The organism is Sphingobacterium sp. IITKGP-BTPF85 (assembly GCF_001006065.1).
Lineage (GTDB): Bacteria > Bacteroidota > Bacteroidia > Sphingobacteriales > Sphingobacteriaceae > Sphingobacterium > Sphingobacterium anhuiense.
Genome location: NZ_ASZT02000034.1, coordinates 1 through 42,990 on the forward strand (window position 1 = coordinate 1; position 42,990 = coordinate 42,990).

Sequence of the window (42,990 nt, forward strand, 5' to 3'; positions counted from 1 at the left end):
AAAGTTGATCATAGTCGGCGCGTTATTGCATCAGCAAATAAAATCTTAAATGATCTGCAAAATGCCGAGACCGGTCAACGGGGGTTTCATCTTACCGGAAAAGAAACTTTTTTAGAACCCTATATTAATAGTCAAAAATCTTTACCTCAAGCGCTAATCTTGACAAAAGAACTTGTGACTGATAATCATGAACAAAGTCAAGTAGCGGATAGTCTATCCACTTTAGTGACATCAAGACTTGGGATTTTGACTAATCTTATTTCAATAAAACGAAAGGGAGGAGAGGTCTCTTTAGCACAATTGGAAGAGGGTAAGCAATACATGGATAGTTGCCGTGCTATTATTGCCCGGTTTATTGATTCTGAAGAGGTTCTCCTGAATAAAAGGTCTGATGAGCTCAATAAATCGTCGTTTTATACCTCTATATTTGTCGTTATTGCGGCTATTGTTTCGTTGTTGATCACCATAGTTTTTTATTTACGTATTCGAGAAGATTTTATTAAGCGCGAAGAGTTACAAAAGTCTTTGACAAATAAAGATGAAGAAATCAGCAGGAGATTAAAAGTTACGCAACGTATAGCAAATCAAATAGCTAGCGGTGATTATACGGTCAATGTGAATGATACGGAACAAGATGATTTAGGAAGTTTGGGAGGCTCTTTGAATCAAATGGCTGATGCTTTAAAACGATCATTTGATGACTTAAATAATAATGAATGGAGACAAACAGGTCTGGCTCAGCTAAATGAAACTCTTGTTGGAAATAAAACAGAACAAATCTTAATATCCGATGCTTTAAACCAGCTAATTAGCTATGGAAATTGTACCAATGGTGCTTTTTACCTTTGGGATCAAGATCGTATTGTGCTTAAAAATGCATATGGTTTAGAAGACCGTATGGTAAAGTCCCTATCGCCAGGAGAAGGTATGATTGGTCAGGTTTTTAAGGAAGGAAAAGTTAAACGATTTGAAAATCTATCGAACAGTGATTATGTCGTGAGTTTTGCCAGCGGTCAATTTCGTATCGATAATGTGCTTTTATTGCCTGTTTTTGCGGATTATCATTGTATAGGTGTTATTGAATTGGGATCGATCAATGCTGTAGAAAATGTAAAACTACCTTATTTTATTGAAGCAACCCGAAATATAGGGATTGCGATAGCTGCAGCGAAAAGCCGTGATCAGGTACAGCAACTTCTGGAAGAAACGCAAACGCAAACGGAAGAACTGCAGGCACAACATGCTGAATTGGAAAATTTAAACACGGAGCTCGAGGCGCAGACTCAAAAATTACAATCATCTGAAGAAGAATTGAGAGTCCAGCAGGAAGAACTTGTACAGTCCAATCACGAATTGGAGGAACGTTCCAAATCTCTTGAAGAAAAAAACCATCTTATCGCCGAGCGTAATCTAGAGATACAGCGGAAAGCTGAAGAGCTAGCGCTGAGCACAAAATATAAATCGGAATTTTTGGCGAATATGTCACATGAACTTAGAACTCCGCTTAATTCTATCCTTCTCTTATCACGATTGATGTCTGAGGATACGGACGGTAATTTGAATGAAGATCAAATTGAATCAGCAAAAGTTATTCAGAGTTCAGGAACAAGTTTATTAAGTTTAATAGATGAAATCTTAGATCTTTCTAAGATCGAATCAGGTAAAATGGAACTTGACTATCAAGATGTGAAATTACAAGATATAACGCATGATCTGCAGAATCTGTTTTTACCATTAATCAAGGAAAAATCCCTTTCTTTTGATATATCTATTGATTCAAATATTTCTGATACGATAGAGACCGATCGTTTAAGACTGGATCAGGTTTTAAGAAATCTGTTATCAAATGCTGTTAAATTTACGTCGGAGGGTAAGATAAGTTTATCAATTTCTGAAGATATAGACCATCCTGAGAATTTGATTTTTGAGGTTAAGGATACTGGAATTGGTATCGCTGATGACAAGCAGAAAATTATCTTTGAAGCCTTTCAACAAGCTGATGGTTCAACACGGAGAAAATTTGGCGGTACTGGATTGGGACTTTCTATCAGCAGGGAAATAGCGCGCCTCCTTGGTGGTAAGATTTTATTGACTAGTAAAGAAGGAGAGGGTAGTGTCTTCAAACTATTTATTCCGAAAAGCAAAACTTCTGACGTAATAAAACCATCGTCTGAGCGATTGATCGATATCATTGCTTCTGATATAGATGAAATGAAGAGTATCGTTGGTGAAGCAGTTTCTCCTAATATAGTTTATACTATTCCTGAAGAAGTCGAAGATGATCGCGATCATATTGTAAAAGGAGATAAAGTTATTCTTATTGTGGAGGATGATACTGCATTTGCGAAGGCTTTGCTCAAATATACACGTAAACAGAATTATAAAGGGGTAGTTGTGGTAAGAGGAGATATTGCTGCAGAATTTGCTGCTCGCTATTTGCCCTTAGCTATTTTGTTGGATATTCAGTTGCCTATAAAAGATGGCTGGCAGGTTATGGATGAAATAAAAAGCAATCCACTTACTAGACACATACCTGTTCATATCATGTCTTCACTTCAGGTCAAAAAAGAAAGTCTACTCAAAGGTGCTATAGATTTTATTAATAAACCTGTTGCCGTTGAGCAGATCGGGATCATGTTTAAAAAAATAGAGGATGCGCTAACGCGTTACCCAAGAAAGGTTCTGATTGTTGAAGAGAATCCTAAACATGCTTCAGCACTTTCTTATTTTTTGAGCAATTTTAATATTACTGCCGAAATTAAGACAAATGTTGATGAAAGTGTTCAAGCATTAAGTTCGGATGGCGCCAATTGTGTGATTTTGGATATGGGGGTGCCTGATAAGATTGGTTATGAAACTTTAGAAGCAATCAAAAATAATAAGGGTTTGGAAAATCTTCCTATTATTATTTTTACAGGAAAAATCTGTCACATGCAGAGGAGGTCAAAATTAAACAATACGCAGATTCTATTGTTATTAAAACGGCCCATTCTTACCAGCGAATTTTAGATGAGGTAGGACTTTTTCTTCACTTAGTTGAAGAAATTCTGCTGACGCACAGAAAAGAAAAGTGAATAAGCTAGGTTCTCTGAGTGAAGTGTTAACAGGAAAGAAGGTTTTGATCGCAGATGATGATGTAAGGAACATATTTTCATTGTCAAAAGCATTAGAAAAGTACCAGATGAATGTTATATCAGCTACAAATGGGAAGGAAGCTTTGGTACAGCTAGAAAATAATCCGGATGTATCGATCGTTCTGATGGACATGATGATGCCAGAAATGGATGGTTATGAAACGATCAGGCTAATGCGAAAAAATCCGAAATATTCAAAATTACCAATCATGGCTGTTACTGCAAAAGCAATGACTGGTGATCGGGAAAAGTGTATTGTAGCAGGTGCTTCTGATTATATATCTAAGCCGGTTGATACTGACCAACTGTTATCTTTACTCCGCGTATGGTTATATGATAATTAAGAGCATAAAAATAGGTGATGAAGAAAGCTAAGTTAGTATTGATTATTGATGATGATAATCGCAATATCTTCGCATTGCGATTGGCTTTAAAGTCGCGAGGATATCAGTCACTTTCCTGTAATAGTGCCCAAGAAGGCTTTGAATTATTGGCTAATAATAGCGATATTGAGATTGTTTTAATGGATATGATGATGCCCGATATGGATGGTTATGAAGCTATTCAGGTGATTGGGGCATCTGAAACTTATGGTCATGTTCCCGTGATTGCAGTAACAGCTCAAGCTATGCAGGGAGATCGTGAGAAGTGTTTGGATGCTGGTGCTCGTGCTTATGTGCCAAAACCAATAGATTTAGATCTATTAATAGGTATAATTGAACAGAATAGTTAGATGTGGGAACCGAGTATTATAAAAAATGAGGATATCGAGTTGCTTTTGACAGATGTGGCAGAACGGTATGGTTATGATTTTACACAATATAGTAAAGCGTCATTGAAAAGGCGATTGAATCGACTATGTCTGATCGATAAATTTACAAGCTTTGCAGAACTGCGATATCGGGTGATAAGCGATCCGGAATATCTGCAACGTTTTGTTGAGGAAATTACCGTCAACGTCACCGAAATGTTTCGTGATCCAAATTTTTATAAGGCTTTACGCGAGGATGTTTTTCCACGGTTAGGTACTTATCCCTTTATAAGGATCTGGATAGCGGGCTGTTCTACTGGAGAGGAGGCCTATTCGATTGCAATTTTGCTTAAGGAGGCCAATTTATATCATAAATCATTGATTTATGCCACTGATATAAATCCTGGAGTCTTAGAGCGGGCAAGTAGTGGAATGTTTCCCATCAGTCAAATGCAACAGTATTCAGAGAATTATATTCAGTCTGGAGGGATAGAGGATTTTTCTAAATATTATACCGCTAATTACGATTCTGTAAAGTTTAACGGTGATTTAAAAGATAAAATGATCTTTTCAACACACAATTTAGTATCGGATACCTCTTTCAATGCATTTCAGCTAATCCTTTGCCGGAATGTGCTGATTTATTTTGACAAGGATTTACAGAACAGTGTTTTTGATTTATTTGATGAAAGCTTAGATACGTTAGGATATCTGGCATTGGGGTCTAAGGAAACTATTCGTTTTTCTAATTTGGAGAAAAAATATAAACAAATTAACGATGAACGAATCTGGAGGAAAACACGTTCATCATAATTCTCGTTTTAAATGGGTGATTCAATATTCGTAATCGGAGGTTCAGCAGGAAGTATCAAAGTATTACTAGAGGTATTGCCTCAACTTGATATGGGTTTATCATTTCCTATTGTTATCATTTTGCACCGTAAATCTTACCCTGGATCTGTACTCAATAAATTATTAGCTAATAGCAGTAAATTGCCGGTTATGGAGGTGGAGGATAAGATGACTATTTTTCCCGGGAGTATTTATATCGTTCCACCTGACTATCATATGCTGTTTGAAAATCAAACTCAGGTATCCTTAGACTTTTCAGAAAAATTAAATTTTTCACGTCCTTCTATCGATATTACATTTCGATCAGCTGCAGAAACCTTTAAGGAAAATGCGGTTGCAGTGCTATTATCGGGAGCAAATGCTGATGGTGTAAATGGATTGAAAGAAATTAAAAAATATGGAGGAACTATCTTAGTGCAGGATCCAGAGACAGCAGAAATAGATTATATGCCTAAGCAAGCCCTATTGTCTATGGCGGTAGATCTGGTATTAAAACCATCCGAAATTGCGTCTTATATCAATCAATTGCGTATTTAACGCAACTAGCCTTGCGTTAGTTTTTTATTATATTAGCACCTTATTAACGTTTTCCTATACTTTGATTTACGATGAAAGATAAGACTATATTGCTCTTTGATGATGATGTGAACATCTTGGAAGTTTGCACCATTATTTTAGAAAATTATGGATATCAGGTGGCTACATCTGAGACATCACATGATATTATTGAAAAAGTAACGGCTGTTAAACCTGATGTTATTTTAATGGATAACTGGATTCCTGAGATTGGTGGTATCAAAGCTACTCAACTTGTTAAACAGCATCCAGATTTCAATCATATTCCTGTTATATACGTATCTGCGAATAATGATATTCAGCTATTAGCAGAAGAAGCGGGTGCTGACAGTTATCTCGAGAAACCGTTTAATTTGGATGATCTTGAAAATGCCGTTAAATCTATGTTGAACTTAGCGAAATCAGATTTAAATGTTTAAATGAATGGCTTATTCAATATGAACTAAAAAAGGATCCTACTTGTTCAGGATCCTTTTTTAGTTCAACTCTATATTTTTTAAAACATTTATTTATTGTTCATTAATTTTTATCTCCTGCGAGTTGTAAAGGGTTCTAATGTAGGTGTTTACCTATGATTGCGGAACAAGAAACTCAAGGACATTTTCTCTTACTTCCAATATTGCAACATTCTTGAGCGGCAGTACCAGTTCGTCATCTATATGCATGTAGGTACTCTCACAATCAATGGTAAGCTGTTTAGCTTCAAATTTTTTATAGTCAAATGTAACTTCTTCTCCGTTTAATCTTTTCTTAATAAAAGCAGCGAAATCTGATCTTTGTGCCTCATCTACATATACGACATTGAAAAGACCATCATCTGTCACCGCTTCTGGTGATAATATTAGATTAGGACCCACGGATTGAATGTTCATAATTTCAAGTAACAAGCATTTGCCTTCGTAGATTTTATCATCGGCTTTTATCCAAAATTTTTCAGCTTTAGCAGTCGTAATAATTTCATGAAGGACTTCTAAAGCTAATTTTAGTTCATCTTTTGCGGTGTCAACTTTACTTTTATCAACGGATTCCATTTTCTGGATTAGGTGTGGAAAAACACCATATCCAGCGCCCTCTAAGAAGAAATCTGTCGTATCAGCATTTTTAATCACCCCTACATCAAAACGCTGTCGCTTACTGTTTTTCCAGTTTTTGATATGATCTAGATTTTTTTGGTACTGTCAATCCCCAATGCTATGGACAGATTATTAGCAGTCCCCATCGGTAATATGGTGATAGGGATTTTCTTTTCAAGTGAATTTCTTTTCACCAATTCCTTAACGACTCCTCTTACGGTTCCATCGCCACCGGCTATTACAGCAAAATCTGCTTGATCAATTTGATGAATCCATTGATCTCCATTTTTTACCGAAAAGTATACACAAGCATAACCTTCCTGTTCAATTAATGTTATTAAATCAGATTTTAAATGATCCTCATCGCCTGCGCCCGGATTGTGTAATAAGATTGCTTGTTCCATAGATTTAATTTATATAACAACATTTAGCTTATCCATTTGTTGTTATTTATATAAAATATTTATTTGCAGAAACGATAGAAACTATGAGAATTTTAATAACAAATGACGACGGTATTTATAGTCCAGGTATTGCATCTCTAGCAAAAGTGGCTCGGAAATTTGGACAGGTAAAATTAGTGGCACCAGATGTTGAGCAGTCTTCGATGGGACATGCAGTCACACATTCTAGACCATTGAGTTATAAAAAATCTCCGATTGTATTTGAAGATGTGGAGGCTTATCGCGTAAACGGAACTCCAGCAGATTGCGTTGCCATGGGCATACATTTATGGAATGATGTTGATGTGGTTTTATCAGGGATTAATATGGGACCTAATCTAGGTAATTCGATGTGGCATTCGGGAACTTTGGCGGCCGCCAAACAGGCCGTCTTGTTTGGTATTAAGGGGATCGCACTGAGTACACCTGTGGGAAAAACAGAACCTGACTTTGAAGCGCTAGAACCCTTTGTAGAGAAAACATTGGCGCTTCTGTTGGCGGATAAGGAATTGGCTCTTTATAACGTTAATTTTCCTGAAAAGCCAACAGAAATCATCTGGACGAGACAGTCTGTGCGATTATATGATGGTACAATTATACCCGGAACGGACCCATTGGGACGAAAGCACTATTGGTTTACGGTATCTCCACTAGAGCCAGCTGATGAAGGTACAGACAGATGGCTGTGGAGCATGATATGGTGTCTATTACGCCATTGAGATTGGATTTGACGGATGAAGCAACGCTTTTGAAAAGGCTTGGAGAAAAATAGGTAATATTATTATCAATCGCGCTATTTATTTAAATGCTGATGTACATTAAATATATAAATGAAAATGAGAAATTTAAATATTGCTTTAATACTGATTATGAATGCCGTTTTCTTTTCGTCTTGTGGCGAGAATATGAAAAATAATTCCGATCTAAATAATACGCTAGATACAGTTCATCAGCAATTAAAAGGGCTTCCTCTTGATAATCTGCATCGCAGTAGAGTGGGGGACTCAACTGTTGATGTTAAGGATGGTAAATCAGGTCTTCCTCTCAATAATCTTGATCGGGAGAATCCTACAGATACCGTAGGTCATTAATAGACTTAAAGAAGCTTTGTTCGTTTTATCTAATGCAACGCTTAATCTGCTTCATCTCTGAGGGTGCGAATCTGATCGTGTGCCTTTTTTTGCTTTTCTGCATGATTTCGAATCATAGTGACGATAGCTATAGGAAGATCTGGGGCTTCTTTTAAAGCCTTTTCATACTCTTTTTTACTTGCGTCTTCACCACGTTCACATTCTTCGAGAATCTGTTTACGATCATGACCACTTAATGTTGCTTTCAGATCTAACCAGAAGCGATGCAATTTACCGGAGATGCGCGGGGGAATTGTTGGAGCTTCGCCATCGACAATGGTAAATGGAGCAAGCTCGGAGTTGAACAGGATGGTTTCTTGGATATAATCTTCGAATAGTGAGCGTAAGTCATTATCACGATTTGTTTTTAGGTTTTCTAATGCTAAGGTATAGCCTTCGATTCTGTCGTTGTTAATCTGAATCAAATCTATTAAAATTCCTGCGGTTACAGTATCTGTATACATAATTTACTTTTTAGAAATACAACTATTAGAGGAACAAACTGATCCCTTAAAAAGTTTTCCGTTGAGTTTAATGCTCTTATTTGCTGATATTTTTCTAAAACAAAAATAAAAGATACAGAGCATTTGTCAAGATGCGTTAAGCCGGGGGATTACTGATAAAGTAACTATAAATCTTTGACGAAAAGGGTCTAATGAAAATTAGACCCTTTATCTATACGTTCAGCTGTACCGTATTTTTTGTTTCCTCATTAACGATACAGCATATTATGTGAAATAAATCAGTTTTAATAGTTTAATGATAAACCGAATCCCCAGCCCATATCACTATCGTAATGCGTACGTATACCCATATTTTTATTGATTACATATGTCAGGTCACCCATATATTCTAGATCTGTGTTGACCATAAAACCACCTCTTAATCTGGGTGAAATAGGAATGTCTTCGCGCATTAATTGTAAGCGTACTATTCCGTCATGATATACTTCAGCTTGAAAATTTACGAGCATAGGGAGCGTATACATAAATCCGGCACTGACAGCCCTTCTGACATCTTTCTTATTAACCTGTCCAAAGATGTTTTTTTCATGCTCGTCTTCACCCATTCTTCTATATCTCCAATCAAAACCTACAAATGGCATAAACCATTGCATTTTTCCGATGTATCGGCCTAAATGGGTCTCTACTTCATATCCATGCATATCATTATAGCCCAATCGCCATTCTGTTCCTAATGACCATCTGGCATTTTGTATCATTGCACCACCGTCATTACCGTTAGTCGCGAAATCATTTTGCACCATGAAGTGGGCCATATTACTTTCTTTCTGTAACGCTTTATAGGCCTTTTCTTTGTCTGGGAGTAACGGATTTTTATAATCGCCAACTTCAAACACTCTATTCATGCCCGCCATCATGTGGTATAAAATATGGCAATGGAAAAACCAGTCCCCCTCTTCGTTAGCTAAAAACTCAATAGTATCGACTTCCATGGGCATGACATCAATAACATTTTTCAGCGGTGCATTTTCTTTTTTACCGTTGATTACTCTAAAATCAAACCCATGCAGATGTATTGGGTGTCTCATCATGGAGTTATTGTAGAGGGTGATGCGTAATATTTCACCTTTCTTTACCGGAATTTTATCACTTTCAGCCAACACTTTATTGTCCATACTCCAGACATATCTGTTCATATTTCCGGTTAAGGTAAATTTAATATCTCTTACCGGCGCCTCTTTTGGCAGGGTGGTATTATAAGGAGATTTGAGCATTGCATAATTTAGCGTTACAATATCTGCTAAAGCATTGGCATTATACCGATCTTTATCATCGGTCATTTTATGGGAGCCATGTTGACTATGATCCTCTTTCTTTGTTTTGTCACCAGATTCTTTTTTTGTCTTATCACCAGATATTTCAGGATACATAACTACGTTCATATCCATTTGGTTCAGGCTCATCTTCATGCCCATATCATCCAGATCCCCGTTCATTTTCATCATGTCATTCATCATCTTCATGCCTTCAAAATATTTAAGGCGAGGTAATGGAGATATAAGCTGTTTTTTCCCGTTTCCTACAAAGTAACTTGTTGATTTTGTTCTATCTTCTGTAGTGGCCATGAATTCATACGAAGTGCCTTCATTAGGGATTGTGAGTACAATATCATAAGTTTCAGATACTGCAATCATTAATCGATCTACTTCTACAGGTTCTACATCGTTACCATCATTGGCTACAACGGTTATTTTACCTCCTGCATAACGAAGCCAAAAATAGGATGATGCACCACCATTTGGTATGCGAAGACGAACTTTGTCTCCTGCTTTCAAAGTCTTATTATCTATTTTTTCTAGATTGGAGAACTCGTTCCCGTTCATTAAAACCTTATCGTAGTACACATCACTTACATCCATAGCCATCATACGTTTCCATTCATTTTTGACTTTAGTTTTAAAGTGGCCTTCTTTAATAGCCTCGGCATAAGATTGGGTAGCACCTTTTTTGATGGCGGCCCAATCATTCGCATTATGCAGCATTCTATGTATGTTATCCGGATTTAGGTCTGTCCATTCACTCAATATAATTGGTATAGTAGGTAAATCGTCAATTCCTTTTCTGAAAGTTTTATCATCACTTCTTTTTTTCAAGATGAGACTGCCGTACATACCGATCTGTTCCTGTAAACCCGAATGGGAGTGATACCAATGTGTACCATGTTGGATAATAGGAAAGCGATAGGTATATGTTGTATTGGGTTTTATCGGTTCTTGGGTAAGATGGGGTACTCCATCCTCTTTATTAGGCAAAAATATGCCGTGCCAGTGTAAAGATGTATTTTCTTTTAGTTGGTTATGCACCACAATTTCGGCAGTATCACCTTCTGTAAATGTAAGAGTGGGCATAGGAATTTGTCCGTTAACCGAAATTGCCCGTTTTTCTTTCCCTGTAAAATTGACAATGGTATCTCGAACATAAAGGTCATATTTGACAACTTTTTGTGCAAACGCAGTTGTTGCACAAATGAGCATAATCAATGTCTGTAACGCTTTTATAGATACATGCTTAGCTATATACATTGTTTATTTATTTTTTAGTGGAAGTTATTCCTGATGTTTTAACCAGTGAATAAGTATTTTTGTTTTTTCTGCATTTAATAGTTACATATAGCATATAAGAATATGATATACGTTGTCTATCTTATTTTAGAACTGTATTTATTAATTCAACGTTTCCACTGTGCTACCACAAGTCAACATTTTAGAACCAAAGTATGGGTTTTTGATGTCACTATCTTTACTCAACCAATGTGCACCTTTTCCTGCGTTAAACATCGGACAGTGCTGGTAGTAAATAGGACTCTCCAATTTAGATACTTTTGCTAGATCATAAATTGTTTTGGAAACATTTGCAAATAATTCACGTTGTTTTGGAACGGATTTAGATTTGGAAATACTTTCTACATGAGCAGTTAAGTCACTGATTCCTTTCATCCATACATCATGTTCTTTAGAAGATAGTGTATTCATATCTACTGCTTTAACAGTCGAAAGTAAGACAGTTGCTTGGGTGGAGGTAGCTGTCGCGTCAGTCTTTATTAAAGCATCTTTGACCGAAAAATAGCTATCAAGAACTGCCTGCAATGGATTTTTGCTTTTTGTGGTTGCCTCATGCGTTGCATGATTGGACATCTCATTATGATCTTTCAGCTGCATGGCATCAGTTTTGGTGCCAGTCTTTAATTCTCTTGTATATTGGCAACATTCAGGAAGCTTTATATATACATCCGCAGGAGCTAGAAAATCTTCGCTGTCATAACCTGCTAAGGCAATACGCTTTAAGATTTCTTCTCTACTCGTTTTTTGAGTATCATAACTGATTATAGCTTTTTTTGTATCAACATTCCATTCTACCTGAGCGACATTTTTGCTATTTCCTGCTTTTTCAATGGTTTTTTTACACATGTCACATTCTCCATAGATATTGACGGTTTCAGTTTTTGTATTATTAATTTGGGCATATGTATTTATAGATGATAATAATACAGTGATTACTACCAATATTTTTGATATAGATTTCATGATTTTAATAATTAAAATAATATAAATTAAGGATTTTCAAAAGCTGATTATAGCTTTTGATAAGACGTACTTTGGGCATTAAGGGCCCTTTTTAACCTATTTTGGGAGGTAACCAGATGTTTGAAAATTCCGAATAATAATTATTTTGCTGAAATCCGAATTTTTGTTTGGCAACAAAAGAAAATTCTTTCAGATTTATATCAAATGGAATGGTTAAGAAAACGGAACAAGAAGAAGAGAGGCATCTACATGTTACATGATCGCACTTGCTATGGTTGCAGTCTCCGTGATCAGCTTTTTTAGAAGTATTATCTGAACAGGTATTATTTGTTTTTGAATGGGTAGTGTGCTGTTCGTGCGCAGTTGAAGTATGTTGCTTTTTAGTACTATCCTTTTCACAGGAATAGCCCGTACTTGGCAACAATAAAAAGCCAAGACAGATTAACAAGATAATACCAATATGAGTCTTCAAATTCTTCAATATTACAAATTTATAAATTAATTGTATTATTTAGCGATATGATGGTAATTTTTATTTTCTGTAATAGCTATGGTATCATTTTAAATGTTTACATATAATTACTGCTAGCTTCTTCAGCCATGGAAATTTTACATTGAACAATATTAAAAACAGAAAATTATAAGTTGATATTTGTATTGTTTTTTAATCTCTTAAAAACTATTAAAAAAATTGATGCCTGAAATATCTGGTTTCTAGATTTATTCTGATCTCATTATCTAACCAACCTACTTTACTAAAACAACTTTATCAGTTATGTGTTTAATCTTAAACATCTGATCTGCAATGGTTCGTGTTTTGTTTTTTTTAATAAATTAAGTTGAACAACCTAAAGATCACGTTATGCAGTTTGCTACTCTGACCAGATCCATCCTGTTAGACCTGCAGTCAAAAGGATATAATATATTAACCTCTAAGAATAGGATTGATGATGAGAACCCTACCTGGTATCCGATCAGTGTGCCCAATGTATGGGATTATCTGCTACAGCTAGATAGTAAAACAAATGTATTGAGTTTTCAGGAACCGGCTGTCCTTGTTATTGAAGATGCTTTGTTAAATGCGGAAGATGAGCAGCTTGATGGGGAGGTATTTATTGAGGATGATCATTATTTAAGACTGAACCAACGGCTTCACATCTATAATCAATATTATCAATTTGTAGCCAATCCGGAAGTTTATGATTTTTCATTCGACCCGCAAAGATTGATTATCCGTAATTATGCGCTGCATACTGGGGATCATAGTATGTATCTGGACTATCTGCAATTACATTATCCTGAACATGTTGCTGTAGGAATGAATGATTTGGAGTCTTTGACTCGATCTTTAATCTGTCTTGATGCTACTCAAGCACATAAGTGGTTTATGATGCACAATGTCGCAGTCGTAGAATCTGATATTTGGGTCTGTGATGAAGATGCTATTTTAAAAGTATTGGCTGTTCGGGGAGATGATCATACCTGGCATATTTCTGGTGATACTGACGAATTAATCTACAATCTTATTGCGCCACAAGATGTCTTGCCTATGCATGATCTGTTTTGGATTGATACAAGGGTAAGATAGGGGATATTATGCTATCAAAAAAAAGGATCGATTGTATGTCGATCCTTTTTTTTGATATGCTATGATTATTTATTCTGTTCCTCCACCCAATGCACGATAAAGATCTGTTGAAGCATCAAATTGTTCTTTTTGAATCGAAATGGCCTCTAGATCATTTTGAAGGGAGTTATTCTGTGCAGTGATAACTTCAAGATATGTTGCCATTCCACTTCTATACAGCAACATTGCATCACTAACAGCCTTTTGCAATGCCGTTTTTTTCTGTTCTATCAGTGTAATACGTTGGCTTGCGTACTCTCTTTTTGCTAAAGCATCAGATACCTCACTCACAGCAGTCATGACTGCCAGACGAAATTGTTCGGCAGATTTTTCCTGTTCGATTTTTGCTATTTCATAAGCTGTTTTTAACTTCTTATTTTGAAAAATAGGTTGGGTAATGTTACCAGCAATATTCTTTACTAATGAACCAGGTAAATCAAACCAATTTTCAAATTGGAATGAATTTGTTCCAATAGAAGGAGTTAATCTCAAAGAAGGATACATCTGAGCCTTTGCAAGACCAGTACCTGCGTTAGCAACTACCACAGCATATTCTGCAGCTCTAACATCAGGACGTCTACTGAGCATATCGGCAGGAACACCTATTGGAAAGCTTTTCACAAAGGGTGTCGTATCCATTGTGTTTGCTCGTGATATGCTATCTGGAAAAGACCCACAAAGAATACTCAGTACATTCTCTTGTAGTGCGATGTTTTGCTTAGCAAGGGGTACCAATAATTCAGCAGTTTTCTTCTGGGCTTCAGCTTGATCCACCGCCAGTGAATTGGTTTGCGCAGACTCGAACTGAAGTTTTATGATGTGCAAAGTCGTATCGCTCAAAGCAATGTTTCGCGAAGCAACTTTAAGTTGCTCATCCAAAGTAATCAAATTGTAATAAGCCTGTGCGACTTGACTTACAATACGTGTTCGCAATGCTGATAAATTTTCACGTTGCATGAAGAAGCTTGCTCTTGCAGATTCTTTTTGCAACGCAACTTCCCCCATATATCCGCTTCCCAAGAAATATTAAGAGAAGCAGAATAATCGTCCATGTGTTGATTTCCTGTAAACTGCTCACTCAAAGAACCGTTCAAAGAGCTTTTTGATAGGTAGTTTCGTGCAGCAGATATCGAAAGATCAGCTGTTGGAAGAAGTCCCAGTTTTGCCTGTTTATAGGAAAGATCCAGCTGACGGAGACTCATCATAGCGATCGATATATCCTTGTTCTTATCAAGTGCCTTATCGATCAAAGCCGTCAAATAAGTATCTTTAAAGAAAGTTTTATAGGGCAAACTAATGGTATCACCTGTCACCTCAACCGTATTCCTATAACTTTGTGGAGTCTCCAACTCTGGACGACTATATTTTTTGTTTACAGAACATGAGGACAACAAAGTTGCCACTCCAATACCGTAAATTATATTATTTATAGATAATGCCATTATTCAACACTTTGAATTTTTTGATTTTTATTTTTACCCGATACCTTTTCCTGAAGATATTGAAAGAGTATATAAAGGATCGGTATGACAAACACACCTAATATTACGCCTGAAAGCATCCCTATTGCGGCGCCCGTACTGATCGATCTATTACCCATTGCAGATCCGCCCGTAGCAAACATTAATGGAATCATACCAGCAATAAAAGCTAGAGATGTCATGATAATAGGACGTAATCTTGATTTTGCACCCTCAATGGCAGACTCTACAATAGAATAACCTGCAGCTCGCCGTTGTACGGCAAATTCAATAATTAAGATTGCATTTTTAGCTAATAATCCCACAAGCATAATCAATCCTACCTGTACATAAATATTATTATCCAATCCGATGGCTTTAATCGATGCAAATGCACCAATAATACCTGTTGGAATAGATAGCAATACTGCAAGTGGTAAAAGGTAACTCTCATACTGTGCCGCTAATAAAAAGTAAACGAATAGGAGACACAACGATAAGATAACTAACGTTTGATTTCCTGCTGACTTTTCCTCTAAACTTAAGCCAGTCCATTCGTAACCGTAGTCTGACGGCAACTTGCTTAATACATTTTTTTCCAGATTATCCATGATTTCTCCGTTACTGGCGCCGGGTAGAGGCACTACACTAATGGTCAGCGCATTGAATAAGTTGTATCTACTTAAGGATTCTGGACCATACGCCTTATGTAGTGTAACCAGTGATTTCACAGGAACCATTTGATTTTGGTCATTACGGACAAATATTTCATTAAACGAATTTTCGTCTGTTCTGAATATTCCATCAGCTTTTACGTTGACACGGTAGAATTTACCAAATCGTGTAAAGTTCATGGATTGATCACCTGCGAAATAGGTCTGGATTACGTTCATCATGTTACTGATTTCGACACCCATTTGTTGCGCTTTATCCTCATCAACTTCAAGTTCAAGTTGGGGGAAATCGGTACGGAATGTTGTATAAGCAAATTGTACCCCTGGTTGTTGCATAATTTGTCCGATAACCTCATCGGACATCTTTTTCAGTTTTTCTGGCGATTTTCCACTTTTATCCTGTAATACGATTTCGGCACCGCTTGTAACCCCATATCCGTCTATTGGAGGGCTTCTAAAGGCCATTATAGTTGCTTCTTTAACAGTTGCAAACTTTGCTGTTAGATTTCCTAAAATCACATCAATATCTTTCTCCGCACCACGATCTTTCTTATCTTTCAACTTGATAAAACCCATAGCATATGCTGGACTGGCACTATTTGATAGAATGTTGAAGCCTGTAATAATGGTACTATTCTGTACTGATTCTTCTTTTTCCAACATATCATCTATACGTGCAGCAGCGGCAGTTGTCCGATCTAAGGCGGTACCCGGAGGCATACTTAAACTGAAGATAATAAATGAATCATCTTCCATCGGAACAAAGCTTTTTGGTGTACTGATCATCATCCAGCCTGCTAGTGCAGTAATCACAATAACTAAACCTGCACCGATCCACTTTTTAACAATTAAGAACCGTAATCCTTTGATATATTTACCTGTTAAATTCTCAAATCCAGCATTAAATGCAGTAAAGAATCGTTTTCCAAATCCTTTCTTTTCGACTTCTCCATGATGACCCTCGGCATGATTATTTTTCAATAATAAGGCACAAAGGGCAGGAGTAAGGGTTAACGCATTAACCGCCGATATAATAATTGCAATCGCCAATGTATAGGCAAACTGCTTATAAAAAATACCTGCAGAACCTGTCATAAATCCGATCGGTATAAATACCGCAGACATAACTAAAGTAATCGATACAACTGCACCCGTGATCTCACCCATAGCACTATGAGTTGCCTCTTTTCCGGTCATGTTTGTGCCTTCCATTTTACTATGGACGGCTTCGACGACCACGATGGCATCATCGACGACGATACCGATTGCAAGTACAAGTGCAAAGAGTGTCAGTACGTTTATTGTGAAACCAAAAGCAAGCAGAAAGAAAAATGTTCCTATGATCGCTACCGGTACAGCAATTGCAGGTATAATAGTCGATCTAAAGTCCTGTAAAAACAAGAATACGACGATAAATACCAGAATAAATGCTTCAATCAAAGTAGATTTCACCTGGCCTGTTGCTTCGTCCAAACGCTCTTTTGTACTCATCAAACTGGTATAGTCTACGCCAGGAGGAAAGTTTTTGGAAGCACTCTTTAATACATCGCGTACACCGATTTCGATGTCATTTGCATTAGATCCTGTAGTTTGCAGAATTGCAACAGTAACTGAGTTTTTACCGCTCATAGTTGTATTTCCACTATAACTAAGAGAACCAAATTCTATACGAGCTACATCTTTTAAGCGTACCAAAAGCTCACCATCACGTTTAACAACGATATTTTCATATTCATGAGGTTGGCTTTTTTTACCTTTATAACGCATTACGTACTCCAGTGCAGCATTCGATTCTTCACCCAATTTACCGGGTGCCACCTCTAAACTTTGAGTGCCGATGGCTCTACTTACATCTGCAGGTTCTAAACCATAAGAAGCCATTTTCTGCGGATTGAGCCAAACACGCATTGAATAGTCCTTTAAACCAAAAACCTGTGCCTGACCTACACCGGGTACACGTTTAATCTGTGGTATGACATTGATGTTGACATAGTTTTGAAGAAACAACTCATCATATTTTTCATTATCATCCGTATACACGTTGAAGATCATGATCATACTGTTCTGTTGTTTTGAGGTCGTAAGCCCCATCCGGATTACTTCCTCTGGAAGTATCGGCGTTGCTTGCTGTACTCTGTTTTGCACGTTTACAGCGGCCTGATCAGGATTGACACCTTGTTTGAAGATAATGGAAATGGAAAAAGAACCATCATTACTTGCAGTAGACTTGATATACTGCATGTTTTCCACACCATTGATCTGCTCTTCCAGTGGTGTTACCACTGAGCGGATCACGGCCTCACTGTTCCCACCAGGATAACTCCCCGAAACCATTACGGTGGGTGGAGATATATCTGGAAATCTTGTTACAGGAAGTCTTAATAATCCTATAACACCCAATATTAATAGCACAACCGAAATAACGGTGGCCATTACTGGTCTATCTATAATCTTTTTTAACATGTTGATACTCGTCTAAAAATTAATTTTTTAATGAGTCTTGACTGATTACTTTAGGTTGAACTACAATTCCTTCTGTTAATTGGTCAATACTATTTACGGCTATTTTATCGCCCGCTTTTACGCCGGATTTGATGATATAATCTGCACCTGTTCTACCATTTATTTCAATAGGTTTCATTGCCACTTTATTGCTGTCAGCGAGGACATAAACAAAAAATTTGTCTTGAATATCTTTCACTGCTGCCATAGGTAGCTTGATTGCACTGTTCAGACTTTTAGTTAAAACCACTCGCGCTGCACCTCCTGAGCGTAAAATTTTATCTGGATTTGAAAATACCGCTTTTAGTGATATCGTTCCTGTGTTACGATCAATGTTACCACTTGCAATTTCAACCTGACCTTTTTGATTATATTTGTTACCGTCGGCCATGATAATCTCTACCGTGTTCATTCCGGCATCTGTTTTTCTATCATTCATAAAAGCAATAAATTTTGCTTCATTGAGGTTGAAGTAAACAAATACCTGATCGATTTCAGATAAACTTGTCAATGGATTGACATCAGAAGGTGTGACCAAATTTCCGACCCTACTCGGAATACGGCCTATATATCCACTTACTGGTGCTTTGATAATTGCGAAGGCAGCGTTTAACTGTGAAGAGCTCACTGCTGATTTGGCTTGTGCCACTTGAGCACTTGCTGCATCATATTGCGCTTGTGCAGTTTTTAGCTGTAGGTCTGAAACAACCTTTCCCTGAACTAGAGGTCTTATTTTTTCTAATTCAATCTGTGCATTTGCCTGTGCAGCTAGTGCCGATTGTAACGAAGCTTTACTGTTATTCACCTGCTCATTGAAGACATCACTTTTAATTTTAAAAAGTGATTGCCCCTTTTGTACATATTGTCCTTCCTTCACATATGTCACTTCTAGGTAACCGGAAACTTGTGCTCTAATATCGACATTGACTGTTCCCTCTATGGTACCAGGATAAGTTTCTACAATCGTAGTCGGAGACTCTTTTAGCTCAATGAAATCAGCAGGAACAGCTTGTTGTTCATACGATCCATCTTGTTTTTGTCCGCCACATGAAATAAATAATAAACCGAAAGCAAATACGGCTGTATATAGATTGAAATTGTTTGTTGCTTTGAATTCTTGCTTTACCATTTTTTATGATTAAAATTTCAAATACAAATAACAGAAGATTAGATGGTTTAAGAAAGAAATAATTGACTGAACTGGTGAAAATAGCTTCTGAACCGAAATAGTGATCTACTGAATCATCACGATGTAAATTGGTAAGTATAGCCGATTGTTTTTGTTTTAATACGATAAAATTAGAATTAAGTCTAGTAACAATTAGGATGTTAAATTTAAAATTATCGAGAGCAACAGCTATATTATTTTTATTTCATGTAACAGCAGTTTTGTAATTTATTGCTTTCTGTTGATGGAATTTTTTGTGATCAGAATGGTTTTTAATGTCAAAACAATCAATGTGTTGTGTTTTTTTACAATTATGTCATGTGATTTTTTATAGATAAACTCAACATAATAATTATTATTTCAAAATGTCAATGTTCATGCGATGGGAATGAATGTTTATATTTTATATCTTTGTTATGCTTTAGGGGTATTCTAAAAAAGAATTGAGAGAGTCCCTTTGAACCTGACACGGCTAATACCGACGTAGGGAAAAGCAATACAGTACACCTGTGCTGTTTTGTATGTGGTTTTTTCCTAAAGCATTCAATCTTTTATTAAATGAAATGAATATGGAGAAAACACTTTGGATGCATATCCAACAAGTAAGAGCACAATCGCCACTCGTACATAACATTACTAATTTTGTCGTCATGAATAATACTGCCAATGCCTTATTGGCTGTTGGAGCTTCACCTATTATGGCTCATGCTAAATCTGAAGTAGTCGAGATGGTCACGATCAGCGATTCACTTGTTATTAACATAGGAACATTAGATGAAGTGTGGTCAGAATCTATGTTATTGGCTGCAAATACTGCTTCTCAATTAGGGAAACCTTGGATTTTAGATCCTGTTGGAGCGGGGGCGACATCTTATCGCGATCATATTCTAAAAGAATTGCTTCGTGAAAAACCAACTGTCATAAGAGGTAATGCATCTGAAATTATTGCACTAAACAAATCTAATCTTATAAAGACGAAAGGAGTGGATAGTACTTCTCAAAGTGGTGAAGCAGTTAAAGCCGCATTAGATCTTCATCGACAATATGGTTCCGTTGTTTGTATTTCTGGCGAAACTGATATTGTGATTTCTGGGAGTCAGGAGATTCATCTAAAAAATGGACATCTTTTGATGACAAAGGTAACCGGGTTAGGATGTTCTGCAAGTGCGATTGTTGGAGCCTTTATAGCTGTAATAGCCAATAAAACAGAGGCAGTAACTGCTGCAATGGCTCTCATGGGAGTAGCTGGAGAACTAGCTGAAAAGGAAAGTGATGGACCGGGTAGTCTGCAGGTTAAACTTCTTGATAAGCTATATAACATCACTGAAACTGAATTTGGGAATACATTAAAATTTAGCATATAATGGATTTCGATACTTCTTTTCCTTATCAGTTATATCTTGTGATTTCAGAGCAGGATTGTCGTGGAATAAATTATCTTCATGTTGCGGAGCGCGCTATTATTGGTGGTGTAGATATTATACAGCTTCGAGAAAAAGAGCTAACGACCCGTCTTTACTTGGCAAAAGCCCACCAATTGAAAGAGATCACTGACAAATATGGGATTCCTTTAATCATCAATGATAATCTTGAAGTGGCCCAAGAATTGGGTGCGGCTGGTATTCATGTAGGTAACCATGATATTTCTCCTAGTCATATTAGAAAAGCTTGGTATAGCCCAAGACCTCTGGTCGGTTATTCTATTGAAAATCTTGAACAGTTGAAAAATGAGCAGATTCCATTATCCGATTACTTGGGTATCAGCCTGTATTCAATACTGAAACCAAAAAGGATACCATCACAGAATGGGGCTTAGAAGGTATTGTGAATATTCGACAACGAACAGACAAACCGCTGGTTGCTATTGGCAATATTCACATACAAAATGCTCGTCGTGTTATACAGGCTGGTGCCGATTGTTTAGCTGTAGTATCTGCTATATGTGGAAGTGAAGATCCGGAAAAAGCAGCTTATGAACTTAAAAATGAAATTTTGAAATGAAAAAATACCGTTATCCAAGTACGCTGACGATCGCAGGTTTCGATGGCAGTGGGGGAGCCGGAATCCAAGCCGATATCAAAACTTTTTCAGCATTAGGATGCTATGCTACTTCCGTATTGACAGCACTGCCTGTACAAAATACGATGGGTGTGCGCAAGATTTATCCCATAGCACTTGAAGCTGTAGCAGATCAGATTGAATCTATTATGGACGATGTCTTTCCTGATGCCATAAAGATAGGAATGGTGCATACACCACAATTGGTTATTACGATCGCACAGACGCTTCAGAAATATAAAAGTACCCCTTGTATTTGATCCTGTTATGGTTGCTACCAGTGGCCACAAACTTATTGAGGAAGAAACTATTGCGGCAATGATCGACCTACTATTTCCTTTAGCAGATTTGATTACACCTAATATGGATGAAGCAGGTATACTGGCCAAGGTGACAGTAGAAACATTAGAAGATATGTACGCTGCAGGGGAAAGAATTCTTGCATTAGGTTGTGAGCGTGTCTTGGTAAAGGGTGGGCATCTGGAACAAGATACGCTTCAATCTATATTATTTGATAAGAATAGCCAACCGGAAATATTTAAAAGTAAAAAAATTAAAACGAAGAATACCCATGGTTCCGGTTGTACACTATCATCTGCAATAGCCGCTTATCTGGCACAGGGGAATACAATATCTGAAGCCGTTTCTTTAGCACAAAATTATGTTTTTAATGCAATAGAGCAAGGGTCAGATGTACAATTAGGGATGGGCAACGGTCCTTTAAATCATTTTTTTAATCCTCAAAAACAAATTAAATATGAATTGGTCTGAACAGGTTTGGAATAGTATTTCAGATGAATATCAGTGTATATTAGACATGCCTTTTATAAAGGAACTTACGACAGGAAATTTGCCGAAAGAAAAATTTCAATTTTACATGGCTCAAGATTCGCTTTATCTTGAACATTTTGGTCGAGCATTAGCCCTTATTGGTGCTCGGGCACATGATGTTCAAGATGCGCTATCCTATATGCGTTTTGGAGAAAATGCAATTGTTGTCGAAAATGCCTTGCACGACTCTTATTTTAAAGATTTTGGTGTTACCGAGAAAGGTGATATTCAGCCTGTTTGCCATCATTATGTGCATTACCTAAAAAGTACAGCAGCGCTAGATCCTATAGAGGTTGGGATGGCTGCAACTTTACCTTGTTTTTGGATATATAAAGAAGTGGGAGAATATATTGCTAGACAAGAAAAAATAGTTGATAATCCTTACCAAAAATGGATTGATACATACGGAGGAGAAGATTTTGCTATTTCTGTACGGCAAGCAATTGCTATGTGCGATCAAGTAGCCGCAAATACGACTGATGCTATTCGTAGTAAGATGAGTGAAGCATTTGTTTTAGCATCTAGACTGGAGTATCAATTTTGGGAAGCCGCTTACGATCAAAAGGTCTGGAATTAACGTGTTGATAAAAATGAGCAAACGTTTGTTCTTGTTTAGCATTTGTATACATCTTAAAATTTAATTAGTTTGCTTCATATTGTGAAAATATATTTTGTGATTACTTATTAAATTTTCTTGTTTAAAAAGTAATCACATCCTTATGGTAAATCTGAATTGAAAAAATAAGTTATATAAATATGAGCTTTAAGAATAAAACTTTAGCGTCAGCACTTCTTGTCGGAATGCTATGGAGTGTACAAACGGCAAAGGCACAGACACCTGCCTTTGAAATGGTGAATTTTCAAGAAATGGCGGATCCAACGAAAGATGCATTGTCTGACTGGTCCACGGTTAAAAAGGGCTTACATAGCTCGTTCGTAACAATAGATAAGCGTTATCCTAAATCCCTGGTTCCTGATTTAGAGAAGAAGTCTAGCGATGCTATAGTCGGATGGCGTGGAGAAAGGGTTTCATCACAAGTGTTATTATGGACGAAAGAGCTGCGCCGGATGTCAAGGTGACTATATCAGATTTCAAAGGTACAAAGGGGGCTAAAATGTCTTCAAATGTTGCTTCAGCACGTTTCGTTCGCTATGTAATGACTGATGAATTTGCCGCTGGCTGTGGATATCGGAAGAAAGAGGATTTTGCTTCTTCATTATCACCAGATATGTTAGATGATCTAACAGCATTCGATCTTGAAGCTAGCAAAGCACGTCCTGTTTGGCTCACGGTGAAGATCCCGAGTGATGCTACCCCTGGAGAATATCAAGCAAAAGTGCGCATCGAGAGTAAAGGAAAGACTACTGACCAATTAACATTGAAAGTTACTGTTTTAGAAAATATATTGCCAAAGCCTAGTGAATGGGTCTTCCATTTGGATCAATGGCAACATCCGTCGGCTGTAGCACGTGTGCATGGATTAGAAATGTGGAGTGATGCCCATTTTGAAGCTATGAAACCTGTTATGAAAATGTTAGCTGATGCAGGACAGAAAGTGATCACTGCAACCATGAACAAAGATCCATGGAATGTGCAGACTTATGACCCGTATGCTGACATGATTGTTTGGAACAAAAATGCAGATGGTACTTGGGCTTACGATTATAAAGTATTTGACCGTTGGATTCAGTTTATGATGGACCTAGGCATTAAAAAAATGATCAATATTTATTCGATTGTCCCATGGAATAATGAAATACATTATCGCGATGTAGCAAAAAATGAAGTTGTCAATGTTGTTGCAAAACCAGGAACACCTGCATTTGAGGAATTATGGACCCCTTTCTTAAAAGACCTTGTAAAACATTTGGATTCAAAAGGTTGGTTGGGGATTACAAATATCGCCATGGACGAACGTACAAAAGAAGAAGTAGATGGTGCTTTGTCTCTTTTAAAAAAGGTGGCACCAACTTTAGGTGTTTCTTATGCGGATAATCAGAAAACCTATCAGCGCTATCCTGACAGTAAAGATATTAGTATTGCCGCAAATCATCCCTTTTCTCATGAAGATCTGCTCGATCGTAAAAAAGAGGTTTGATCACTACTTTTTATGTGTACTGTGGGAATAATTTTCCAAATCAATTTACGTTTTCAGATCCTGCAGAGTCTGCTTACATGGGATGGTATGCTGAAGCTGCTGATTTTGATGGATTATTGCATTGGGCATTCAACTCATGGGTAGAAAACCCGATTTTAGATTCCCGATTCCGTACCTGGCCAGCAGGTGATACCTATATTGTGTATCCAAATGGGCGAAGCTCGATCCGTTATGAAAGAACACTTGAAGGTGTTCAGGATTATGAAAAAGTGCAAATCGTCAAGAAAGCGCTTAAGGAGAAGGGATTGACTGAGGATTTGAAGCGTTTCGAAGCTGCGATCCAGAAGTTAAATAGTGCAGAAAGAACTAAAGTTTGGAATTCAAATCTAAACGAAGCTAAGGCCCTATTGAATGAGCTATCGATTAAGATAACAAACTAATTGTAAATTCATATTAGCACTTGTTTTTGCGACTGCTATAATCATTATTTGTAACCCTCTGGAATAAAAGTTTCGGAGGGTTTTTTTTATTTTTATAATTTGTAGAACTTGGAGATAGTATGATTATAAGAGAATAATGACTCTAATTATCATAGAGTTAGATTTATGGGATATTGCTTTCCAATAATAACTTGTAATTACAAAGTTGTGATGTAGTTCAGAACAGACATTCATGTATTCAAAGCTGTAGGTACTCTATTCACTTTGATCATTTTAATTAGGGATGTTAGTTTCAAAGGGAACATATAAGAAAAGAACCAATGAAGACTTCAATAAAAATAGGTTTAGTAACATTTTTAGTTATACTGTCATTTTGTACTATGGCTGACGGAAGACCTGTGAAAAGGAGCATAAACTTTTCAATGGCAAAGCTAGCTATCCATCATTACATTGATGTCATGACTGAGGGACAATCTCAATGGGTAGAGGAATTATTTTCTTCTGATTTTTGTCAACGCGTGCAAGGTTTAAAATATCCAAATCATAGCCGTTCAGAACTTATTAGTTTTTTGAAAAAGCAGAGTGGAGAGAAGATGAACTGTCAAACGACACTTCAAATTATTGATGAATGTGCACATTATATGATTGCTAAAGTTATCATGAAATTTGAGTCTTTTACGAAGACTGATCTGATTACCTTAATTAATGAAGATGGAAATTGGAAAGTTATAGCTTCTATTCATACTTATCAATAGAATTTTAGTTCAAATCAATTCTGGGGGTAGTTGATTGCTTCAATACATATCTAGCGAAACCCCCATTAAGTATCATATGTTTATAAAGTAAAAAGCCCCGTCGTGAGATGCGGCTTTTATTGTTATTTTCAACTATGCCATTTTCATGGCATATAGTTTTAGTAATTATGTTATTGAATTGATCTTATAGATAATGTAGAGTTATTTACTACAGTAAGCTAACTCGTACAAGTGAATTTTCAATCATTAATTTTTGTTAATAAGATCGAAGACAACTCTTATATGTCGCTATCAAAGCCTCAGCTACTAATTTAGGATCCTGTTGATGTATACCATGACTGTACCGTGGTAATAAGATTAATTTACTGTTACGGTTATTTTTTATCATTTCTGCATAGTGCTCTATACGAAGGTGATCGAGTGCTTTCCACCACTGGATTAAGTTGATACCCAATTGCAACTCTTCATTCATTTTAGTTTCGTATTGTTCTATATGCTTATTGTATGCAATCATTACGGTAACCGGAATATCAGGTAGTGGTGGTAAAGAAGTATAATTTTTGAAAAAATTGGGGGTACTTTCATCCAACTCTCTCTTCAATTCATGTCGGAAACCTGTCGATGTGGACGGGTCTTTAATGATATTTTGAAGGTTTATACTCAAAAGTTCCTGATATCCTGTTTTACTTCCTGTTTTAAACTTTACTTCATCATCCTCTTCTTTGGTCAGCATAAAATCAGTTGGATCTATGAAAAATAAACCAGCTATTTCTTCAGGGTGTTTTGAAGCAAACAAACGAATAAATGGCCCGCCTATTGAATGTCCAACTAGGAGGTAGGGTGGGCTTATTTTTAAAGTAGTCAGTAAGTCGTGAAGTCTTTTTACGACATCGGCATCGGTTTTTACTGCACTATCTAATTCAGATTCACCTATTCCGTTTCTATCGTAAACAATACCTGCAAAGCTACCTTGAATAAATGGGAATAAACTGCCATTACTTCCTCCAGAAGAACCGAGTCCACTCTCAAATACAACAATAGGTTCGTCGATTTTTCTATTTTCAAGTCCAAATGTACGATAAGCCATTTTTTTATTGTTAATGGCCACCAATTTTCGTTCCGATACCTGAGCTAAGACTGAGGATATTGCAAAAAAGGTAATGAGGAAAAGAGCGGCGATTAATTTCATAAGTGATTATTAAGGGTAAGATACTTATATGTTTTTTGTAACGGTTTAATTATAGCTGAATTTGAATGAAATATTTCATTTTGTCTAGCGGTGTTCGGTAAATACCATTGAATCAGCGGTAAATGTCCATATTAATCCTGTGGAAGGAGTAAATCATCGCTATTACTTTTAGACATGATGAAATGAAGGAGCATATATAAAAATTAATTCTCAGTGTTGGATTTGTTTGTGTTATTAAACTTTTAGATATTTGGTTATTACCATTTTTAACAAAAATAGCGATGATATTAGATGCTGCTTATCCAGACAGTGAATCACATCAAGAAATTATTTTAACGTCAACACTTGTAGGTATTTCATTTTACATACTCTTGATTGTATATCAACCTTTTGGTACAAGTCAATTTGAACATACCTCTAAATATTTATTACTAGCTCCTTATGCAATTATTACCACATTTTCGTTTTACATTGTCAACTTCTTATCTATGCAATGGAAAAAGAAATGGACAACAGGTCGAGAAATTTTAAAGATTTTTTTAATTTTATTTCTGATTTCAATATTTGCATACTTCTACAATACTTTATTCTTAAGTAAAGTGCAGCTCTCATTTGAAAATTTTTTGTACATGTTTGCATATTCCGCGGCAATAGGAACTCCAGTTTCATGTATTTATATCTTGGCAAGGTATATTTATCTAAGCAATGAAAGCCAATGTAATGAAGAGGGAGAAAATTATGAAAAAGAAAATATTACAGAAACATATCGTCATTTCGATATAGAAAGTAATTTAAAACTATGTGTCGTTTCCGAATATTCTAATTTTTACAAGGAAATAGCTGTCGAGGATTTTGTTTTTGCAGAAGCTGCTGATAATTATTGTGTTCTTCATTTTTATGAAAATGATATCCTTAAAAATGAAATAATTCGAATTTCTCTGACTAAATTATTGAGCCAGATTCAGTGTGATACCATACGAAAAGTGCACCGTTCATTGATTGTGAATCTCAAAAAGGTCACGAAATTCAAAGGAAATACTTCTGGATATAGAATAACATTAAAGAATATAAATAGAGAATTAACGGTGTCAAGAAACTACGTTAGTTCGGTTATTCCTCTTTTAAAAGAGTTTGCCGTTCGTCCCTAATTGTTGTTAGCCGCCACTTTGTTTTGCTACGGTATTTTAGGTCTTTTATCTTCGTGATTATAAAAAAATAACAGCTATGGACAGATTAAGGTTTTATTTAGTTTTCATTATTGGATTTGTAATTTACTTTTACATCGACACCAATTTCTTTGCTTTTATATTAAAGCAAATATTCGTAATAACGCATTCAAAAGCCTTGGGACATGTTGCCACATATAGTATAACCTTAATACCTTTATTTATAACTGTCGCGGCTCTTCACAAAGACTATCGAAACATTCCTGAAAGACTGGGGATATCCAACGGTATATGGACAGGTACTTTATTTGCTTTAATAACCACATTACCCATGTTAATCGGTTTTATTGCGAAATTTCCTTTAAACAAGGAACTATCTTTTGATACAATTATCGTTAATACAATCTCATCTGCTTTTTTTGAAGAAGTTAGCTATCGAGCCTTTCTCTTTGGACAATTATACAGGTACACACGACTAGGTTTTTTTCCTTCTGTATTTATAGGTTCATTGTTATTTGGTTCCGCACATTTGTATCAGGGAAATGATATAAACGAATTAATCGGAATATTTGTAATGACATTTTCAGGCTCAGTTTTATTCGCGTGGATTTATGCGGAATGGAAATTCAATTTATGGACGGCTATTTTTTTACATTGCTTCATGAATTTATACTGGCTTATTTTTGATGTTGATACCAATGTTTTAGGAGGAACTTATTCGAACTTTTTTAGATTTTCAACCATTTTCATCGCGATCTTTTGCACAGTTATTTATAAAATAAATAAACAGTTTTCTTTCGAAATTAATAGAAAAACGTGGTGGATGAAACGTAGCGCTTAATGTTTTTTCATAATTAAAAATGAGTTATGATTAATCACAATTTAGTAAATGTATTGCAGTTTTTTAATTTGATAGTTTAAATTAAAGAGAGGTCTATTTTGGTCGCAGCTAGTTCTCATGAATGAATAGAGGGTATTTTTTATTGAACGAATCCTTTATATATTAGCAGAAAAAATATAATAAAAATACCAAAACATATGGAAAATGAAGTTTTTCACTTTGAAAATAGAAACGATTGGGAAGATCTAGGCCAAGGAGTTAAAAGACAAATTGCAGTTCATAATCAAGTTATGATGCTCACTAAAGTTAAATTTGAAGAAGGCGCTAGGGGCGAATTGCATCAACATCCTCATACACAAATTTCATACGTTAAATCGGGTGTATTTCATTATACTATTGGTGATGTTGTACATGTCATGAAAGAGGGGGATAGTTGCATCATTCCTGGAAATATAGTACATGGTTGTGAGTGCATATCTGCAGGTGAACTTATCGATTCTTTTAATCCTCCACGTGAAGATTTCCTACTGCAATGAATTTAATTAATCAACTATGCTTTTGAATTTCATCATGATTCCTTGTCTTATTTAAATTTTTTCGACCAATAAATGTACCATTCCCCATTAAAAAATTTATTGCTTTTTCAACATTCCTGTTGATACTTTCTTCAGTTTTTAAGAATGAAATATATTTTATAATTTCTAATTTTAAGGATGGTGTGTAAGCTCATTGAACTTTTTTTCTGCAACCGAATTATTTTGTAGTGCCTGCATCAATTGAGGGTGGGGCGTTATGATTCTTGTTTCTGTATCGATCTGTATTGTAATTTGTAAAAGTTCACCAATTCTTTGGGGTGAATTTTTTAGCATCTTTGTGTTTATGTAAAGACGCCATTCTCCTTTATATCTTAACAATGTCTGTGTGTAATCGATGTTATTTACACGGCCCTTTACCGGAATTTTTCCTTTTTCTTTTTTTGCTCTTTTCAAGATTTCAGATAAAGCTTCCTGGGGCAAATACACGAAGGGATTAATTCCTATGATCTCTAATTTAGCTTCAAATGAAAGCAATTGTTTAGTTTCATTAGTCATGATTTATTGTAAATTATATCGTAAGAACAAAAATCTATTCTTTTATTTACGTTTTAATCTAGATTCTTCTAGATCAAGCGTATATTCTAGATCTTTAATAATACTGCTATCGTAGTGCTTTTCTTGTCGTAATTTGTATAATCCATTTCTTCTAACAGCTACGATCTCTAACATGATTTTATTGTAAAGACTTCTTACAGCAGTCAATTGCGCTCGCCTATCTTCTAGCTTAGCATTTTCAGATACCTTGATACTTCTCAACAATTGTTCTTTAATTCTAGCAATTGTTTCGTATTCTTCCATTTCTTTACTGTAGTGGCTGTCCAGATAGGCAATGGAATCTTTTGCCAATTGAACCCGAATCTCGTCAATCTGATTCTCTATAGGTTCTTCCACATCCACATCATCCATCTTTATTATTTTGATGAGAATAGGGAGTGTCAGTCCTTGAAAAACTAATGTAATTAAGATGACAACGAAGGTGATAAAGAGAATTAAATTACGGTGAGGAAACGGCTCCCCATTATTTAGCGTTAGTGGTATAGCTAATGCCGATGCAAGAGATACTACACCTCTCATACCTGCCAACCTACGACAAGGGGTAATTTCCAGCCTGGACTTTTCTCTCTTGATCGGATCTTTTTAGATAGCATGCGAGGTAGATATTCTGAAAGATATACCAGTATTATTCGTAATACAATAACAATAGCACTAATAATGAGCGCATAATTTATAGCTTCCTCTTGTGAATATTGACCTAGTCCTGCTACAATAACAGGTAATTCTAAGCCAATTAAAATAAATACAAATCCGTTTAGTAAGAATCCCAATGTTGCCCATACCTCCTTGGTTTGAATTCGGGTATGATGATTTAAATAATCGCCTGAACGAAATGATAAAAATAATCCGCCACTCACAACAGCAAGTACACCCGACCAATGAAAATGCTCAGCAACAAGATACATGATGTATGGGGCGATTAATGTGATCGGAGTCGAAATACTTGAAGATTTTGCAACATAGCGTAGAAATAAATATAATATATGAGCTACTGCTAAACCTACGATAACACCCATAATTGATAATATGACAAATTCCGAAGCCGCCTTTTGAAATACAAATTGGCCAGTAAGAATTACCGCTATGGCAAACCTAAATACAGTCAGAGAGGCCGCATCGTTTACCAAGCTTTCTCCTTCTAGCAGTGTTAATCCTCGTTTAGGAATCTTTACACCTTTTAATACTGATGTCGCAGCGACAGCGTCTGGGGGAGAAATAATACCGCCCAATAAAAATCCTAACGCCAAAGTAAACCCCGGAATAATATTTACGGAAAAGTAGGCGATAGCAATAGATGTAAAAAATACTAAACCAAAGCCTAAGCTCATAATGGATCGTCGCCATTTTTTTAAACTGTCCCAACTGGTATACCAGGCGGCTTCAAATAGGAGAGGTGGTAAAAACACTAAAAATACCAAATCAGGATTGATACTGATCACGGGCATGCCTGGAATTAGCGAGATGCCTAAACCTCCAATGACCAATAAAATGGGATACGAAATTTTGATCCTTTGACTTACTACAAATAGCATCGCCATGACAAAAAATAGCGATAAAACTAATAGGACATTCTCCTCTACCATAAGTTCTTTTTAATAATTCTTAATGCACAATTGTATCCAGGTTATAAAGGTAAAACATTTCGTTTTATTGTATCTATTTAGACGCCTAAAAATAAACTGTATTTATATTTTGTTATAAAAGCGGGAGCTAGATTCCGCTATTAATGATTTATTTGATCCTGTTGACCACCTACAATTCTGAATTATTCGAATTTTATAAAGGATGTTAGAACTATGAAATTCTTTGATTCGCTATTTTAATGACGTTTTATTTAGTTAGATTGTTTTCGCCAATTAGTAGGCTATTGTTTTTGAAATATTTCATAATTAAATTTCAAAACATTTAAATTCCATAAGGTTAGCGTTTGTGTTGCAGTCAATTGTTTATCAGCTTCGCTTATGATTAATTCATCACGGAATGAACGGATATATTTTGACCAATGCTCACCTTTAGAATCTTTTAGCAAAAAATAAAAACCTGCATCACCAAAACGTTGACCAGACGAATTTAATACTAATTCACCATTTACGCCAACTTTAGGAGCCATAATAACGGTGGCATTACCATGAGGTAATGGGAAAATAGCTTTTACACAATACCGGCCACTTGGCAATTGACAGATCCCATATGCTCCAGAATATATTCCTTTGCCAGTTGATGCAATTTTTCTGAGCCAGAATATATATTTAATTTGGTTCGTTTTGGCATCCAAAAGTCTTACTATTTCGCTTGTAATAGATTCCGAATTTTGCATATCATAGATTGGGATATTTAATTGATTTAACCTATTACTGAATAATTTTTTTAACAGAAATCCAAAAACTTTAAAAAAAGAATTCCATTTTACTGAAACATTTAGATCATAATGTCCTGTTCGTTCATAAAAATCAATCACTTTAGCTGATAATCGGGCGTATTCATGCGGAGAAAAATGAAGTTGGCTCATTGTTGGTATCAATCCATGCATTTCGGATGGAGTATCAATTCTTAGATTTTCTAGCTTAGCAAGTTTATCGATATAGTTCTTATCAATTGCTTCCAAATTACCAAATGGACCCATTAACCAGTTATCATTTTTTGAGTCAATTTTTCGACCGGATAGAATTACCCATTGTTGTGTAATCCAATCTTGAATCTTTTGCATCGGATGGGCGAAACTTATTTTGATCATAGAAGAGGTATGAGGTTGTTACGTCCATTCCATTCACCAAATTCAGATAAAGGCTTAAATCGCAAAGTTGTAAATTCAAAGTGAAAATCTTTGCGTTTTCGTTCCTTCATTGCATCGACATGTCTTGTCGGAGCATGAACATTACTATGCCTAAAACCATATCAGTCATTTCTTTTTGGGATTTCCAAATTGAAAATGTAGAAACAGTTCTCGGGTGTCTTATCGATGCCAAAGAAAAGTAGTGCCGGGATGATCACGGACCAGTTTTTCTACGGGTTTGCCCCAGCGTATAAATCTTGGAATTTCAAATAATTTCATGCGAGCTAAGGTTACTGCTACAACGGGGCTATCAAGAGGTTCGAGTTCAAGTGTTACTTCCGGAATCTGGAATTTAGTTATTTCCCCCCATTGCCTTAGAAAAATTAATCGTGTGTGCCATCCTTTGGACAATACTCTCCCAAATTTGTTTTCGATTAAGAATTGGTCAACGGATTCTTCATCGTTCCACTGTGCGAATACAGCAACCTGTTTAGAAAAAAGTCGAGAAGGAGATGTGATAGCAGAGCCTAATGTCATTGCTGTCATACATTCCATATGAATTAATCCCGAATTATGAAATGACTTAGGCGGAGATAAAATGGCCTTTAAAGCTGATAAATAGGATGTCTTTACTAAATGGTATGTAAATATGCTCATACTCAAAAATAAGTTTAATTTATCTTATTCCTGAAGAGTAAAGGTGTATTAAATAAAATACTAAAAAAAACTTACTGTTGCCTGTGTTTTTGTTCATCTTATGTAAAAGCTAAGTTAGCTTTGAAAAATGAATTGTAGATAAGAATCTATAGGAAACCAACAGGTTTACCATATCAAATCCAACATTGTTCCTGTAATTTTTTGTAATTTAGCCTTAACCAAGGTGGGAAAATTATAAACGGGCATAAGTCATAATTTAATGAATGATTGTGTTTTTTAACAAAAGTTAAATGGAAACTGAAGATAACTATATTGAAATAAATAAACATTCATGGAATAATAGAACTGATACGCATTTAAAATCAGAGTTCTACAATCTTGAAGGATTTTTAAAAGGAGCAAGCTCACTCAATCCCATAGAATTAGAAATACTCGGAGATATTAAAGGGAAAAGTATTCTACATTTACAATGTCATTTTGGCCAGGACTCCATTTCATTAGGTCGACTTGGTGCGAAAGTTACAGGTGTTGATTTATCTGACAAAGCTATTGAAAGTGCAAAAAGAATTGCTTTAGAAACAGATTTAGATGCCCAGTTTATTTGCTGTGATTTGTACGATTTAGAAAATCATTTAGATAAGCAGTTTGATATTGTTTTTACAAGCTATGGTACCATAACATGGTTGCCTGATTTAGAGAAATGGGCAGCATTAATTTCGCATTTTTTGAAGCCAGAAGGAAAATTTATTTTTGTTGAGTTTCATCCAGTTGTTTGGATGTTCGATGATAATTTCGATAAAATTGGTTATAATTATTTTAATGTGGCTCCCATTGTGGAAACAGAAAACGGAACCTATGCAGACAAAGATGCAACTATCTCTCAGTCTTATGTAACTTGGAATCACAGTATGAGTGAAGTTGTGCGCAGTTTGCTCAATCACCAAATGGAAGTTGTGGATTTTCAGGAATACGATTATTCGCCTTATGATGTTTTTAATAACATGATTGAGTTCGAAACTAAAAAATATCGGATTAAGCATTTGGACAATAAAATACCGATGATTTATTCTATCGTTGCAACTAAGAAAAAAAACCGTAACAAATTTTCTGAAGCTATTCTTTAAGATATACTTTTAAAGAATAGCTGTGATACATACCCTATTTTCAAATACCGGGAGAGTAAGGTTTGAGAACTCTATTAACCTGTTGTTATATAAATTGTTTCGGCTTGTAAAGCGAAATTTATGACCTTTTCCGCTATTTTGATCATTATAATATTTTCCATATCATTTATTGTTCAGGCCTTTACTTGAAATAGTCATGAATAGCTTTTGCCAGCAGTAAGGATTAAATCCTTTCACGGAGATCCAAATTATAATTTTACGATCCCTTTTTCAATCATTTCTAACATTACTGGTGAAGCATTTTTAAATGTAGGGGGCTGTTCTGTAAGACTTCCTGCATTTTTTTTGTTGATTTTAAATGTTAGATCCATTTCGGTAGTGAAAAGCAAAGCAGTTATAAAAGGATTTTTAAGGTATGAACTTAAAATTGTCAGTGCTTCATCAAGAGTGTGAAAGCTCTCAATTTCTTCTGTTTTGTATCGCAATGTTAAGGCAAGTTTATACCCTCCGGTTTCTAAAATATGAAGACGGACATAAATATTTTTAAGGTCAGTATCTCCAATTGTTTTGGCCAAGGTAAGTTTTGCAAAAGTTCCTTGATTGATACTTAATTTTACGTGTTCATAAAATTCAACAAAAACAGTTTGATATGGCATTTTAATATAATTTAAACTACAAAATTACACTAAGTAGATGATAAATAGCTCCTTTTTTTACAAAAAGGCAGTAAATTTAAAATTAGTCTATTAATTATAGTCTTACAATTGAAAAATTAGGAGAGTAAAAATGTACAGTTTGTAATAAGGTCATGTGTTAAAATTAAATATCTTCAGTTAGTATTTCTGTTTTAGTTAGTAGCGGATCTTGCTAATTGCTGTTTAAATAGTGTAATTGTTGATAGGATATTGTCTCTTTTATAAGGATCTAAATCAGTCGTTTAGGAAAGTCAAAGCTATGACCAGACAGACGAAAGCTATGAATGAAGCTAATGTCCTTATATTATTCCAAAACAGCCAGGGCTTTTCAAAGATAACTCTCATTTTCTGTAATGATTCTTCCGATGCTTTTGAGATATCAAATAGTTCTATTTTATTATTCAATGGCACATTCCGTACAGCTGTTATGCCGAATACACCGATTATATAACTTATACATGAAAAAAATATCAGAAAAAATTTAGGCGAATGAATATCGAAATATATGATCGAAGATATAACAAGTGAAAACAAAGTGCCAAAAAAGCTAATATAAAAAATTGGATTTAATACTTCTTTGTTAATACTTTGCATCGTTGTGAGGTATTCTTTGTTATTTAGTTTGGCAAGTCCCAGATTTACTGAAAATGTATATGCAAAAAAGAAGCCCGACATGAGACCAGAGAGGATAGTTGTCACTGCTAATAATTCTTGTGTTTTCATAAATGAGCTGAATTTGTTTAGATAATGTGTTTCTTATTGCAGTTTGATTTTGAGTAAGTTATGTTTGAATATATCCATTATAATTTGATTTCAAAAATTGAACCGGCAATTTCATGTCATTCCCAACTTTGATCGGATGGAAAATTTGAGATTTGTCTCATCATAGCGTGATTTAATATCGAATCGGGATCTTTACTTCTGCAGTTATTATTTTGCGAGTTATTATTAATAATTAAAAGGGCCAACTTTCGTTAGCCCCTTTATGCTCTCAGTTTAAGAGCAGAGTGATTTATTTGTTCTTGTCGTTCTTTTTTAGTTACCCATAATTTGAAAAATAGCGAAGCTGACGTTAAGATAATTCCCTTAAATAAACTCTGTTGAATGGTTTTTTTGTAGCTTTTAATTTCAATGTCATAGGGTTTATTGGCAGTAAATAATTTCTTTAAATATTTAGGTTAGAAATTAACGATTGTCTTAAAATAACTTAAAACCCAAAGTCAAATTCATTCATGTATTACTATTTGCACTTTTACTTACGAAAGAAATATAAGACTGCAATTAATACCATTAATGTAGCGGAAAATAAAAATGCGACTTCAAGATTGAATTGATGAGCAATTAATCCTAAGATAGCAGGCCCCATAAGTTGACCTGCATACCCCATTGTTGTTATTGCTGGAATACTTAAAGATGTAGGGACTGTCGGTATTCTGCCAGCCTCACTAAAAAACAAGGGGACAAGATTTGCAGAACCTATTCCTAACAATAGAAAGCCGAAAAGAACGAAAGGCATCCAGATTGAATAAATAGCTATTATCAACCCTAGAGCTGCTAGCAGGCTACCGCCAATGACCATTGTTTTTGCATTTAATTTTTCAACCAAACGATCCCCCATTAATCGCATGCTAGCCATAGCAATAGAGAAAGTGGCATATCCAGCTCCGGTAAATTCGACATCAATATCTTTGATATCTTTTAAAAATACAGCACTCCAGTCTAGCATAGCGCCTTCTGAGAGAAAGCTGGCAAAACATAGTAGACCAAAAAAAGTACTGTTCTATTAAAAATCAGTTTTTTTGAACTATGTTCTAGCTGTTTTTCTGGTTTATGTATAATCTGAGATTTTTGTTCTGTAGCATGATCAAATAAATAGTTGAATTGACTAATAACAATTAAACATAACAGGAGTGATATTGAAATTGCTGCTATTTGAGGAATCAATCCCATTTTAATTAAAAATCCTAAACCAAGGGATCCAAATAGGCCTCCCAAACTGAAAAGACCATGCAATGAAGACATAATCGGACGATTATATTTGTTTTGAACTAGTATACCATGAGAATTCATCGCAACATCTATGGCGCCAATACTGGCACCAAAAATAAATATACACAATGCCATTAGTGAAGCAGATGAAATAATCAGCAGTAGAGGAAGTGTAAGAGCAATGATTGCTGTTGTACATAGAATCACAATTTTATTACCATAGCGTTTTGATAAAAGACCTGTTATTGGCATCATAATTACGGCGCCCAAGCCAAGAAATAAAAGTAATAATCCTAATTCGGCCTCGTTAATATCCAATCTTTCCTTTACATATGGTACCATTGGTGCCCAGCTTGAAATTGCTAATCCACACACTAAAAAATGAATTGGGTTGCTCTTTTTGCTTTTTTTGTTTGATTTTCTATCATTATTATTTTTCTAAATGAATTTTCTAATACTTCATATTGTTTTGCAAACATATGCAATTTATATAAACTTGCATATGTTTGCAAAACAATTAAACAATAATAAGATGAACATGAAAATTGAACACATTGGAATTTGGGTAGATGACTTGGAAAAAATGCGCAACTTTTACCTGACTTATTTCAACTTAGAATGTAGTGAGAAATATAGGAATTTAAAAAATGGCTTTACATCATATTTTCTCAAGTTTGGTACTTGCGTTACGCGCTTAGAACTTATGAACAGACCCGATATTCTTGATGAACCGTCAAAAAGAGGTTTTAACAAAGGAATTGCACATTTTGCTATTTCAATAGGGGGAACTGAGGCTGTTGATCTGTTGACAGAAAGGTTCCGAAATGACGGTTTTACAATTGCAAGTGAGCCGCGTACTACAGGTGACGGATATTATGAGAGTGTTGTGCTGGATCCGGAGGGGAATAATTTAGAAATTTCGGCTTAAACATAATAATAATGATAAAAGCTGTAATTTTTGATATCGGAGGTGTTCTTTTAGATTGGAATCCTCGATATGTATATCGGGATATATTTTTTCAAAGTGATCAAATGGAGTGGTTCTTAGAAAATGTCTGTTCTACAGATTGGAATTTGCAACAAGATAAGGGAAGATCATTTGACGAAGGAATGTATAAGCTGAAAAAGCAGTATCCCCAATTTGAAAATGAAATCGATGTATTCTGGAAACGATGGCCGGAGATGCTAAAAGGTGAAATTAATGGTACTGTTGCTATTCTACAGGAGTTAAAAAAACATTATGAAGTCTATGCTTTAACGAACTGGTCTTCCGAAACGTTCCCATTGGTTAAAAATCGATTTGACTTTATTGCAGATTTTGATGGCATTGTTGTTTCTGGTGAAGAAGGGTTTATTAAACCAGATGAAAAGCTTTATAAAATTTTGTTGCAAAAATACAATTTACTGGCAACAGAATGCATTTTTATAGATGATAACATTGAAAATGTAAAGGCCTCAGTAAAGCTCGGATTTGTTGCCATACATTTTACGAATTCAATAGCATTAAAGTTGGAATTGCAAAAAGTGAGGATTCAGGGCTTTGTTTAGTTTTATAATATTTTAATTTGCAATTTTTTGCGAATTAAAATTTAAATGCATAATATTGCAAATTAAGTTGTGTTAGAAATAATAGAGAATCCTGTAAGCAAATCTTTATATCAGTAAGTAGCTATGTTAAAAGAAAAACGATTTGAATTTATATTAAATCAACTAGAAAGTGAGGAGATGGTCAGCTATGAATCATTAGCAGAAAAGCTCGATGTGTCCGAAGATACTGTCAGAAGAGATATTGATCATTTGTATAAAATAGGTCTTTTATCTAAAGTGCGTGGTGGTGCAATTCAACGTTCTAAAAATCCGCTTACTTTCGAAGATCGAAACAGCTATTTAAAGAGAGAGAAGGATGTTATTGCTCTTAAGGCACAGCAGTTTATAAAAGAAGAAATGACTCTTTTTATGGATGGAGGAACAACAATATGTGCTATTGTTAATTACCTGCCTGCGGATATTCATCTTAGAATTATAACAAGCAATGCCATGCTTATTCCAATTCTAGAAAATTATCCCAATATTGAATTGATTTTATTGGGCGGGAAATACCATAAACAAACAGCAAGCACGTTAGGGCAGACAACTTGTAATGAGGCAAGAAGTTACATTGCAGATCTGTATTTCATGGGGACATGTGGTTGATTCGAAATTTGGCATATCTGCAGTAGTTAAAGAAGATGCAGAAGTTAAGTTAGCAATGCTGGCATCAGCAAAGAAGTATTAGCTCTTGCAAATCAGGATCGTTTAAGAGTTACAGAATCTTTTAAAGTATGTGATGTAGAACAAATTGATGTATTGATTACCAATTTAGCCACTACAGATAAGAGCTTAGACGAATTTAGGCACCAACCGATAACATTGGTTTAAGACAAAAAAAATAAAACTTAATATATGAAACTTAAATTTTTAACCTGTTCACTTCTTTTAGCTGTGACGGGTATGGGTACTACTTTCAATAATGTACAGGCGCAAGAACAAATAAGAACAAAAGAAATAGTTTTACAGTTATATTCTGTTAGAAGTATGATTGGAAGTCACGTACAGCCAGATACGTATAATGCTGATTATTTCTCAGTTTTACAAAAATTGGCTAAAATGGGTTATACATCAGTTGAGTCTGCAGGATATAAGGACGGTATGTTTTATAATACCACACCGCAAGTATTCAAAAAAAATGTAGAAAAAGCAGGCATGAAAGTTCTTTCTTCACATGCGTCAAGAACTTTAACGCAAGAGGAATTAGCTTCAGGCGATTTTTCCAAAGCCTTAACATGGTGGAAAGAGACTATCATTGCACACAAAGCAGCAGGAATTAAATATATCGTTACCCCATGGTTAGATTTACCAAAGACAATAAAAGATCTTGATACTGAATGTCAATATCTCAATGAGATTGGTCAACTTTGCCGTGAATATGGTATTAAGTACGGATATCATAATCATGCCCATGAGTTTGAAAAGGTAGAAGGAAAAGTGGTTATGCTCGATTACATGATTGAACATACTAAACCTGAAAATGTCTTTTTTGAAATGGATGTATATTGGACGATCATTGGAAAAGCAAGTCCTGTAGATTATTTTAAAAAATATCCTGGAAGATATACTACTTTGCATATTAAAGATCACCGTGAGATTGGTCAGAGTGGCATGGTAGGTTTTGATGCGATATTTGCTAATACCGATATTGCAGGTGTTGAGAATATATTTGTAGAGCTTGAAGAGACAACTGCAGATCTAGAAGTTGGACTAAAACAAAGTATAGATTATCTACTTAAAGCACCATTTGTAAAGAAAACATATCAAAAATAATTCTATCTGTGATTATATCATAAATAAAGCCTTGTTTCAATAAAATGGAACAAGGCTTTGTCTTTCTTAAACAGCCTAAAACTTAATTTTATCTATTTATGATTTACGATTAGCTAGTCTTCCATTTTGTAAGGATAGAGTTCTCAGTACAGCGTATCAACGTTGACTTTTTGAGTTAAGATGATGCAAACAAAAAATAGTATCCAATAGAACAAATCCTTAAAAGAGTATTTTTGGCGGGTATCGTACTTTACCAGAAAGAAAAGATTGAGTTTATTCAACAGTAAATTTAGCTTCTCTAGGGTGACACTCAAACACAAATATAATTTTTTACAAAATCCATTATTAGAAAACTTAGTAAATTAAAGAGTCATGATACCATTTTTGAAACCAGTATTTTTTCATTTTAATAATAGTAATGAAAATTATTAAACAAAATAGGCTTAAATTATGTTCTTAGATTGAAATATAGTAGTCGAAAAGTATCGAATAATGCATTTATTTTATAACAATTTGTCGATTATTAATCTATTGTCCCAATTTATGAGTTAGAAATCAAGTTTGAGAATTAGTGTTAAAAAAGAAATAATAAATTTTATAATTATGAAAAAGTTCATTTTACAAATTTGCACGATAGTGCTTATTTTTTCCAGCTGTGCAACCAGCAGTATGATTACAGGATCTTGGCGTGATCCCGCTGTCGATCTGAAGAAGTATAGTAGAATATTTGTGGCAGTTATGACAGATAATGTTCCTGCTCGTCAGAAAGTGGAAGATGAAATTGCTTCATCACTCACTTCACTAGGTTTAACGAGTGTAAAGAGTATAGATGTTTTTCCGCCTAATCTTGCAAGTATGGAACCCAAGCGTTCAGATCTAGCTATGCAGAAAGTAGCCGGAACAAATAGTGAAGCCATATTGACCATTGCTCTGATTGATTCTAAGTCAGAATCCAGATACATTCCAAATGTTTCTGTTTATCCTGTGAACACCTTTGGCTATTATAGAACATTTGGTGGTTATTATGATTTTTGGTACGGTAACCTTTATAACAATGGCTACTATACTACAGAGAAAACTTATTACATCGAAACAAATTTATACGATGTGCGCACAGGGAAGCTCGTCTGGTCGACTCAATCTGAGAGTTATAATCCCGGTTCTTTGGATAGTTTTTTAGCGGGATATAAAAAGGCAATGGCCAAGCAGTTAAAGAAAGATAATTTAATCTCAAATTAGTACAGGAGAAAGATTACATGGCATGTGACTGAGGCCGAAGAAGCTTTCTTGAACAGGAATTTTAAGTTTATAAATTAAAGATGGTTTGTGGAATTTTTAAATCTATTTGAAACAAACGAATAAAGTCTTTAAGATAGTAGGCTTAAGAGATTTTATGTGCAGCTCTTCTCAACTAACTGTAGAGCATTTATGAAGCTTTAATAAAGCGTAGATAAAGCATGTTTGGCTATGCATGGTATAGGAATGTGGTAAGAGCGTGGTAAGTGCGTTGTAAGTGTGTTAAACAGGCTGTTTTTACACTGTATCTATGCTTTATCTACGCTTTACGTACGCTTATGCCATGCTTTATAACTACATAACAGGTTTACGAGTATAATAATTCCTTGAATTTTATGAATTAGTGAGGGAGGACTTTTGCAATTAAGTATAATTATGTTATAAAAACAGCTCTATCAAGATTGTGGTAACATCCTACTATCAGATAACCAAAGGTGCTTATCATTAACCCGCAAATAGCTAGTATGATGTGTTGAAAGTCCATCAGATGGTCGTACCGTAATTAAGTACTATTTTACCTCTGTTGACGGTACTTGTTAAATTACTTTTTTCGTTAATGATCTGATTTAATTGGTGCTCAAGAGTCTCTTCGAAAGTTTCTTGACAGAACATTCGATACACCGACCACAGGTAGAGAAGTAACTTTATGAACGAATTAAACCAAAAGAATAAATAAAAAAAATGTGTGATTTTTTATTTATCTGATGATTATAATTATATTGACATAACCTTTCATAAAATTGCACACGATTAACTTGTTGTGCTACAAAGCCTCCAAACCTGGAGGCTTTGCTGTTTTTATCCTTTCAATATATAATAAGTGGGGCAATATATATGAAATATGCTATTGGTTGAGGATTTGTTGTCTGCAATAAATGCTCAACTAATGAAATTTGCAAACTAATGGAAGTTGATTAATAATCTTAAAAACTCGGATGCATAAGCCTTTACTTGTTACAAATAGGGTAAATTGTTGAATTTTCTGTATAGATCAAATAGCAGTGAACGAGGATTAGATAGCTTTCAAGATTCAACTCATTCACTTAAAGTACATGGAAATCTTTAGCAAATGCAGGTTTTGATAAAAATTGTCAATGTTGAGTAAAATCTATATATGTGTCGTTGAAA

41 protein-coding genes, 3 pseudogenes and 1 riboswitch are annotated in these 42,990 nt (G+C 35.3%); of the genes and pseudogenes, 24 read left to right on the forward strand and 20 right to left on the reverse strand.

The genetic code is table 11. From position 1 onward, the window contains the following. The 6 genes from L950_RS09035 to L950_RS09055 all read left to right on the forward strand — a co-directional run. On the forward strand, window positions 1-3,009 hold a 3,009-nt coding region (locus tag L950_RS09035), incomplete at its 5' end, for a CHASE3 domain-containing protein (RefSeq protein WP_021188093.1). 61 nt (window positions 3,010-3,070) lie between these two features. Further along, a complete protein-coding gene (locus L950_RS29755) occupies window positions 3,071-3,478 on the forward strand; it encodes a response regulator (RefSeq protein WP_021188094.1) in 408 nt (135 codons plus the stop codon). 17 nt (window positions 3,479-3,495) lie between these two features. Further along, window positions 3,496-3,867, forward strand: a complete 372-nt coding sequence (locus tag L950_RS09040; RefSeq protein ID WP_021188095.1) for a response regulator — start codon at window positions 3,496-3,498, stop codon at window positions 3,865-3,867. Further along, on the forward strand, window positions 3,868-4,698 hold the full coding sequence (locus tag L950_RS09045; protein WP_021188096.1) for a CheR family methyltransferase: 831 nt from the start codon (window positions 3,868-3,870) through the stop codon (window positions 4,696-4,698). Window positions 4,699-4,710: 12 nt separating this feature from the next. Beyond that, entirely contained in the window at window positions 4,711-5,274 is a 564-nt protein-coding gene (locus L950_RS09050; RefSeq protein ID WP_021188097.1) for a chemotaxis protein CheB, read from the forward strand. Between the two features lie 71 nt (window positions 5,275-5,345). Further along, window positions 5,346-5,732, forward strand: coding sequence for a response regulator (locus L950_RS09055; RefSeq protein WP_021188098.1), 387 nt, complete (start codon window positions 5,346-5,348; stop codon window positions 5,730-5,732). Between the two features lie 150 nt (window positions 5,733-5,882). Here L950_RS09055 and L950_RS09060 read toward each other — a convergent pair whose 3' ends face one another. Then, window positions 5,883-6,422, reverse strand: a complete 540-nt coding sequence (locus L950_RS09060; RefSeq protein ID WP_031287049.1) for a diacylglycerol/lipid kinase family protein — start codon at window positions 6,420-6,422, stop codon at window positions 5,883-5,885. A 50-nt stretch (window positions 6,423-6,472) separates the two neighbouring features. Further along, complete coding sequence (locus tag L950_RS09065; RefSeq protein ID WP_031287050.1) at window positions 6,473-6,790, reverse strand: diacylglycerol/lipid kinase family protein; 318 nt, start codon at window positions 6,788-6,790, stop codon at window positions 6,473-6,475. Window positions 6,791-6,873: 83 nt separating this feature from the next. Here L950_RS09065 and surE point away from each other — a divergent pair, with 83 nt between their 5' ends. Both surE and L950_RS09075 read left to right on the forward strand, forming a co-directional pair. Beyond that, complete coding sequence (gene surE / locus L950_RS09070) at window positions 6,874-7,548, forward strand: 5'/3'-nucleotidase SurE (RefSeq protein WP_316930588.1); 675 nt, start codon at window positions 6,874-6,876, stop codon at window positions 7,546-7,548. 117 nt (window positions 7,549-7,665) lie between these two features. After that, window positions 7,666-7,920: a hypothetical protein gene (locus L950_RS09075; protein WP_132773833.1), complete on the forward strand. Its 255-nt coding sequence runs from the start codon at window positions 7,666-7,668 to the stop codon at window positions 7,918-7,920. A 41-nt stretch (window positions 7,921-7,961) separates the two neighbouring features. Here L950_RS09075 and L950_RS09080 read toward each other — a convergent pair whose 3' ends face one another. From L950_RS09080 to L950_RS09095, 4 genes are all read right to left on the reverse strand, one after another. Continuing rightward, on the reverse strand, window positions 7,962-8,423 hold the full coding sequence (locus L950_RS09080; protein ID WP_021188100.1) for a ferritin-like domain-containing protein: 462 nt from the start codon (window positions 8,421-8,423) through the stop codon (window positions 7,962-7,964). 284 nt (window positions 8,424-8,707) lie between these two features. Continuing rightward, window positions 8,708-11,005, reverse strand: coding sequence for a multicopper oxidase family protein (locus tag L950_RS09085; protein ID WP_031287051.1), 2,298 nt, complete (start codon window positions 11,003-11,005; stop codon window positions 8,708-8,710). A 141-nt stretch (window positions 11,006-11,146) separates the two neighbouring features. Then, complete coding sequence (locus tag L950_RS09090) at window positions 11,147-12,007, reverse strand: DUF3347 domain-containing protein (RefSeq protein ID WP_021188102.1); 861 nt, start codon at window positions 12,005-12,007, stop codon at window positions 11,147-11,149. 91 nt (window positions 12,008-12,098) lie between these two features. Further along, entirely contained in the window at window positions 12,099-12,479 is a 381-nt protein-coding gene (locus L950_RS09095; RefSeq protein WP_156169616.1) for a hypothetical protein, read from the reverse strand. A gap of 390 nt (window positions 12,480-12,869) precedes the next feature. Here L950_RS09095 and L950_RS09100 point away from each other — a divergent pair, with 390 nt between their 5' ends. After that, window positions 12,870-13,595, forward strand: a complete 726-nt coding sequence (locus L950_RS09100) for a hypothetical protein (RefSeq protein ID WP_021188104.1) — start codon at window positions 12,870-12,872, stop codon at window positions 13,593-13,595. 69 nt (window positions 13,596-13,664) lie between these two features. Here L950_RS09100 and L950_RS09105 read toward each other — a convergent pair whose 3' ends face one another. From L950_RS09105 to L950_RS09115, 4 genes are read right to left on the reverse strand one after another with little or no spacing between them, the layout of a single operon-like run. Next, window positions 13,665-14,639, reverse strand: coding sequence for a TolC family protein (locus L950_RS09105; RefSeq protein WP_231577012.1), 975 nt, complete (start codon window positions 14,637-14,639; stop codon window positions 13,665-13,667). Then, window positions 14,549-15,076 (reverse strand): TolC family protein, encoded by a 528-nt coding sequence (locus tag L950_RS32550; protein WP_231577013.1) that lies wholly within the window; start codon window positions 15,074-15,076, stop codon window positions 14,549-14,551. Before L950_RS32550 ends, L950_RS09105 begins: the two co-directional genes overlap by 91 nt. Beyond that, window positions 15,076-18,231 carry an efflux RND transporter permease subunit gene (locus L950_RS09110; RefSeq protein ID WP_021188105.1) on the reverse strand — a complete coding sequence of 1,052 codons (3,156 nt, stop codon included), beginning with the start codon at window positions 18,229-18,231 and terminating at the stop codon, window positions 15,076-15,078. Before L950_RS09110 ends, L950_RS32550 begins: the two co-directional genes overlap by 1 nt. Before the next feature lie 19 nt (window positions 18,232-18,250). Next, on the reverse strand, window positions 18,251-19,399 hold the full coding sequence (locus tag L950_RS09115; protein ID WP_021188106.1) for an efflux RND transporter periplasmic adaptor subunit: 1,149 nt from the start codon (window positions 19,397-19,399) through the stop codon (window positions 18,251-18,253). 452 nt (window positions 19,400-19,851) lie between these two features. Next, window positions 19,852-19,945, forward strand: a riboswitch (TPP riboswitch). A 62-nt stretch (window positions 19,946-20,007) separates the two neighbouring features. Between L950_RS09115 and thiM the strand changes: the two genes are divergently transcribed. The 6 genes and pseudogenes from thiM to L950_RS26280 all read left to right on the forward strand — a co-directional run bounded on the left by thiM (window position 20,008) and on the right by L950_RS26280 (window position 25,621). Beyond that, window positions 20,008-20,802, forward strand: coding sequence for a hydroxyethylthiazole kinase (gene thiM / locus L950_RS09120; RefSeq protein WP_197086323.1), 795 nt, complete (start codon window positions 20,008-20,010; stop codon window positions 20,800-20,802). Further along, window positions 20,802-21,439: pseudogene (gene thiE, locus L950_RS09125) on the forward strand (thiamine phosphate synthase). The gene thiM and the pseudogene thiE overlap by 1 nt, the downstream one beginning before the upstream one ends. After that, a pseudogene (thiD, locus tag L950_RS37210) lies at window positions 21,436-22,267 on the forward strand (bifunctional hydroxymethylpyrimidine kinase/phosphomethylpyrimidine kinase). The pseudogenes thiE and thiD overlap by 4 nt, the downstream one beginning before the upstream one ends. Beyond that, complete coding sequence (gene tenA, locus L950_RS09135; protein WP_021188108.1) at window positions 22,254-22,904, forward strand: thiaminase II; 651 nt, start codon at window positions 22,254-22,256, stop codon at window positions 22,902-22,904. The pseudogene thiD and the gene tenA overlap by 14 nt, the downstream one beginning before the upstream one ends. Before the next feature lie 290 nt (window positions 22,905-23,194). After that, a pseudogene (locus tag L950_RS37215) lies at window positions 23,195-24,866 on the forward strand (glycoside hydrolase domain-containing protein). Window positions 24,867-25,288: 422 nt separating this feature from the next. Then, complete coding sequence (locus tag L950_RS26280; protein ID WP_197086325.1) at window positions 25,289-25,621, forward strand: nuclear transport factor 2 family protein; 333 nt, start codon at window positions 25,289-25,291, stop codon at window positions 25,619-25,621. A 256-nt stretch (window positions 25,622-25,877) separates the two neighbouring features. On the opposite strand, the gene L950_RS09150 is transcribed toward L950_RS26280, so the two are convergent. Further along, entirely contained in the window at window positions 25,878-26,810 is a 933-nt protein-coding gene (locus L950_RS09150) for an alpha/beta fold hydrolase (protein ID WP_021188110.1), read from the reverse strand. Window positions 26,811-27,091: 281 nt separating this feature from the next. Between L950_RS09150 and L950_RS09155 the strand changes: the two genes are divergently transcribed. The 3 genes from L950_RS09155 (at window position 27,092) to L950_RS09165 (ending at window position 29,353) form a co-directional block, all read left to right on the forward strand. Continuing rightward, on the forward strand, window positions 27,092-27,958 hold the full coding sequence (locus tag L950_RS09155; protein WP_021188111.1) for a LytTR family DNA-binding domain-containing protein: 867 nt from the start codon (window positions 27,092-27,094) through the stop codon (window positions 27,956-27,958). 76 nt (window positions 27,959-28,034) lie between these two features. Next, on the forward strand, window positions 28,035-28,817 hold the full coding sequence (locus tag L950_RS09160) for a CPBP family intramembrane glutamic endopeptidase (RefSeq protein ID WP_021188112.1): 783 nt from the start codon (window positions 28,035-28,037) through the stop codon (window positions 28,815-28,817). Window positions 28,818-29,014: 197 nt separating this feature from the next. Next, window positions 29,015-29,353 carry a cupin domain-containing protein gene (locus tag L950_RS09165; protein WP_021188113.1) on the forward strand — a complete coding sequence of 113 codons (339 nt, stop codon included), beginning with the start codon at window positions 29,015-29,017 and terminating at the stop codon, window positions 29,351-29,353. A 171-nt stretch (window positions 29,354-29,524) separates the two neighbouring features. Here L950_RS09165 and L950_RS09170 read toward each other — a convergent pair whose 3' ends face one another. The 5 genes from L950_RS09170 to L950_RS09185 all read right to left on the reverse strand — a co-directional run bounded on the left by L950_RS09170 (window position 29,525) and on the right by L950_RS09185 (window position 33,398). Then, the gene (locus tag L950_RS09170; protein WP_021188114.1) at window positions 29,525-29,908 is read right to left on the reverse strand and encodes a DUF1905 domain-containing protein; all 384 of its coding nucleotides are present in this window, start codon (window positions 29,906-29,908) and stop codon (window positions 29,525-29,527) included. A 42-nt stretch (window positions 29,909-29,950) separates the two neighbouring features. Then, window positions 29,951-30,487 carry a hypothetical protein gene (locus L950_RS32555; RefSeq protein WP_231577014.1) on the reverse strand — a complete coding sequence of 179 codons (537 nt, stop codon included), beginning with the start codon at window positions 30,485-30,487 and terminating at the stop codon, window positions 29,951-29,953. After that, on the reverse strand, window positions 30,484-31,551 hold the full coding sequence (locus tag L950_RS09175; RefSeq protein WP_231577015.1) for a cation:proton antiporter: 1,068 nt from the start codon (window positions 31,549-31,551) through the stop codon (window positions 30,484-30,486). The genes L950_RS32555 and L950_RS09175 overlap by 4 nt, the downstream gene beginning before the upstream one ends. Before the next feature lie 281 nt (window positions 31,552-31,832). Then, entirely contained in the window at window positions 31,833-32,573 is a 741-nt protein-coding gene (locus L950_RS09180) for a hypothetical protein (RefSeq protein ID WP_197086326.1), read from the reverse strand. A 348-nt stretch (window positions 32,574-32,921) separates the two neighbouring features. Then, window positions 32,922-33,398 (reverse strand): hypothetical protein, encoded by a 477-nt coding sequence (locus L950_RS09185; protein WP_197086327.1) that lies wholly within the window; start codon window positions 33,396-33,398, stop codon window positions 32,922-32,924. A 290-nt stretch (window positions 33,399-33,688) separates the two neighbouring features. On the opposite strand from L950_RS09185, the gene L950_RS09190 reads away from it, so the two are divergent. Further along, on the forward strand, window positions 33,689-34,522 hold the full coding sequence (locus L950_RS09190; RefSeq protein WP_021188117.1) for a class I SAM-dependent methyltransferase: 834 nt from the start codon (window positions 33,689-33,691) through the stop codon (window positions 34,520-34,522). A gap of 248 nt (window positions 34,523-34,770) precedes the next feature. Here the strand turns inward: L950_RS09190 and L950_RS09195 are convergent, their stop codons facing one another. The 4 genes from L950_RS09195 to L950_RS32565 form a co-directional block, all read right to left on the reverse strand. Then, entirely contained in the window at window positions 34,771-35,097 is a 327-nt protein-coding gene (locus tag L950_RS09195) for a hypothetical protein (protein WP_197086328.1), read from the reverse strand. Between the two features lie 354 nt (window positions 35,098-35,451). Beyond that, window positions 35,452-35,940, reverse strand: coding sequence for a DUF1772 domain-containing protein (locus L950_RS09200; protein WP_021188119.1), 489 nt, complete (start codon window positions 35,938-35,940; stop codon window positions 35,452-35,454). A 529-nt stretch (window positions 35,941-36,469) separates the two neighbouring features. Then, entirely contained in the window at window positions 36,470-36,943 is a 474-nt protein-coding gene (locus L950_RS32560; RefSeq protein ID WP_231577016.1) for an MFS transporter, read from the reverse strand. Next, window positions 36,937-37,548, reverse strand: a complete 612-nt coding sequence (locus tag L950_RS32565) for an MFS transporter (RefSeq protein ID WP_231577017.1) — start codon at window positions 37,546-37,548, stop codon at window positions 36,937-36,939. Before L950_RS32565 ends, L950_RS32560 begins: the two co-directional genes overlap by 7 nt. A gap of 196 nt (window positions 37,549-37,744) precedes the next feature. On the opposite strand from L950_RS32565, the gene L950_RS09210 reads away from it, so the two are divergent. The 5 genes from L950_RS09210 to L950_RS09230 all read left to right on the forward strand — a co-directional run bounded on the left by L950_RS09210 (window position 37,745) and on the right by L950_RS09230 (window position 41,805). Continuing rightward, window positions 37,745-38,134 (forward strand): VOC family protein, encoded by a 390-nt coding sequence (locus L950_RS09210; protein WP_031287057.1) that lies wholly within the window; start codon window positions 37,745-37,747, stop codon window positions 38,132-38,134. 11 nt (window positions 38,135-38,145) lie between these two features. Continuing rightward, the gene (locus L950_RS09215; protein ID WP_021188122.1) at window positions 38,146-38,754 is read left to right on the forward strand and encodes an HAD family hydrolase; all 609 of its coding nucleotides are present in this window, start codon (window positions 38,146-38,148) and stop codon (window positions 38,752-38,754) included. A 123-nt stretch (window positions 38,755-38,877) separates the two neighbouring features. Further along, window positions 38,878-39,399 (forward strand): DeoR/GlpR family DNA-binding transcription regulator, encoded by a 522-nt coding sequence (locus L950_RS09220; RefSeq protein ID WP_021188123.1) that lies wholly within the window; start codon window positions 38,878-38,880, stop codon window positions 39,397-39,399. 249 nt (window positions 39,400-39,648) lie between these two features. Then, a complete protein-coding gene (locus L950_RS09225; protein ID WP_021188125.1) occupies window positions 39,649-40,566 on the forward strand; it encodes a sugar phosphate isomerase/epimerase family protein in 918 nt (305 codons plus the stop codon). A gap of 669 nt (window positions 40,567-41,235) precedes the next feature. Beyond that, on the forward strand, window positions 41,236-41,805 hold the full coding sequence (locus L950_RS09230; RefSeq protein ID WP_156169618.1) for a DUF4136 domain-containing protein: 570 nt from the start codon (window positions 41,236-41,238) through the stop codon (window positions 41,803-41,805). Window positions 41,806-42,990 lie beyond the last annotated feature (1,185 nt).

Bases quoted from the DNA above. Each gene is read 5' to 3' on its own strand.
- L950_RS09040 (WP_021188095.1), top strand. From the start codon at position 3,496: ATGAAGAAAGCTAAGTTAGTATTGATTATTGATGATGATAATCGCAAT.
- L950_RS09045 (WP_021188096.1), top strand. From the start codon at position 3,868: ATGTGGGAACCGAGTATTATAAAAAATGAGGATATCGAGTTGCTTTTG.
- L950_RS09050 (WP_021188097.1), top strand. From the start codon at position 4,711: ATGGGTGATTCAATATTCGTAATCGGAGGTTCAGCAGGAAGTATCAAA.
- L950_RS09055 (WP_021188098.1), top strand. From the start codon at position 5,346: ATGAAAGATAAGACTATATTGCTCTTTGATGATGATGTGAACATCTTG.
- L950_RS09065 (WP_031287050.1), bottom strand. From the start codon at position 6,790: ATGGAACAAGCAATCTTATTACACAATCCGGGCGCAGGCGATGAGGAT.
- surE (WP_316930588.1), top strand. From the start codon at position 6,874: ATGAGAATTTTAATAACAAATGACGACGGTATTTATAGTCCAGGTATT.
- L950_RS09075 (WP_132773833.1), top strand. From the start codon at position 7,666: ATGAGAAATTTAAATATTGCTTTAATACTGATTATGAATGCCGTTTTC.
- L950_RS09080 (WP_021188100.1), bottom strand. From the start codon at position 8,423: ATGTATACAGATACTGTAACCGCAGGAATTTTAATAGATTTGATTCAG.
- L950_RS09085 (WP_031287051.1), bottom strand. From the start codon at position 11,005: ATGTATATAGCTAAGCATGTATCTATAAAAGCGTTACAGACATTGATT.
- L950_RS09090 (WP_021188102.1), bottom strand. From the start codon at position 12,007: ATGAAATCTATATCAAAAATATTGGTAGTAATCACTGTATTATTATCA.
- L950_RS09100 (WP_021188104.1), top strand. From the start codon at position 12,870: ATGCAGTTTGCTACTCTGACCAGATCCATCCTGTTAGACCTGCAGTCA.
- L950_RS09105 (WP_231577012.1), bottom strand. From the start codon at position 14,639: ATGGGGGAAGTTGCGTTGCAAAAAGAATCTGCAAGAGCAAGCTTCTTC.
- L950_RS32550 (WP_231577013.1), bottom strand. From the start codon at position 15,076: ATGGCATTATCTATAAATAATATAATTTACGGTATTGGAGTGGCAACT.
- L950_RS09110 (WP_021188105.1), bottom strand. From the start codon at position 18,231: ATGTTAAAAAAGATTATAGATAGACCAGTAATGGCCACCGTTATTTCG.
- L950_RS09115 (WP_021188106.1), bottom strand. From the start codon at position 19,399: ATGGTAAAGCAAGAATTCAAAGCAACAAACAATTTCAATCTATATACA.
- thiM (WP_197086323.1), top strand. From the start codon at position 20,008: ATGGAGAAAACACTTTGGATGCATATCCAACAAGTAAGAGCACAATCG.
- tenA (WP_021188108.1), top strand. From the start codon at position 22,254: ATGAATTGGTCTGAACAGGTTTGGAATAGTATTTCAGATGAATATCAG.
- L950_RS26280 (WP_197086325.1), top strand. From the start codon at position 25,289: ATGGCAAAGCTAGCTATCCATCATTACATTGATGTCATGACTGAGGGA.
- L950_RS09150 (WP_021188110.1), bottom strand. From the start codon at position 26,810: ATGAAATTAATCGCCGCTCTTTTCCTCATTACCTTTTTTGCAATATCC.
- L950_RS09155 (WP_021188111.1), top strand. From the start codon at position 27,092: ATGATATTAGATGCTGCTTATCCAGACAGTGAATCACATCAAGAAATT.
- L950_RS09160 (WP_021188112.1), top strand. From the start codon at position 28,035: ATGGACAGATTAAGGTTTTATTTAGTTTTCATTATTGGATTTGTAATT.
- L950_RS09165 (WP_021188113.1), top strand. From the start codon at position 29,015: ATGGAAAATGAAGTTTTTCACTTTGAAAATAGAAACGATTGGGAAGAT.
- L950_RS09170 (WP_021188114.1), bottom strand. From the start codon at position 29,908: ATGACTAATGAAACTAAACAATTGCTTTCATTTGAAGCTAAATTAGAG.
- L950_RS32555 (WP_231577014.1), bottom strand. From the start codon at position 30,487: ATGAGAGGTGTAGTATCTCTTGCATCGGCATTAGCTATACCACTAACG.
- L950_RS09175 (WP_231577015.1), bottom strand. From the start codon at position 31,551: ATGGTAGAGGAGAATGTCCTATTAGTTTTATCGCTATTTTTTGTCATG.
- L950_RS09185 (WP_197086327.1), bottom strand. From the start codon at position 33,398: ATGAGCATATTTACATACCATTTAGTAAAGACATCCTATTTATCAGCT.
- L950_RS09190 (WP_021188117.1), top strand. From the start codon at position 33,689: ATGGAAACTGAAGATAACTATATTGAAATAAATAAACATTCATGGAAT.
- L950_RS09200 (WP_021188119.1), bottom strand. From the start codon at position 35,940: ATGAAAACACAAGAATTATTAGCAGTGACAACTATCCTCTCTGGTCTC.
- L950_RS32560 (WP_231577016.1), bottom strand. From the start codon at position 36,943: ATGCTAGACTGGAGTGCTGTATTTTTAAAAGATATCAAAGATATTGAT.
- L950_RS32565 (WP_231577017.1), bottom strand. From the start codon at position 37,548: ATGGTACCATATGTAAAGGAAAGATTGGATATTAACGAGGCCGAATTA.
- L950_RS09210 (WP_031287057.1), top strand. From the start codon at position 37,745: ATGAAAATTGAACACATTGGAATTTGGGTAGATGACTTGGAAAAAATG.
- L950_RS09215 (WP_021188122.1), top strand. From the start codon at position 38,146: ATGATAAAAGCTGTAATTTTTGATATCGGAGGTGTTCTTTTAGATTGG.
- L950_RS09220 (WP_021188123.1), top strand. From the start codon at position 38,878: ATGTTAAAAGAAAAACGATTTGAATTTATATTAAATCAACTAGAAAGT.
- L950_RS09225 (WP_021188125.1), top strand. From the start codon at position 39,649: ATGAAACTTAAATTTTTAACCTGTTCACTTCTTTTAGCTGTGACGGGT.
- L950_RS09230 (WP_156169618.1), top strand. From the start codon at position 41,236: ATGATTACAGGATCTTGGCGTGATCCCGCTGTCGATCTGAAGAAGTAT.